The 57328-nt window shown below is 69.0% G+C and carries 44 protein-coding genes and 13 pseudogenes (1 of these 57 only partly in view); 27 read left to right on the top strand and 30 right to left on the bottom strand.

From position 1 onward, the window contains the following. The 3 genes and pseudogenes from ACZ4XJ_RS31265 to ACZ4XJ_RS31275 form a co-directional block, all read right to left on the bottom strand. Positions 1-104 (bottom strand): annotated as a pseudogene (locus tag ACZ4XJ_RS31265) (IS5/IS1182 family transposase); its annotated part reaches 101 nt to the left of the window's first position; the annotation flags it as partial. A 341-nt stretch (positions 105-445) separates the two neighbouring features. Beyond that, positions 446-1171, bottom strand: coding sequence for a DUF6461 domain-containing protein (locus ACZ4XJ_RS31270; protein WP_468498124.1), 726 nt, complete (start codon positions 1169-1171; stop codon positions 446-448). A gap of 208 nt (positions 1172-1379) precedes the next feature. After that, entirely contained in the window at positions 1380-1895 is a 516-nt protein-coding gene (locus ACZ4XJ_RS31275; RefSeq protein ID WP_468498125.1) for a hypothetical protein, read from the bottom strand. Between the two features lie 141 nt (positions 1896-2036). Here ACZ4XJ_RS31275 and ACZ4XJ_RS31280 point away from each other — a divergent pair. The 3 pseudogenes from ACZ4XJ_RS31280 to ACZ4XJ_RS31290 form a co-directional block, all read left to right on the top strand. After that, positions 2037-2608 (top strand): annotated as a pseudogene (locus ACZ4XJ_RS31280) (alpha/beta fold hydrolase); the annotation flags it as partial. Further along, positions 2605-3042: pseudogene (locus ACZ4XJ_RS31285) on the top strand (GNAT family N-acetyltransferase); the annotation flags it as partial. The pseudogenes ACZ4XJ_RS31280 and ACZ4XJ_RS31285, both read left to right, overlap by 4 nt. Positions 3043-3175: 133 nt before the next feature. Continuing rightward, a pseudogene (locus ACZ4XJ_RS31290) lies at positions 3176-3391 on the top strand (transposase); the annotation flags it as partial. Between the two features lie 51 nt (positions 3392-3442). Here ACZ4XJ_RS31290 and ACZ4XJ_RS31295 read toward each other — a convergent pair. Next, entirely contained in the window at positions 3443-3877 is a 435-nt protein-coding gene (locus ACZ4XJ_RS31295) for a hypothetical protein (protein WP_468498126.1), read from the bottom strand. A gap of 104 nt (positions 3878-3981) precedes the next feature. Between ACZ4XJ_RS31295 and ACZ4XJ_RS31300 the strand changes: the two are divergent. Together ACZ4XJ_RS31300 and ACZ4XJ_RS31305 are read left to right on the top strand one after the other, a co-directional pair. After that, a pseudogene (locus ACZ4XJ_RS31300) lies at positions 3982-4851 on the top strand (IS701 family transposase); the annotation flags it as partial. A 168-nt stretch (positions 4852-5019) separates the two neighbouring features. Next, positions 5020-5564 (top strand): annotated as a pseudogene (locus ACZ4XJ_RS31305) (IS5 family transposase); the annotation flags it as partial. A 142-nt stretch (positions 5565-5706) separates the two neighbouring features. Here ACZ4XJ_RS31305 and ACZ4XJ_RS31310 read toward each other — a convergent pair. The 4 genes from ACZ4XJ_RS31310 to ACZ4XJ_RS31325 form a co-directional block, all read right to left on the bottom strand. Next, complete coding sequence (locus ACZ4XJ_RS31310; protein ID WP_468498127.1) at positions 5707-7287, bottom strand: serine/threonine-protein kinase; 1581 nt, start codon at positions 7285-7287, stop codon at positions 5707-5709. After that, on the bottom strand, positions 7284-8987 hold the full coding sequence (locus ACZ4XJ_RS31315) for a serine/threonine-protein kinase (protein ID WP_468498128.1): 1704 nt from the start codon (positions 8985-8987) through the stop codon (positions 7284-7286). Before ACZ4XJ_RS31315 ends, ACZ4XJ_RS31310 begins: the two co-directional genes overlap by 4 nt. Positions 8988-9352: 365 nt before the next feature. Beyond that, the gene (locus tag ACZ4XJ_RS31320) at positions 9353-10240 is read right to left on the bottom strand and encodes a LysR family transcriptional regulator (RefSeq protein WP_362877895.1); all 888 of its coding nucleotides are present in this window, start codon (positions 10238-10240) and stop codon (positions 9353-9355) included. 309 nt (positions 10241-10549) lie between these two features. Further along, a complete protein-coding gene (locus tag ACZ4XJ_RS31325; protein ID WP_362877894.1) occupies positions 10550-11443 on the bottom strand; it encodes a LysR family transcriptional regulator in 894 nt (297 codons plus the stop codon). Between the two features lie 310 nt (positions 11444-11753). On the opposite strand from ACZ4XJ_RS31325, the gene ACZ4XJ_RS31330 reads away from it, so the two are divergent. The 6 genes from ACZ4XJ_RS31330 (at position 11754) to ACZ4XJ_RS31355 (ending at position 17443) form a co-directional block, all read left to right on the top strand. Beyond that, complete coding sequence (locus tag ACZ4XJ_RS31330) at positions 11754-12398, top strand: hemerythrin domain-containing protein (RefSeq protein WP_468498129.1); 645 nt, start codon at positions 11754-11756, stop codon at positions 12396-12398. 162 nt (positions 12399-12560) lie between these two features. Continuing rightward, complete coding sequence (locus ACZ4XJ_RS31335; protein WP_468498130.1) at positions 12561-13562, top strand: GNAT family N-acetyltransferase; 1002 nt, start codon at positions 12561-12563, stop codon at positions 13560-13562. Between the two features lie 116 nt (positions 13563-13678). Next, the gene (locus tag ACZ4XJ_RS31340; RefSeq protein WP_468498131.1) at positions 13679-14461 is read left to right on the top strand and encodes a VOC family protein; all 783 of its coding nucleotides are present in this window, start codon (positions 13679-13681) and stop codon (positions 14459-14461) included. Between the two features lie 116 nt (positions 14462-14577). Beyond that, positions 14578-15807 (top strand): glycosyltransferase, encoded by a 1230-nt coding sequence (locus ACZ4XJ_RS31345; RefSeq protein ID WP_468498132.1) that lies wholly within the window; start codon positions 14578-14580, stop codon positions 15805-15807. After that, entirely contained in the window at positions 15804-16556 is a 753-nt protein-coding gene (locus ACZ4XJ_RS31350; RefSeq protein ID WP_468498133.1) for an SAM-dependent methyltransferase, read from the top strand. The genes ACZ4XJ_RS31345 and ACZ4XJ_RS31350 overlap by 4 nt, the downstream gene beginning before the upstream one ends. Before the next feature lie 23 nt (positions 16557-16579). After that, the gene (locus tag ACZ4XJ_RS31355; RefSeq protein WP_468498176.1) at positions 16580-17443 is read left to right on the top strand and encodes an alpha/beta fold hydrolase; all 864 of its coding nucleotides are present in this window, start codon (positions 16580-16582) and stop codon (positions 17441-17443) included. Positions 17444-17979: 536 nt separating this feature from the next. Here ACZ4XJ_RS31355 and ACZ4XJ_RS31360 read toward each other — a convergent pair. Together ACZ4XJ_RS31360 and ACZ4XJ_RS31365 are read right to left on the bottom strand one after the other, a co-directional pair. Beyond that, entirely contained in the window at positions 17980-18798 is an 819-nt protein-coding gene (locus ACZ4XJ_RS31360) for a hypothetical protein (RefSeq protein WP_468498134.1), read from the bottom strand. 573 nt (positions 18799-19371) lie between these two features. Then, positions 19372-19416, bottom strand: a pseudogene (locus ACZ4XJ_RS31365) (DUF6233 domain-containing protein); the annotation flags it as partial. Positions 19417-19442: 26 nt separating this feature from the next. Between ACZ4XJ_RS31365 and ACZ4XJ_RS31370 the strand changes: the two are divergent. Beyond that, a pseudogene (locus ACZ4XJ_RS31370) lies at positions 19443-19691 on the top strand (IS110 family transposase); the annotation flags it as partial. A 21-nt stretch (positions 19692-19712) separates the two neighbouring features. Here the strand turns inward: ACZ4XJ_RS31370 and ACZ4XJ_RS31375 are convergent. Beyond that, positions 19713-20054: pseudogene (locus ACZ4XJ_RS31375) on the bottom strand (transposase); the annotation flags it as partial. A gap of 73 nt (positions 20055-20127) precedes the next feature. Continuing rightward, complete coding sequence (locus tag ACZ4XJ_RS31380; RefSeq protein WP_468498135.1) at positions 20128-20721, bottom strand: TetR/AcrR family transcriptional regulator; 594 nt, start codon at positions 20719-20721, stop codon at positions 20128-20130. Between the two features lie 125 nt (positions 20722-20846). Between ACZ4XJ_RS31380 and ACZ4XJ_RS31385 the strand changes: the two genes are divergently transcribed. Then, complete coding sequence (locus ACZ4XJ_RS31385) at positions 20847-21467, top strand: flavodoxin family protein (protein WP_468498136.1); 621 nt, start codon at positions 20847-20849, stop codon at positions 21465-21467. Then, the gene (locus ACZ4XJ_RS31390) at positions 21464-22543 is read left to right on the top strand and encodes an NAD(P)H-dependent flavin oxidoreductase (RefSeq protein ID WP_468498137.1); all 1080 of its coding nucleotides are present in this window, start codon (positions 21464-21466) and stop codon (positions 22541-22543) included. The genes ACZ4XJ_RS31385 and ACZ4XJ_RS31390 overlap by 4 nt, the downstream gene beginning before the upstream one ends. Before the next feature lie 77 nt (positions 22544-22620). Here ACZ4XJ_RS31390 and ACZ4XJ_RS31395 read toward each other — a convergent pair. Both ACZ4XJ_RS31395 and ACZ4XJ_RS31400 read right to left on the bottom strand, forming a co-directional pair. Further along, a pseudogene (locus ACZ4XJ_RS31395) lies at positions 22621-22935 on the bottom strand (IS5 family transposase); the annotation flags it as partial. Further along, positions 22851-23222 carry a transposase gene (locus ACZ4XJ_RS31400; protein WP_468498138.1) on the bottom strand — a complete coding sequence of 124 codons (372 nt, stop codon included), beginning with the start codon at positions 23220-23222 and terminating at the stop codon, positions 22851-22853. The pseudogene ACZ4XJ_RS31395 and the gene ACZ4XJ_RS31400, both read right to left, overlap by 85 nt. 44 nt (positions 23223-23266) lie before the next feature. Between ACZ4XJ_RS31400 and ACZ4XJ_RS31405 the strand changes: the two genes are divergently transcribed. The 5 genes and pseudogenes from ACZ4XJ_RS31405 to ACZ4XJ_RS31425 all read left to right on the top strand — a co-directional run. After that, positions 23267-24820, top strand: a complete 1554-nt coding sequence (locus tag ACZ4XJ_RS31405; protein ID WP_468498139.1) for a sigma-70 family RNA polymerase sigma factor — start codon at positions 23267-23269, stop codon at positions 24818-24820. Between the two features lie 575 nt (positions 24821-25395). Next, complete coding sequence (locus ACZ4XJ_RS31410; RefSeq protein ID WP_468498140.1) at positions 25396-27771, top strand: non-reducing end alpha-L-arabinofuranosidase family hydrolase; 2376 nt, start codon at positions 25396-25398, stop codon at positions 27769-27771. A gap of 42 nt (positions 27772-27813) precedes the next feature. Continuing rightward, complete coding sequence (locus ACZ4XJ_RS31415; protein ID WP_468498141.1) at positions 27814-30441, top strand: RICIN domain-containing protein; 2628 nt, start codon at positions 27814-27816, stop codon at positions 30439-30441. Positions 30442-30862: 421 nt separating this feature from the next. Further along, a complete protein-coding gene (locus ACZ4XJ_RS31420; RefSeq protein WP_468498142.1) occupies positions 30863-31558 on the top strand; it encodes a hypothetical protein in 696 nt (231 codons plus the stop codon). A gap of 107 nt (positions 31559-31665) precedes the next feature. Next, positions 31666-32289 (top strand): annotated as a pseudogene (locus tag ACZ4XJ_RS31425) (IS5 family transposase); the annotation flags it as partial. 99 nt (positions 32290-32388) lie between these two features. On the opposite strand, the gene catA reads toward ACZ4XJ_RS31425, so the two are convergent. After that, positions 32389-33060, bottom strand: coding sequence for a type A chloramphenicol O-acetyltransferase (gene catA, locus ACZ4XJ_RS31430; RefSeq protein ID WP_468498177.1), 672 nt, complete (start codon positions 33058-33060; stop codon positions 32389-32391). A gap of 840 nt (positions 33061-33900) precedes the next feature. Here catA and ACZ4XJ_RS31435 point away from each other — a divergent pair. Further along, entirely contained in the window at positions 33901-35337 is a 1437-nt protein-coding gene (locus ACZ4XJ_RS31435; protein WP_468498143.1) for a hypothetical protein, read from the top strand. A gap of 280 nt (positions 35338-35617) precedes the next feature. On the opposite strand, the gene ACZ4XJ_RS31440 is transcribed toward ACZ4XJ_RS31435, so the two are convergent. The 8 genes and pseudogenes from ACZ4XJ_RS31440 to ACZ4XJ_RS31475 form a co-directional block, all read right to left on the bottom strand. Continuing rightward, the gene (locus tag ACZ4XJ_RS31440; RefSeq protein ID WP_468498144.1) at positions 35618-36271 is read right to left on the bottom strand and encodes a hypothetical protein; all 654 of its coding nucleotides are present in this window, start codon (positions 36269-36271) and stop codon (positions 35618-35620) included. A gap of 308 nt (positions 36272-36579) precedes the next feature. Next, positions 36580-36747 (bottom strand): DUF4253 domain-containing protein, encoded by a 168-nt coding sequence (locus ACZ4XJ_RS31445; protein ID WP_468498145.1) that lies wholly within the window; start codon positions 36745-36747, stop codon positions 36580-36582. A gap of 203 nt (positions 36748-36950) precedes the next feature. Then, positions 36951-37139, bottom strand: a complete 189-nt coding sequence (locus tag ACZ4XJ_RS31450) for a hypothetical protein (RefSeq protein ID WP_468498146.1) — start codon at positions 37137-37139, stop codon at positions 36951-36953. A gap of 234 nt (positions 37140-37373) precedes the next feature. Beyond that, a pseudogene (locus ACZ4XJ_RS31455) lies at positions 37374-37750 on the bottom strand (VOC family protein). A gap of 258 nt (positions 37751-38008) precedes the next feature. Next, a complete protein-coding gene (locus ACZ4XJ_RS31460; protein ID WP_468498147.1) occupies positions 38009-39820 on the bottom strand; it encodes a S1 family peptidase in 1812 nt (603 codons plus the stop codon). A gap of 239 nt (positions 39821-40059) precedes the next feature. Continuing rightward, a complete protein-coding gene (locus tag ACZ4XJ_RS31465; RefSeq protein ID WP_468498148.1) occupies positions 40060-41694 on the bottom strand; it encodes a trypsin-like serine protease in 1635 nt (544 codons plus the stop codon). A gap of 114 nt (positions 41695-41808) precedes the next feature. After that, a complete protein-coding gene (locus ACZ4XJ_RS31470; protein WP_362877868.1) occupies positions 41809-42309 on the bottom strand; it encodes a hypothetical protein in 501 nt (166 codons plus the stop codon). Positions 42310-42470: 161 nt separating this feature from the next. After that, complete coding sequence (locus ACZ4XJ_RS31475) at positions 42471-45908, bottom strand: ALF repeat-containing protein (protein WP_468498149.1); 3438 nt, start codon at positions 45906-45908, stop codon at positions 42471-42473. A 912-nt stretch (positions 45909-46820) separates the two neighbouring features. Here ACZ4XJ_RS31475 and ACZ4XJ_RS31480 point away from each other — a divergent pair. After that, complete coding sequence (locus ACZ4XJ_RS31480; RefSeq protein WP_362877866.1) at positions 46821-47285, top strand: Ku family protein; 465 nt, start codon at positions 46821-46823, stop codon at positions 47283-47285. A 105-nt stretch (positions 47286-47390) separates the two neighbouring features. Here ACZ4XJ_RS31480 and ACZ4XJ_RS31485 read toward each other — a convergent pair whose 3' ends face one another. Together ACZ4XJ_RS31485 and ACZ4XJ_RS31490 are read right to left on the bottom strand one after the other, a co-directional pair. Then, positions 47391-47540, bottom strand: coding sequence for a hypothetical protein (locus ACZ4XJ_RS31485; protein ID WP_362877865.1), 150 nt, complete (start codon positions 47538-47540; stop codon positions 47391-47393). Between the two features lie 367 nt (positions 47541-47907). After that, positions 47908-48338 (bottom strand): annotated as a pseudogene (locus tag ACZ4XJ_RS31490) (transposase); the annotation flags it as partial. Positions 48339-48476: 138 nt separating this feature from the next. Between ACZ4XJ_RS31490 and ACZ4XJ_RS31495 the strand changes: the two are divergent. Further along, the gene (locus ACZ4XJ_RS31495) at positions 48477-49391 is read left to right on the top strand and encodes a transposase (RefSeq protein ID WP_468498178.1); all 915 of its coding nucleotides are present in this window, start codon (positions 48477-48479) and stop codon (positions 49389-49391) included. Positions 49392-49467: 76 nt separating this feature from the next. Here the strand turns inward: ACZ4XJ_RS31495 and ACZ4XJ_RS31500 are convergent, their stop codons facing one another. Then, the gene (locus tag ACZ4XJ_RS31500) at positions 49468-49854 is read right to left on the bottom strand and encodes a DUF6221 family protein (RefSeq protein ID WP_468498150.1); all 387 of its coding nucleotides are present in this window, start codon (positions 49852-49854) and stop codon (positions 49468-49470) included. Positions 49855-49949: 95 nt separating this feature from the next. Here ACZ4XJ_RS31500 and ACZ4XJ_RS31505 point away from each other — a divergent pair, with 95 nt between their 5' ends. Beyond that, on the top strand, positions 49950-50720 hold the full coding sequence (locus ACZ4XJ_RS31505; RefSeq protein WP_468498151.1) for a transposase: 771 nt from the start codon (positions 49950-49952) through the stop codon (positions 50718-50720). 9 nt (positions 50721-50729) lie between these two features. Here ACZ4XJ_RS31505 and ACZ4XJ_RS31510 read toward each other — a convergent pair whose 3' ends face one another. Further along, positions 50730-51020 carry a hypothetical protein gene (locus ACZ4XJ_RS31510; protein WP_468498152.1) on the bottom strand — a complete coding sequence of 97 codons (291 nt, stop codon included), beginning with the start codon at positions 51018-51020 and terminating at the stop codon, positions 50730-50732. Between the two features lie 246 nt (positions 51021-51266). On the opposite strand from ACZ4XJ_RS31510, the gene ACZ4XJ_RS31515 reads away from it, so the two are divergent. After that, positions 51267-51638: a hypothetical protein gene (locus ACZ4XJ_RS31515; RefSeq protein ID WP_468498153.1), complete on the top strand. Its 372-nt coding sequence runs from the start codon at positions 51267-51269 to the stop codon at positions 51636-51638. Between the two features lie 191 nt (positions 51639-51829). Here ACZ4XJ_RS31515 and ACZ4XJ_RS31520 read toward each other — a convergent pair whose 3' ends face one another. Next, positions 51830-52102, bottom strand: a complete 273-nt coding sequence (locus tag ACZ4XJ_RS31520; protein WP_468498179.1) for a DUF6233 domain-containing protein — start codon at positions 52100-52102, stop codon at positions 51830-51832. A gap of 352 nt (positions 52103-52454) precedes the next feature. Between ACZ4XJ_RS31520 and ACZ4XJ_RS31525 the strand changes: the two genes are divergently transcribed. Further along, positions 52455-52616 (top strand): hypothetical protein, encoded by a 162-nt coding sequence (locus ACZ4XJ_RS31525; RefSeq protein ID WP_468498154.1) that lies wholly within the window; start codon positions 52455-52457, stop codon positions 52614-52616. Positions 52617-52630: 14 nt separating this feature from the next. On the opposite strand, the gene ACZ4XJ_RS31530 is transcribed toward ACZ4XJ_RS31525, so the two are convergent. Then, on the bottom strand, positions 52631-52927 hold the full coding sequence (locus tag ACZ4XJ_RS31530) for a hypothetical protein (protein ID WP_468498155.1): 297 nt from the start codon (positions 52925-52927) through the stop codon (positions 52631-52633). A gap of 1933 nt (positions 52928-54860) precedes the next feature. Here ACZ4XJ_RS31530 and ACZ4XJ_RS31535 point away from each other — a divergent pair. Both ACZ4XJ_RS31535 and ACZ4XJ_RS31540 read left to right on the top strand, forming a co-directional pair. Further along, positions 54861-55277: a hypothetical protein gene (locus ACZ4XJ_RS31535; RefSeq protein WP_468498156.1), complete on the top strand. Its 417-nt coding sequence runs from the start codon at positions 54861-54863 to the stop codon at positions 55275-55277. Positions 55278-56063: 786 nt separating this feature from the next. After that, positions 56064-56537 carry a lamin tail domain-containing protein gene (locus tag ACZ4XJ_RS31540; RefSeq protein ID WP_468498157.1) on the top strand — a complete coding sequence of 158 codons (474 nt, stop codon included), beginning with the start codon at positions 56064-56066 and terminating at the stop codon, positions 56535-56537. Positions 56538-56777: 240 nt separating this feature from the next. Here ACZ4XJ_RS31540 and ACZ4XJ_RS31545 read toward each other — a convergent pair whose 3' ends face one another. Then, entirely contained in the window at positions 56778-57236 is a 459-nt protein-coding gene (locus tag ACZ4XJ_RS31545; protein WP_468498158.1) for a Rieske 2Fe-2S domain-containing protein, read from the bottom strand. Positions 57237-57328 lie beyond the last annotated feature (92 nt).

Raw genomic sequence — 57328 nt, forward strand, 5'->3', positions numbered from 1 at the left:
CTTTCTCCAGGCGCATTCCGCACCGCTCGGCGGCCTGGTCGGAGCAGGGCGATGCCGGCGGCGTTGTCGTGCTCCGAGGCGGCCATGGCGACGACGCCGATGATCGGAAGCGCACATAGTGCTTCCGTTCCCCATTCCGAACGACTTCACCGACGGCTTCCATATCGCGTACTGGCAGCGCCCGGAGCACTACCCGGATCCCGTCATTCGACAGGCCGGTTCCACATTCGCCCAGCTGCCCGCTTCCGTGGTCGAACCGGTGATCGAGCGACTGCGCGCAGACCTGGCTTCAGGAGCTTGGCTCCGCGGCCATGCCGACCTGCTGACCCAGGACTCCGTCGACTACGGCTACCGCCTGCTCATCGCGGGCCAGCGATTCCGGCACGGTGTGCCGCAGGCAAGTGCCATATCCCGAAAAGGTCAGTGGTTGGAGACACCTCGTATGTCAGAGCTGATCTCGTCGCAGTTGTGCATACGTCCGCTCGCCGTGCGCGTCCGTGATGTCGATGGTGATGCTCTCCCACTCCTCGACGGGTTCCTCCGGGACTACCCCCAGCTGGTACTCGGACTCCGTCAGGAGCTGCGCGGTCACCCGAACGCCGGTGAGGCGCTCCGCAAGCGCCATGACCGCCGCCTTCGTGTCGATGCTCGGATCCGTGTCCCCGGAGGAGTTGAGGCCGACCGCCCCCATCATGGCGTTCAGTTCATCGGGGGTGCTGCCAGACCGGTCCGCCGGCCATTCGAAGGTGGTCCGCAGCTCGCCGCCCTCATACCAATGGAAGAAGTCCATGGGCTTCCCCCCGTTGCTCGAATGCGAGACAGCACGCGTCCCGGCGGACAATGCCTCCATGAGGCGCGGGCGGGTGCCCAGATCGCCGCCGAACTCCAGGGCGAGCGTCCACTCACCGCCCTCGCCCGGCACAGTGAACGCTCCCGCGAGGAAGGCATCGGGCCACTCCTCGAACTCGTCGAGAAACTCCTGCTGTTCGAAGATGAGATCGCTGAGCCCCTCGCACTCCTCATCGCGCGGCTCGGCCCCCACGATCCGGAACAACTCCGAGGGTGAGATCCCGCGCACCAGCGTCAGGGTGTACCCGACCTCCAGCCCGTAGGCGAACGGCGAGGCCGGGGAACGTATCCAGTGGTAATCGGCTGCGGTGGCGGAAGTCATGCAGCGCATCCTGTCAGCGCCCTCTGACACCGGGTGTGTCGGCCGACAAGCGCCTCCTGGACGCCACCACCAGCTACTGACAAACCTCATGTCGTAACGACTAACGGCACCTGTCGAAACCCACTGTGTCAGGCGACCCGAGAACCAGTGGTGGGCGACATTGGAAATGCAATAGCTCGGAAAATGTGAGGACAGGGGCGCTGCCGACTCAGACGGATTCCGCCCGCATGTAAGAGAAGACCCTGCCCAGCACAGCGTCCTGATCCCGGGGCGCCCCGTCGGAGAATGCCGACCAGGCCCGGTCGAGGTCGTCGCGCCGGACGGGGCGGGGCACCTGGGGGCTCAACCTGATGACCATTGGAGGGACTCCCGCCTGCTCGTACGCGGCAAGCTTGTGGTGCCCGTCGAGGAGATAACCCACCCAGCTTTCGGCGGTGGGGAACAGCACGACCAGCGCCGGCAGGTCGCCCCCGGCGCGGATACGGTCGCGGTAGTGGCGCACCGTTCTGTGGTCGTGGGGCGGCCACGCGTCGGTGGTCACCAGCGCGAGTTCCTCGTCGGCGTACCAGCCGTGGACCTGGAGGGCGCGCGGGTGGACCACCCGCAGGTGGTGCGGAGCGACCGCGGCAGTCATTACGTACAGCCCGGAGGCGAGCAGCGACAGCAGCGGGCGCAGGCATTCCGGATCCGGTGGCTCGGCCCGGCCGGTGCGCGGATCGGGCACGAGGCCGGGGGCGCTGAGCCATTCGGTGAGGTACCTGGCTGAAGTGGCAGGAGCCGGGGTCGGGGTAGTCGCCCGCCCGGATGATCAGCCCTGCTTTGAAAATTTTTATGATACTGCCGTATCAGCAATGGGTCCGTTCGTATTACGAAGAATGGATCTTCCCGGAGGTGCCCCGCGCCCGAGAACACGACCCGAGTACGCCGGGGACATCAGCCACTACGTGAGCGACGAGCTGCGCGACCTCTACTTCGCCACCTGCGACGTCCTCTACGCGAAGGGAGCACCCGTACGCTTCGAGACGGACGTCGAGACGAAGTTCGACACCACCCACGTCTACCGGTACGGCCCCGCCGACCCGGCAGCCGAGTCACGCACGCCCGTGGTTCTGATACACGGTTCGGGAGGCTGCTCCGCCCAGTGGTACCCCAACACCCTCGCCCTCAGCGCCGAGCGCCCCGTCTATGCCCTCGACACTCCCGGCGACCCCGGCCGCAGCGTCCAGCGCGAATCGATGTGGCAGCCCGAGCGCGCGGCTCAGTGGATGGAGGAGGCCCTCGACGCGCTGGGCCTCGACAAGGTCCACCTGGTCGGCTCCTCGTACGGCGGCTGGCTGGTCATCAACCAGGCCCACCGCCGACCCGAGCGCCCTCGCATCGGTGACCACCCTCGACCCGGGCGGTCTGGAGAAGGTCGGCCTGCGCTTCTTCGTCTGGACATCTTTCTGGAGACCGATCGCTCGTACTGCGCGCGTTCAGTGAGGCCGACGTCGACCGCCTGATCGCGCTGGACAACGATCCGGAAGTCTTGCGCTTCATCAACGGCGGTCGGCCCACGACCCGCGAGGCGATCCGGGCACAGACCTTGCCCACGCTCCTCCATGAGTACCCGTGCTTCGCGACCCGCGGCACCTGGGCCGCGCAGGAGAAGGGCACCGACACCTTCCTGGGCTGGTTCGAATTTCGCCCCCTGGACGGCCGGAGCCCGGCCGTGGTGGAACTCGGCTACCGCCTGAACAGGGCCGCCTGGGGCCACCGGCTACGCAACCGAGGGATCACGCGCTCTGATCCGCAAGGGATGCACGAACCTCGGCGTGGAGCGGGTGACCGCGAACACCATGGCCGTCAACCTGGGGTCCCGACGTGTGATCTTTAACGTCCGACGTCGAACGGTACGTCGTACTTGATCAGTCGGTTCGGTAACCGCCGTACACGGAAGCGGCCTTCGTCTGGATCATGTGCTCCGACCAAGGAACACACATGTCCAGCACAAAGGCCGTGAGGATGAGTCTGCCGCATCGTGATGCCCGTCGGGAGTCGCTGGAGGAACTGTCGTGCTTCCGGGACGAGTTCTACTCCTGTCTCACCGCTCGTTCGGATGCGCTGTTCGAGCCAACCGACGCGGTTCTGTGCAGTGACGGGCCGGTGAGATCGATGGTTGAGCTGTCGCTGGTAGGTGAACACCGCCGTGGTCACGGAGGGCTCTACGCCGCTGTGGCCTCGGCACCGCCACCGCGGCGGCCGTCGCGATCTGGCTCCGAACATGAACTCCTACGCGACCCAGCAGTAAACGCTCTGGTTTTGACGCCGGGCGCTGCTGAGGAGAGCAGCCAGATCACCCACGATCGCGTGGGCGATCTCCGTGTCGATGACCTCACCGTCCTCCGCACGCAGTTGGGCCCACGAGGCAGCGACGTCACGCAGCCTGGAGTGCGTGGCGTCCGCGAGTGCAGTGGACAGGCGAGGCGAGATCGCGAAGACGACGCATCCGTCGTTGTCCTGGCCGGCGACGATGCGAGGTTCACCGGCTTCGACGAGTTCCTCGAAGGTGCTGCCGGCCAGAAGGCATTCCCACTCGATCACGGCCTCCTCGGGATCGAAGTTGCCTAGGGAGAGCGACTCGAATGCCCGTCCCGGCCCAGTCTGGAGGGCCAGATCCGCTGACGTGTCGTCCGGCGCCACGAAGAACTTCACGATGATGCTCACCCGAGCATCATGCCCGACAGCCCACGACGGTGATCGGCCGGACAAGTCCTAGTAGTGCTTCGTTACGTCGGGTGATCTCGCCTGATGGTGGGCATCTTCTGGTTATGAGGCTGGGGGAGGTGGAACGGCTCCGGGGTGAGTTGGCGGAGTTCGTTGCCGATGTGTTCGCTTCGTTTCCGCGGCGGGATCAGCGTCGGTGGGGCGGGTGTTATCTGCGGGGTTTGATGCTGGACGGGCGGCGTAAGTCGATCCAGCCGATGGCCGAGCGGTTGCCGGACGGGAACATGCAGCCCCTGCAGCAGTTCGTGAGTCAGTCGCCGTGGGATCCGCTGCCGGTGCGGCAGCGGATCGCCGAGCGGCTGTCCGAGGCGATCAGGCCTGAGGTGTGGGTGGTCGACGACGTGTCGTTCCCCAAGTGCGGGACGGCATCGGTAGGGGTGGCTCGGCAGTACTGCGGTGCGTTGGGCAAGACGGCCAACTGCCAGGTCGCGGTCAGCGTCCACGCGGCCACCGACCTCGCGTCCTGCCCGTTGGAGTGGGAGTTGTTCCTCCCCGAGGACTGGGCGGCGGACGAGGGCCGGCGGCGGCGGGCCGGGGTGCCCGAGGAGATCGGGCATGTCTCCAAGACCCGTTTGGCTCTGGGCCTGCTCGACCGCCTCGCCACCTGGTTGCCGTGGGTGCCGGTCATCGTGGCCGATGCCGGCTACGGCCGTAGTGTCTCCTTGTGGCTCGCGCTGGAGGAACGCGGCTGGTCCTACGTGATGGCGGTCGACCCCAAAGAGGTCGCACGGCCTGCCACCGCCGACCCGTTCCAGCCCGCTTACGGCGGGCTCGGGCCGCCCACGCTGCCCCGCTACCGCGAGGCAGTCCGACCCCTGACGAGTTTCATCGGTGCGGGCACCTGCTTCCAGGAAGTCACCTGGCGCCAGGGAAGCAAGGGCACCATGACCTCGCGTTTCGCTGTCCTGGAAGTCCTACGCTCTCGCCACCGCGGCCGATCCCGACCATAGGATCCGCAACGACTTCACTACCTGGTTCGCGAAGGAGCAGGACCCCGTGGTCCGGGCCGCCTTGGTTTTCGCCACCGCAGAGATCACGCGTGCCCACCCGGACCCGCTGGACACCGCGTGGATGCGCGAGCTGTGGCCGAGCTGCGGGCCGTAGGGCTGCTCGACATGGACGATGCGGCTATCGACGCCTCGCACGTCAGGGCCCTCAAAGGGGGGCTCACACCGGACCTTCGCCGGTCGACCGTGCTCGCCCCGGCAGCAAGCACCACCTCATCGTCGATCGTCACGGAATCCCACTCGTCGTCTCCCTGACCAGCGGAAACAGGCACGGCGTCACGCAGCTCATGCCTCTCCTGGACGCGATACCCCACATTCGCGGGGTTCGCGGACGGCCACGCCACCGGCCCCATCGACTCTTCGCCGACCGCGGCTACGACTTCGACAGGTACCGGCGCTTGATCCGGGCCCGTGGGATCACGCCCAAGATCGCCCGACGTGGCCCGGTCCACGGCTCCGGCCTGGGCAGGACTCGTTGGGTCGTCGAGCGAACCTTCGCCTGGCTCCACCAGTTCAAACGACTCCGGATCCGCTACGAGATACGAGCCGACCTCCACCTCGGCTTCCTCCGACTCGCCTGCAGCATCATCTGCTTACGCCGACTCCGAACCTCATTCTGAAACGATCAGTAAACCGGCGTGCGGCGGACCCAGTTCTGGCCGTTGCCGAAATTGTCGACTTCGAGAACCCTGACGGCCCGCGCTTCGCGGCCACCCCGGCCGCCATCCCGGCGTTGGGCCGCACCTGAGCCCGGCGCAGACCTTAGCGGGGCATGGCCGCGATGGCGGCGCGGGCGATCTCCTTGGCCTCCGACTTGCATGTCGACGCGGGGTGTTCCTCCCCGCCCAGAGCCACGCGGACCACGAGGTTGCCGTCGCGGACGTTCAGGCTGCAGTGTTCTCCGGGATGGGGATAAGTCACGTACGGGGCGCTCCAGTACGCCTCGTCGCCGAAGCCGAGATCTGTCGCCCGGGTTTCCTTGGCGGCTTTCTCTCGGAAATCCTTGCGCTGCTGCTCGGCTTCGTTGTCGCCGCGCTTCAGTTCCCAGCCGACGAAGGCGTGGATCTCGTCGACCAAGCTGGCGATCCTGACCTTCGTGGCGTCGCTGGATATCTCTCCCCAAGCGCAGCTGGTCGAGGCGCCGCTGCCCTCGCCGTAGTAGTCAAGTTCCTCCGAGCGGGCAGGCAGCGGTAGTTGCGCGGCGACCTCGGAGCAGATCGGCGCCTTCGCATAACGCAGCGCGACTGGTTCGCCGTCGCTCTTCAGCGCGTACACGCCGGTTCCGATGCCGACGACGGCGAGCACACCGCCCCCGACCAGAGCGATGATCTTTCCGGTGCGCCGACCGGGCGGGGGCAGGGGCGCCGTGGGGGCGGGCGTTCGTCTCGGCGCGGTCGTTCCCCCGTGGGCAGGAAGGGGCGAGGCGAGGGCCGGCACAAGCGTTCGATCTGTGTCGCCCAGCAGCCGGTCGATGTCGGCCCGCTGGGCGGCGATCGTCTGGTGCACGGCGAGAGGCCAAGATCGGTCGGCGGCCGCGACCGGTCCGAGAAGTGTGAGGAGCTGCTGCGGGGTGGGACGGGCCGCCGGGTCCTTGGCCAGGCACGGCCCGACGACCATGCGCAGCCCCGGCGTCAGGGCGGACAGGTCGGGCTCGAGGTGCACGACGTTGTAGAGGGTCCCCGCCATCGACGTACCCGTGAAGGGGCTGTCGCCCGTCGCGGCCATCGCCAGGACCGCGCCGAGCGAGAACACGTCGCTGGCCGGAGTCAGTTCGCGGCCTTCGGCCTGTTCCGGTGACATGAACGCGGGCGAGCCGATCACCCAGCCGGTCTGCGTCAGCTCGGTCGCCTCCATGCCCTCGGCGACGCGCGCGATGCCGAAGTCGATGACACGTACGCCGCCCTCGGCGAGCAGGACGTTCTCGGGCTTGAGGTCGCGGTGGATCAGTCCCGTCCGGTGGATCTCGGTCAATGCGGTGGCCAGTCCGGCGGCGAGGCGGCGTACGGACTCTGCGGGAAGCAGGCCCGCCTTCTCCACGGCCGCGCCCAGCGAGGGCCCGTTGATGAAGACCGAGGCGAGCCACGGTGTTGGGGCATCCGCGTCGGCATCCATCACGGCTGCCGTGTACGCGCCGGACACCCGGCGCGAGGCGGTGACCTCGCGCCGGAAGCGGGCCCTGAACCCGGCGTCCGCGGCGAACCGTGCGTGTACCTGCTTGACGGCGACGAGCCGTCCGTCCGGTGCGGAGCCGAGCAGCACCCGTCCCATCCCACCCCTGCCCAGCTCGGCGAGGAGACGGTAGGGCCCAGCGGTGGCCGGGCCGGCCGTCCCCAGCGGCCTCATCGTGCGGACTCCGCCAGCTTCAGGGCCGACTTCCCTGCGGCCTGGGCGATGTCCCTGGCCTCGTCACCGGAGTAGCGCGTGCTCTCCACGATGACGTTGAGCCTCATGTTGATGTCCCGGGCGTACAGATTAGCCATGCTCCGCTGCCAGTGCGCCTCCTCACCGACGCCGACGTCAACACGCTCGTACGACCCGTGGGCGGAGGCGTAGCCGCTCTCGTACTTTTCCTTCGCCAGCTCCGCTCCGGTCTTGCCGCCGTCCGAGAGGTGACGGTTCCAAGAGACGATGACCCTGTCTCCGTACCGATTGCTCCAGAAGCACTGGTTCGATTCCTGTGGCATTTCACCCACGGCCTCGAGGTTGCCGGTCGGATCTCCGTAGCCCGCCGGCACCTCGACCTTGCCCTTGGCCTCCTTGCACGACGGCACCCGCTGCGTGTACTTGTCGGGGGCCTTCGACAGAGGTGTCGTCCCGGGGGTCGGGACGGTTTCACTCCCGCTCGGCGCCTCGGCGTCGGACTTGCCCGGGGACGCGCTCGTCCGGCCGCCGTCCCTTCCTCCACCGTTGCCGTCCGGGGGCAGGAAGTTCAGGGCCGTCACCGTGGCCACCACCACTACCGCGGCCGCCCCGGCCAGCCACCAGGCGCGCTTCCCACGGGCTGCGGCGGCGGGCGGTGCGGGCGGGAATGGCAGCGGGGACACGACGGGCGGGGAAGGAAGTCTGGCGGACGCGGAGGCGGTGGAAACTGCGGAGACGGCGGGTCCGGCGGCCAGTTGGTCAACATCCGCGCGCTGTTCGGCCGCAAGCCGGTGTACCGCTTCGGGCCACGGCCGGGACGTCGACGTCACCGTGCCAATCGCTGTGAGGAGCTCCAGCGGCGACGGACGTTCCGCCGGTTCCTTGGCCAGACACGACTCGATGAACGATCGCAGCGCCTGCGGCACCGCGCTAAGGTCCGGTGCGCCGTGCGCGACGTTGTAAAGCACACCCGGCACCGACGTACCCGCGAACGGCGGCATGCCGGTGCACGCCATCACGAGGGTCGAACCAAGCGAGAACACGTCGGCGGCGCCGGTCAGCGGGAGACCCTGTACCTGTTCCGGCGCCATGAACGGCGGCGATCCCACCATGGCACCGGTGCGGGTGAGCTTCGTGTGCCCCTCGGCGGCCCGCGCGATGCCGAAGTCGATGACGCGTACCCCGTCCTCGGCGAGCAGCACGTTGGACGGCTTCAGGTCGCGGTGGACCAGGCCGGCCCGATGCACGTCGATCAGCGCCTGTGCGAGGCCCGCCGCCAGGAGCCTTACCGCTTCCTCAGGCAACGGGCCTGCGGCGTCGAGCGCCTGGCTCAGCGTGGGACCAGGTATGAAAACCGAGGCCAGCCAGGGTTCTTGGGCCTCCGTATCGGCGTCCATCACGGCGGCGGTGTAAGCACCGGAGACTGTGCGTGAGGCCGCCACCTCGCGCCGGAAACGGGCCCGGAACCCGGCGTCCTCGGCCAGTTCGGGATGCACCTGCTTAACGGCGACGAGACGGCCGTCGGGGGCCACTGCGAGCAAAACACGTCCCATGCCGCCCTGCCCAAGTTCTGTCACCACCCGGAACGGGCCTATGTACGACGGCCCGGACAGCCCTGTTGCACGCATGACGCCCTGCCCCTCCCCGTGGAGGACCTTCCGGTCCCGAAGCGGAAGGATCATACAGACAAAGGTCTCGCCATGCGATGGGAACAGCTCGAACCCCGCAGCGCGGAGTCAAAGGCGGTTGTCTTTCCGAGAGTAATGAAGGCGTTTCTGCTGGTCAGGCATGGGGTGGGGCTTCCGGTGGCAGGGACGAGATGTCGTGTCGTCCCTTCGGTGGAGGTGCCGGATGCCGTCGGTGATGGGATTGCTGGAGGAGCGTGAACGTGCCGCTCGGCAGCGGGTGGACGCCCTTCAGGCCGACTTGGGCTCAAGAGGGTTGCCCCTGACCGGATCCGCGGAGGAGGCGTGTTTCGACGAAGGACAGGTTGCGCGGCGGTCTGTGAAGGGCGCCTGTGAGGAGGCATTCCGCCTGCGGCGTGGTGTCAGAGGGGACAGACGCCGAGATCGCGCACGGTGTCGGCCAAGGCGCGGATGAGGTCGTTCTCCGTCTCGGTCCGCCAGACCAGGGCGAATTTGAGGCTTCCTATTTCGGGAACGGGTAGGAACCGGATATTAGACATGCCCCAGTACCTGGTGACATGTTCGGGGAAGGTGTTGATGATCTCGCCCATGCCGACCATGCTGATCAGTTCGTCGTTGTTGTCGGCGGGTTTGAGACGCTCGATCTGGCGGCCTCGGGGAGTGTGGAAGGGAAGATAGGCGTTTTCCCAGTATTCCGGCAGGTCGATGGCCGTGGAGTGCGGAAATTCGGAGAGCAGTTCCATCGGCACGGAGTCCCGTTCGATGAACGGATGGTCCGCTGCCACGGCCAGGACCCTGGAGTCGGTACACAGGGTCGGGCCTACGGTGAGGTCCGGCTCCTCCACCGGCAACCAGACGACAAGTACGTCCATCGAGCCGGAACGCAGCTGGCCGAACGGATCACTGAAGGTCGCCGTGCGTATCTGGAGCTCGCAGTGCGGAAGCCGCGCGCGGAACTCCTTCCAATAGGGGTGGAAATCAATGATGTTGAACGGCATCATGCTGATGCGGAGCTGGGCCGTGACGCCGCGGGCCGCCTGCCGGGCGCGCTCCAGCGATTCATACAGGCCCGTGTAGACGGGCTGCAGGTCGTCACGGAGCTGACGGCCGACCTCGGTCAGGTACACGGTGCGGCTGGTCCGGGTGAACAGCTCGGCGCCGATGCGCCGCTCCTGCTTCTTGATGGCCTGGCTGACACGCGCCTGCGAGACACCCAACCGCCCTGCGGTCCGTCCGAAGTGCAGTTCCTCCGTCAGCACCAGGAATATCTCGATGTCCCGCAGCTCCACCGGTCCCCAAACCCCTTTCGATAAACTTTGCGGCTATCAAACCGTGCGGAAGTGTACGACAACCCGCGTATGCGACCCGCGAGATCGGTAGGTCATCGGCGGCGGGCCGCGACCTTTCCACGGGCCACGCGCAGCGTGCCGGCCGGGAAAGGAATACGGTCGCAGATGGTCCGGCGCCGGATCCGATCCCGACGTCGCTGGTTCGAGGCGTCACTCGCTGTGGCGCAAGCGTGTCTCAGCCTGTAGAGCATCCGGGTCTGCCCTTATCCGGCTCGGTTCCGAACCTCGACTTCGCGCCGCGGGAGAATGTCAGAAGCGGAAGGCGCCCATATCTCGCACCGTGCCGGCCAGGGCGCGGATCAGGTCATTCTCGACTTCGGTCCGCCAGACCAGGGCGAAGTGAAGGGCAGGCATGTCCGGGAGGGGGAGCCAGCGGATGTTCGGCATGCCCCAGTGTCTGGTGACGTGGCCCGGGAAGGTGTGGACGATTTCGCCCATGCCGACGTGGCTGATCAGCTGATCGGCGTTGTCGGAGGCGGCGGATTCGACGCGCTCGATCGTGCGGCCTCGTGGGGTGTGGAAGGGCAGGTAACTGTCCTCCCAGTAGTCCGGTAGACCGTGGGCTGTGGCGTGGGGGAAGTCGGCGAGGAGTTCCAGGGGCACCGAGGCCCGTTGCGCGAGCCAGTGGTCGGAGGCGACGGCCAGGATCCTTGAGTCGGTGGCCAGGACGGGCCCGACGGTGAAGTCCGGCTCCTCCACGGGCAGCCAGGCGACGATGACATCCATGGCACCGCTGCGGAGCTGGCCGAACGGATCGGTGTAGGTGGCCTGGCGGATCTGGAGTGCCCAGTGCGGGTACCTCGCGCGGAACGTCTTCCAGTAGGGGTGCAGATCGACGACGTTGAAGGGCATCAGGCTGACGCGCAGCTGTGCCGAGATTCCGCGGGCCGCCATCTGGGCCCGCTCCAGGGAATGGTGCAGGCCCGCGTAGACGGGCTGCAGGTCGTCGCGGAACTGACGGCCGACCTCGGTCAGGTACACGGTGCGGCTGGTGCGGGTGAACAGCTCGGCGCCGATGCGCCGCTCCTGCTTCTTGATGGCCTGGCTGACGCGCGCCTGGGATACACGCAGCCGTTGTGCGGTCCGTCCGAAGTGCAGCTCCTCCGCCAAGACCAGGAATATCTCGATGTCCCGCAGCTCCATCGGCCCCCCAGCCTCCACCGATAACCCAGTGGTTATCGAACCGCGCGGAAGTTTACCTTGATCACGATTGCGGCCCGTACGAAGGTTTGGGCATGCAATCAGGCGTGAAGGAGGCGGTGCTCGCACGGTCGGACGCGGGTACGCGAACCGACAATTGCGGCATCTCCCGAAGTGTCCTCTGCGACAAGCAGCACGAGCTCAGGGAACAGCTGTGCACACTGGTTCGGTTGACCGCCGAGGTCAACTTGTCCAACTGTCGCGTCATCGGCGTCCGTGTACCGATCGATCCGTCATGGAGCCGATGCGGGCCATGAACGACCGTGTCATCGATCTCACCGTCGTGTACGCGACGCACGATGCCCTGCGTAGGGATCTGGCGCACCTGGACCGCGTCACCACCCGCGCGGACCGTGACCCTCGGCAGTTGCCGGCGACGGCGGGATGGACGTTGTTCAAAAAGGCCCTTCACGCACATCACATGGCCGAGGACGTCGCGCTGTGGCCGGTGTTGCGCCGCGGTCTGACCGGTCGCCCGAAGGATGTGGCCCTTTTGGAGGCGATGGAGGCCGAGCATGCCGCCATCGGCTCACTGGTCCAGGCCGTCGACGCGACGCTCGCCGACCTCGAGGTCGACCCGCTGCGGTTGGGCGTTCTGGCGGACGCACTTGTCGTCGGCCTGGCCGGGCACCTCAAGCACGAGGAGGACGCGGCCCTGCCGCTGGTCCCGCGAGCGTTAACTGCCGGGCAATGGGACCACTTCTGCCGGCTCCATGCCCAACTGATCGGCCTGGACGGACCGCTGTTGCTGCCCTGGCTGTTGGACGGCGCGGCCGAGGCCACCGTGGAGAGGATTCTCTCCTCCCTGCCCGCATCCGTCCGCATCTCCTACACCGCCCAGTGGGCTCCGGCTTACACCGCACTGGACCGATGGAGCCCTGCCACAAGGACGCTCTGACAGCTGCTGCCGCCTTACGCAACATCAATCGGTCGCCGTCTCGCGGCCCGCGCCGCCAACCGTGGGGTTGGTTCATCCGCGCCGCGGCGGGCGCACCACCTCGTGCACACCGTCTGGAACCCGCACCCACGTTCCCCTAACAAGATCCTTGGAGCCACTGCCTTGCCCGAGCACATCCACCTCACTGCGCTCCACGACGTCCTGCCCGCCGACGCCGCCGCCTGGCACCAAGTCGTCTCCGCCTCGATGCTCCACGACCTGCCGGACGTACCGCCTCCCGGCCCCGAGCAGATCCACACCCAGCTCACCCAGCCCACGCTGAACAGCCACCGGCTGACCTGGATGGCCACCGGGAGGGACGGTCGCCCGGTCGGAGTCGCGGGCCTGCGAATGTTCACCTCCCCGGGGCGGGATCACCTGGCCGAACTGGAACTCCACGTCGACCCCGCGCACCGGCGCCAAGGAACCGGATCTCTCCTGCTGTCGGCGGTCGTGGCGGCCTGCCGCGCCGAGAACCGGCGCAGTTTGATCGTCGAAGCGGCCGCGGACAGTCCCGGCGAAGCCTTCTGTGAGAAGGAGAACTTCCGCCAGGCCCTGGCCCTGGACCATCTGATCCTGCACCTGGACCGGTTGGACGCATCCGCCGTTCTCCAGGCCGCCGAGGCCGAGCACCCCGGCTACCGGCTGACGGGCTGGACCGGCACGGTGCCCGATACTCTCGCTGCCGCCTTCGCCACCGCCAAGAACGCGATGAACGACATGCCCGTCGGAGATCTGGACTACGGCACCGTGACCTGGGACGCGGACCGCGTACGGACGATGGCCCAGGTAGTCGCCGACCGCGGCGATACCCTGCTGACCCTCGCCGCCGTCCACGATGACGGCACCGTGGCCGGATACACCGAGATCCTGCTTCCGCAAGGCGCGTCGCCGCGGGCGCAGCAGTACGACACCGCTGTCGTGCCCGCCCACCGCGGCCATGGCCTCGGATTGTGGGTCAAGGCCGCCATGCTGCGCCGACTGCACACCGAGCACCCCGGTGTCATCGAGATCGAGACGGACTGCGCCGAGGACAACGTCCACATGCTCGCGGTCAACCATGCCCTGGGATTCCGCTCCTACCGGCGCACACGGGAGTTCCAGCTCGATGTGCCCGCGTCCTGACCCCGTACCCGTACCCGTACCCGTACCCGTACTCACCTCCGTACCGCAGAAGCAGACGGCCGTACGCGAGCCGGCCCGATCACTCACCCCCTTTACACAGTTCCGAAGGAGCTGCCGTGAAAGTTTCCACTTCCACCCTTTCCCTGACCGTCGCCGATGTCGATGCCTCCCGTGACTTCTTCCGTACCCACCTCGGTTACGAGGTGGCCATGGCCGACGACGGCTTTTGCTCGCTCACCCGCGAGGACGCCGCCGTCAACATCGTCCTGCTCCGCACGGGGACCGAGGTCCTGCCCTCCGAGCAGAGGAATCGGGAGGCGGGCGGGCTGATTGTCGCGCTCACGGTCAGCGACCTCGGCGCGCAAGAGACTCGGCTGCGTGCGGCGGGCGCGCCCATCACCATGCCCCTGCGCGAAGAACCGTGGGGCGAACGACTGTTCCAGCTGACCGATCCCAACGGGGTCGTCATCCAGCTCGTCGAATGGGTCGTCCCTGCACCGGGCATGGAGGGGAACGAGAGTGTCGCCCCGCGCGTGATCGCCCCCTCGGCCGACGACGTCACCGTCTCTCCGAATGCCACCATGACGGGCCTCGCCTCTCCCAGTCGCGGCAGCGCCGAACTGAGCACCTGGACCGTCACGATGAACGCCGGCGCGACCGGACCCGAGCATTCCATCAGCCGTGAACAGATCTGGACGGTCACCACCGGAGCGTTGGAGATGACCTGTGACGGCGGAACCGAGAAGGTCTCGGCCGGCCAGACCCTGATCCTGCCGCCGGACCTGGTTCGCCAAATCCACGCCCCGGAGCACACCGAGGCCCACGTGTCCATGCGTGCCGACGGTGTCGCCTCCGTTCCCGGCACGGAGGGCACCCGAGAACTGCCCTGGGCCCGATAGCGGCCACAGCCCACCCCCGGCCCCTCGGAGGGATTTGTGGCCACCGGGGCCCGCAGTGAAACCGCCGACCACGGCGGAACCCAAGAAACGAGAGATGCAAAATGCGTGTGTTGTTGATGACGTGCGGATCGCGCGGGGACGTCGAGCCGATGATCGCCCTGGCGGTGCAGTTGCGTGCCTTGGGCGCAGAGGTGCGGATGTGCGCCCCGCCCGACTTCACGGCACTGACGGACGAAGCCCGCATCCCGCTGACGCCCATCGGCCCGGCCCTGCGCCCGATGGTCAAGGGGGCGGTGACCGGTACCAAGCCACAGCCCCCTTCGAGCTTGCCCCAGCGCGCGGCCGAAATGGTCACCACGACCTACGACGCGCTCGCCCCGGTGGCCGAGGGCCATGACCTGATCGTGGCGACCGGCTTGATACCGGCCGCGGCAGCCGCGCGGACCGTGGCCGAGAAACTCGGCATTCCTTACGTTTTCGTGGCCTACTTCCCCACGTACCTGCCGTCGCCGCACCACCCTCCCCTCACGTGGCCGGGCCGCACGTTCCCGCCCGAGGTGACCGACAACCGGAAACTGTGGGACCTGAACACCGAGCACCTGAACGAACTCTTCGGCCCGGGAATCAACGCTCATCGGGCGTCGATCGGCCTGCCCCCGGTGGACAACGCCCGCGACTACGTCCTCACCGACAGGCCGTTGCTCGCTTCGGACCCGGTCCTGAGCCCGTGGCCGGAGCCGGCAAGCCTCGACGTGGTACAAACCGGTACCTGGTTCCGGCCGCTGGACGAGCGCCCGCTTCCAACCGATCTGGAAGCGTTCCTCCAGGCCGGCACACCACCGGTGTACGTGGGGTTCGGCAGCATTCCCCTGCGCGACCCGGAAGACGTCGCCAAGGTGGCCATCGAGGCGGTCCGCGCTCAGGGTCGCCGTGTACTCCTCGGGAGCGGCTGGGCCGACCTGGCCCTGACCGACGACCAGGACGACTGCTTCACCATCGGCGAGGCCAACCATCACGCACTCTTCCCCCGGCTGGCCGCGGTCGTGCACCACGGCGGCGCGGGCACCACCACGACAGCCGCCCGGGCGGGCACGCCCCAGGTGGTGGTACCCCAGTTCGCCGACCAGCCGTACTGGGCCGGCCGGGTCGCCGACCTGGGCATCGGCGCCGCCCACGACGGCCCGAACCCGACGTTCGAATCCCTGTCACCCGCCCTCAGGGTTGCCCTGGCCGCCGAGACCCGCGCACGGGCGGGCGCCGTGGGCGCCACGATCCGCACCGACGGGGCGGCGGTGGCCGCGAAGCTGCTCCTCGATTCAACGCAGGCCGTCCCGGTGGCCGTGTGAACCGCGAACGGATCTCCGGCATCGCGCACACCCAGCACCCGATCAAGGCCCCGCTCGACGACGACTCCGTCAACGCGCTGCTCGAACGCGCCCTGCCGCAGGCCGAAGGGCGGGTCCTCGACCTCGGATGCGGCACCGCGGAATGGCTGCTGCGTGCCCTGGCATCCCGGACCTCCCTGCACGCCGAGGGCGTCGACGTCTCCACTGAGGCCTTGGACCAGGCCCACCGGGCCGCGAGCGAACGAGGGGTCGACGAGCGCTTGGTCCTGCACCACCAGGAGGCCGCCGACTTCATTTCTCCGCGGCCGTACGACCTGGTAATCAGCGTCGGCGCCACACACGCCTTCGGCGGCCTCCGCCCCACCCTCGCGGCGGCCCGAGGGCATCTGGCCCCCGGCGGCCGCGTCCTGATCGGCGAGTCGTACTGGGACCGGGCCCCATCCCCGGCGGCCGCCGACATGTTCGGCCACCTCGACGACCTGGCCACCACGGTGGACCGCGTCGTCGCCGAGGGATGGACCCCCATCCAGGGCCACGTCAGCTCCCGCGGTGAACTGGACGCCTACGAGTGGGCCTGCTGGGGCTCACTGGCCTCATGGGCCCTGGACCACCCGACCGACCCGGCCGCCGAGCGGGCGTTGGAGACCGCCAACGCCCGACGCTCGGACTGGCTGCACGGGTACCGAAACAGCTTCGGCTTCCTGTGCCTGGTCCTGCGCCCAACCCCTGTCCTGACCGACAAGAAGTGAACACCCGAAAAGTGAGTACACAGATGCACCCCACGTTCGTACTGGTCCATGGAGCCTTCGCGAACTCCTTCTCCTTCGCCCCGCTCCAGGCCGAACTCGGCCTCCTCGGACACCGCTCGGTCGCCGTCGACCTCCCCGGCCACGGCTTCCAGGCCACCTTCACCCCCGCCTACCAGTCACCCCAGGACCCCGCCGCGCTGGCCACCACGCCCGGCTCGATCAAGGGCGTCACCCTCGCCGACAACACCGCACACCTGATAGGCATCTTGGAGCGGGCCAAGCGAAACGGCCCCGTGATCCTCGTCGCCCACAGCCGCGGCGGCATCACCGTCACGGCGGCGGCCAATGCCCGCCCGGACCTCATCGACCGCCTCGTCTACGTCTCGGCCTGGGCCCCGACCAACCTCGAAGTGGGCGCCTACTACGCCGAGCCGGAGATGGCCACGGTCGACCCCGCCGCCTTCGCCTCGGCACTGGCAGCGCACCCCGCCGAACTCGGCCTGCTCCGCGTCAACTTCCGCACCGCGAACCCGGACTCCCTCGCGGCGCTCAAGGCCGCGTTCCTCGCCGACGGCACCGACGAGCAGTTCCTCACCTTCCTGAACACCTTCCAACCCGACGAGAACCTCGACGCCGGCGGCCACGCCGACCGCGCGCAGGCCGAGACCTGGGGTCGCATCCCCAAGACCTACATACGTCTGGCCGACGACACCAGCCTGCCCCTCGCTCTCCAGGACCGACTGATCCGCGAGGGCGACGAACTGACCCCGGACAACCCGTACGACGTCCACACCCTTCCCGGCAGCCACCGGAAGTGGCTGGTCGACCCCGCACCGGCGGCCCGTCTCCTCGGCACACTGGTCACCGGGTCGATGCCGTCCGCCTGACCCTCCTGTGCGAGAGGGGCGAGTGCCTCGGCGGGGACGGACGTCCCTGCCGAGGCCGTCGCGCACCACGAAGCTGTTTGTTCATCCACTGCGAGGCCGCTGTCCCCTGCCCCAACCAGACGTGTGCACAATTGCTCGCTCGGCCGAATCCCGGCGACGCGATCCACCCCTCCCGGGCGCGGGCAGGTCGGCGCCCACTTCGCACTGGAGGAGGTTTCCCCGGCGAACCAGCAGATGCTGGGAAGGGTTCATCCGACGAGAGTGTCCTTGGAGCGGACAACACAGAATTCATTTCCCTCCGGATCGGCAAGCACGGTCCACGACTCGCCCCGCTCCGCCAGGCATAGTCCGCACCGCCTGGACCGCGGATCGGAGCGTCGTGGCCACCCGGGGCCGCTTGACTCGCGGCGCGGCAGCGGGACGTGATCCGCAGGGCCAAGCAAAGGAAGCCCGGCTCGGGTCCCGGGGCGGGGTCACGAGCAAGGTTCACCTTGCCGCGGACGCAGATGCGCTACCTGGCGCGGCTCCGGGCGCAGTCACTTGACGCGCACGGTGTGCGTGCTGTTGTTGTCTCCAGGATTGGTGTCGCCGGGTGCGCGGATCGTGGCGTGGATGGCACCCTGCCCAGCTGTCCCCACCTTTACCAGCACCGGAATCTGGTTCTTCTCACCGGCCTTGAGCGTGCCACCGGTGCAGCGGAAGCCGCCGCTTGTACTGCCGGCTACCGCTCCCGACTGCACGCACTGGAAGCCGCTGAAGGTGCCGTTCTCCGGGGGTCTCCTTATCGACAGGGCTCCGGAAGTGGACACCTCGATCACCGCGCCCTTGACCTCGGCGCCGACATTCCCGTACGGCAGCCAGAAGTTGCGATTGGTGCCGGCCGCCGGTTCCGCCTCGCCTGTGATCGTGCCCAGTGAGGCGTTACTGGGCGAGCCGGCCGGGTTGGCCGCGTCGGTGGGGTTCGCGCAGACCTTGTTGGACGGGTCCGTGACGGCGTCCTCCAGGTCGTACAGGAGGGGGTCCTCCGAGTGCACCAAGGCTTTGACCGTGGCGCAGTAGGCGATGCCGGGTTTGATGCCGGCGTTGACGGACCGGGTGACGGTCCTGCCCACACCTGGCGCGTTGGTGCCGGGCAGGGTTTTGTTGATCCTCGCGTAGGTCGGGTTGTCCCGTTCTGTCAGCTCGATGAAGAAGGCGGTGTCCGGCTCGGAGTTGTCCCGGAATATGACAGTGACGTTGGGTGCTTGGAGCTGGAGGCTCACCAGGCGTGGAGGATTGTAGATCGGGTCCTGTGCGCTGGCGGAGGTTGCCAGGCCGACCACCAACGCACCTGCGGCGGCCAGGACGAGGGGCATCCGAGTGGGTCGGCCGGAGCGGTGGTGTGGGGCGGATGTTGTTCTCGGGGACATGCTCGTCTCCCTCGCGTTCCGTCCGTGCGGTCTCCGTCAGCGGACGGGCGGTCCACGGCCGTCCTTCCGTCCGCGGATGACGAAGGAGGGCGCGGTGGCATACGTCAATTGTTTCCATCGTCCCGCTCCCGGGAGGCGGTGTCGACTGGGCGGGGCGGCTGGAGCCGGTACGCCTGACCTGCTCGCATCCGCGAACCCACCTGCTACAGCGGGCGTCGATCATGCTCCTGGCCGGAAGCGGGATCACCTCGCGCCGCCTCTGGGCCCGGTCGAATAGTTCGTGGCGAGGCCTATTGCGGTTCCCAGGATTCGGGTCCGCCGTCGCGTCCACTTGGCCAGCGGGGAGGCGCCGGTCTGGTCCTGTTCCCAGCCCAGGCCCGCCTGCCGCAGAAATTCTTGAAGGTCCCGCATCGAGTGGGCGAGGCCGAGGATGGCCGAGCCGGCGTGCACGCGCCGCCCGCCAGTGGCGTCGGGCGGGTGGATCACGATCACGGGGGACATGCGGTCTCGATTCATCGGTTACTCCAGCAGCCCGAGCGCGGTGTCCGGACGGCAGTGCGGGCAGGCCTGGACGCCCTCGGGCGTGAGGCCGCTTCGTCAAGAACAACCGGCTCATGAACGCCGGGTTCCTCTGGGCATTCGCCGCCCTCCAGGCCCCACCGGGAGCCGACGCCCACTATCGGCGCCGCCGCGACCACGGAGACTGGCACAACGCCGCCCAACGCAACCTGCTCAATCGCTTTCTCGGCCAGCTCCACCACTGCCTCCAGAGCGGCAAGCACTACGACGAACAACACTTCAGCCCACTACTCGCGCCCTCCGACGGGCAGCCGGCTTGACTTCTTCGCTCCCTGAGATGTCTTTGAGGGCCGGACATGCGAGCCGTCCACGGCGCAGTCGTCCGGATCCAACGAGCCCGCCCGGCGTAGTTCGGTCAGCAGGGCGACGTACAGACGTGGCCAGACGCCCGCCTCCGTCCAGTCCCGCAGCCGGCGCCAGGCCGTGACACCGGAGCAGCCCACTGTCTCGACGGGAACATCGCGCCAGGCGACGCCGGTCCGCAGGACGTACATGATGCCAGCGAGAGCCGCCCGGTCCGGAACGCGAAGTCGCCCGGGATGCCGACGGCGTCGTTCGGGAGCGGGCGGCAGCAGCGGGGCCACTTGCCCCCACAGGTCGTCCGGAACAAGATCAGCACGCATCCTGCCACCCTGCCGAACCAAGATCGCAGAGTGCGAGACCCGCAGCTCAACTCATACTGAAACGATCAGTAAGTCAGGCACCGAGCAGCATCAGCGTGTGCGGCCAGAGGTCGTCGAGCACTGCCGGATCGTTCTTGAGCTTGGCGAAGAGAACCATGCCCTCCAGCTGGGCGACGATGGCTCGGGCGGTTCCCGCCGAAGCCCGGTCCGCCGGGATAGCACCCTCGGCTGCCGCGTCCCTGAGAACGGTGGTGACCAGTTGGATCTGTTCGTCGAAGATCTCCGTCAGGCGGGCCTGGATGTCCGGCTCCCGGGTGCTCAGCTCTAGGGCCAGGTTGCCCAGGAGGCAGCCGTCGATCGTGCCGGAGTCCTCTTTCATCCGTCGCTGGACAGCCGCTATGGCGTCGAGCAGCCGCCGCAGCCGGTCGAGGGCGGGAGTGGGAGCGGACAGCTCCCCAGCCCAGCAGCTTCGCTCGCCTTGCCAGTAGGCGTCGACGACCTCGACGGTGAGGGCTTGCTTGGACTCGAAGAAGTGGTAGAAGCTGCCCTTCTTCACCTCGGCACGGGTGCAGATCTCGGCGACGCCGAGACTGTTGTAGCCGTGGCTGCGCATGAGTTCGCCGGTGGCTGCAAGGAGCCGTTCGCGTGCCGTGCTGTTGCGTCCCATGACGGTCACTATACGGGCGGTCAACTATCCCGAGAGTTCCTGGAGTGGATTTTTAGTTGACCGGTCGTCTAGTGTTCTAGAGGTCGGCAGGCAATCGGCTCGCCGCGCTCCAGGAGGCTGCCCCCATGGCTGTACCCCCGACCACCGTCGTCATCGCCTATCACAGCGGGTACGGGCACACCGCCCGTCAGGCCGCCGCTGTCGCCGAGGGTGTGGACTCCGTGCCCGGAGTCCGCCCCGATCTGCGAGATGTGTCGGTCCTCGACGAGAGCCTGTGGACCGCCCTCGGCGCGGCCGAGGCGATCGTCTTCGGCTCCCCCACCTATATGGGCTCGACCTCTGCGGTCTTCCAGCACTTCGCCGAGGCGAGCGCGCCGGTCTGGGCCGAGCGGGGCTGGCAGGACAAGCTTGCGGCCGGCTTCACCAACTCCGCCGGGGTCAACGGCAACAAGGACAATGCCCTGCTGTCGATGACCGTCTTCGCCGCCCAGCACGGAATGACCTGGGTGCCGCTGGGCCTGGTGCCCGGATGGATCTACTCCTCCGAGGGAACCCCTGAGGACCTCAACCGGCTCGGCGGCTTCGTCGGCGCGATGGCGCAGTCACCCTCCGACCTCGGTCCGGAGCAGGCGCCCGGCACGGCCGACCTGCGCACGGCCCGGCACCTGGGAGAGCGCGTTGCACGGGCCGCGCGTCGTCAGGCCCTGGGTCGCGAGGCCGAACTCGCCTCGGCGGTGACCGGATGAGGCCGGGACGTCTCGGCGAGCTCCTCGGCATCGAACTGCCCCTCATCCAAGGGCCGTTCGGCGGCGGACTCTCCTCCGTCGAGCTGGCCGCGGCGGTGTCGGAGGGCGGCGGGCTCGGCTCGTACGGGGCCCACATCCTCCTCCCGGAGGAGATCGGGGATCTGGTAGCACGGCTGAAAACGGGCACGGACCGGCCGTTCGCGGTGAACCTGTGGGTTCCGCTCGATGGTGAATCCGAACTCCAGCCGTCCGACAGGGACCTGGCCTCTCATGTGGCGCGGCTGCGGCCGTACTACGAGGAGCTCGGCGTCCCCGCCCCCACCGCCGCCGACGTGGCCGCGTGGCCGGACTTCGACGCACAAGTAGATGCCCTGCTCGCCGCCGCCCCGCCGGTCATCAGCCTCGTGATGGGGCTGCCGCCCCGACGTCTGGTCGAGGAAGCCAGGCGGCTCGGCATCGCGCTGATCGGCACAGCGACGACCGTCGACGAGGCCATCGCGCTGGAGATCTCGGGCGTGGACGCGATCGTCGCCTCCGGCAGCGACGCGGGCGGCCACCGGGGAGCCTTCCTGCGCCCCGTGCGGGAGTCCCTGGTGGGCACGTTCTCGCTGGTCCCGCAGGTGGTGGACGCGGTCGCGGTGCCTGTGGTCGCCGCGGGCGGGATCGCCGACGGCCGCGGCGTCAGCGCAGCCCTCGCTCTCGGCGCGGACGCGGTCCAGATCGGCACCGGCTTCCTCGCCTGCCAGGAGTCGGGAGCGGGCGTGGTCCACAAGGAGACGCTCGGCACCCCCGGGGCCCGTACGACGGTCCTCACCCGCCTGTTCTCGGGCCGCACAGCCCGGGGCATCCCGAACCGCTTCGTCCGCGACATGGCACCCCACGAGGACCACGTACCGCCGTATCCCGTACAGAACGCCCTGATGCAGCCGATCCGCCGGGCTGCGGCGGCACAGGGCCGGTCCGAGTACGTGAGCCTATGGGCCGGCCAGGCGGCAGCCCTGGCCCAGGAGTCACCGACGGCGGGCTCGTACCTCGCCGACCTCGTCAACGAGGCGGACAGGCTACTGAAGAGCTGACGGCCTCGCCGTTGCCGGTCGGGCGGTGTGGGGCGGGCAACTCGAACCTTCTCCAGGACGGGCTGGAAGTACGGGCTGTCGTGCCGGTGCCCGGCTGTGATCAGCAGGGACATGGGTTTTTGTCCCTGCTCGGTGGCGAGGTGAATCTTTGTGGTCAGGCCGCCGCGGGAGCGTCCGAGTCCGTGGTCGTCGGGCTCGATGGACAAGCCGCCGGGAGGCTCTTTTCTGGAGGGCCCCTTTTTGCGCGCCCCGGCGGCATGCTGATGGGCGCGGCAGGCAGTGGAGTCGACACTGAGGTCCCAGGTGATCAGGCCGTTCGCATCGGGATCGGCCTGGAGCTGCTCGAAGATCCGCTGCCACGTGCCGTCACGCTGCCACCGGCGGAACAGGTCGTAGACCCGGTCCCACGGTCCGTACCGCTCCGGCACGTCCCGACACGTGTCCCGGCCCGGGTCCGCCACCGTATGCCGTCAATCAGCTGCCGCCGAGTCCACAGCCGTGGCCGGCCCGGCTTGCCACCCACCGGCAGCAACGGCTCCAGCCTTGCCCACTGTGCATCCGAGGGACGGCGCGGCGAGGATCGGACGGCCCCCGCCCGCGCGCCAACAGGCACGGGGACGGAGCCTGCCACCGGCAGGGGTCCGATCCTTGGCCTGAGGCACGGGCTTTGGTCGTACACCTTTGCGGACGTTAGGGTCTGACGCCTTGATGAGGAGGGTGGGAATGGGGCTCATGGACGCGGATCATGCCGGGCTGGTCGTCGCGGCGCAGGCCGGGGATGCCCGGGCACGCGAAGAACTGATCGCCGGCTACCTGCCGTTGGTCTACAACATCGTCCGACGGGCGCTGAGCGGACATGCCGACGTCGACGACGTCGTCCAGGAGACGTTGTTGCGCGTGGTGCGCGATCTGCCTGCGTTGCGCGCCCCCGACAGCTTCCGCTCCTGGCTGGTGTCGATCACACTCCGCCAGATACACACCCATGGGCAGCGGCAGCGCGTCTTTGCCGGCCGGACCGCGGTCATCGACGAAGCACTCCACATACCGGACGCCGGCCCCGAACCCGAGGACGCGACGATCTTGCGTCTCCATGTGTCGGACGAGCGCCGTCAGATCGCCGAAGCCGGTCGGTGGCTCGACCCGGACCACCGGGTGCTGCTCTCGCTGTGGTGGCAGGAGCGCGCCGGACTGCTGAGCCGTGAGGACATCGCCGTCGCGACGGGCCTGACTGTCGCCCACGCCGGGGTGCGCCTGCAACGCATGCGCGAGCAGCTGGAGCTGAGCCGGACGATCGTCGCCGCGCTGGCGGCCCACCCGCGATGCCCGCAGCTGGCGGAGACCGTCGCCGGTTGGGACGGTCTGCGTACATCGGTGTGGCGGAAGCGGATCGCGCGGCACACCCGCGACTGTCCGGTCTGCACGGCGACGACGACGAACCGGGTCCCTGTAGAGCTGCTGCTCCTCAGCTTCGCGCCCCTGGCCGTCCCTGCCGGACTCATCGCCACGCTGACCGCCAAGGGCCTGCTGTCGGGTTCGGCTGCGATCGCCGCCGGGCCGGCCATGGTCCCCGTTGCCGCCGGCACGGCGACGATGGGTGGCAGCCCGCACGGCGCGGTGGCCGGCAAACTCCACGCGGCGACCGCTCATCCCTTGGCGAGCCTCGCCGCCGGCGCGGTGCTCATCACCGGGGCCGCCACCTACGCGACCTGGCCGGAACCGGAGCCCCGGGCGCCCGGCGTCAGTGCCGCTCCCACGGTCGGCCATCCCGGGCCGGTCCCGTCGGGCACCCCCACGTCGGCCGGACCGCCGTCGGCGAGTCCGTCCGCCGTCGCAGGAGGCACTGTTCCGCTGGGCGCACACTCACTGGAGCCCGTGGACCGACCCGACTTCTACCTGACGTATGCCGGCGATTTCGCAGCGCTGGGTCCGGTCTCCGCGTCCAGCAGCACGCAGGCACGGCAGCGCGTCACGTTCACGGTGGTCCGGGGACTGGCCGACACAGGGTGCGTCACCTTCCGCGCGTCCGACGGCCGTTACCTGCGGCACCACTACCTGCGGCTGCGGCTGAGCACCGACGACGGCAGCGACCTGTTCCGGAAGGACGCCACCTTCTGTCCGCGTCCCGGGGTGGTCGCAGGGTCGGTGACAATGCACTCGCACAACTACCCCGGGTCGGTCATCCGCCACCGCGACGGCGGCATCTGGCTCGACGGTTCCGACGGCAGCCGGGCCTTCGCCGGCCAGGCCTCCTTCATCGTCCGTAAGGCCTGGTCCTGAAAACCGGTCGCTGAGCATCGCGCACGGAGCCGCGAGCCGCGCAGTGACAGCCGGCGAACCCGCAGCCGGCTCCAGCACTGCGCAGTGCACACCGCTACAGCGGGCCACCCGTCGACGGGCGCCTCGCCGAACCGACCGACCTGAAGGCTCGGGCACGGCGACTGCTGGCCGGTGCCCTGACGAACAGCACAGCGGAGCAGCGCGGCCTCCCCTTCCCCAGGGACGACCAGACCGAGGGGCCGGGCGTAACACTTTCTGCCTGCGAGATGCATCACGGGGTGATCTTCGGGGTGGCGCGGCTTTTCTGTTACGCGGCCTCGCGTTCGGAAGCCTCCACTTCGTGGGGTTCTTTCCGCCGCTCACCTTGCGAGCCGGTGTGAGAGGCCCCCCAGCCATTGGCACATCCCCGGAAGGAAGCGCCCCATGACGCGACATACCCGTGAACGCCGCGCGCCCCGTACGCAGGAGCGGCACCTCGTCCTGCACCGCACGCACCCCTCGGCGGATCGGGCCGCATCGGACGATTCACCCACGATCACACCCTCCGAGGCGACCCGAGACCACCGAGGAGCAGCATGAAGGGCCTACACCGGCACGGTCGGCGCCTGCGGACACTGACGATCGGACTGGCGGCCGCGGCATTGGTGGGGGGTGTCGTGACGCTCCTCCCCAGCTCTGCCGGAGCCGCAACACCCCTGGGCACGCAGGCGGCGCCCTCGGGCAGGTACTTCGGCACCGCTGTGGCCGCCGGCAGGCTCGGCGACGCGGGGTACGCCGCCATCCTGGACCGGGAGTTCAACATGATCACCCCGGAGAACGAGATGAAGTGGGACGCCGTCGAACCGTCCCGCGGCACGTTCACCTTCGGCCCGGCCGATCAGATCGTCAACCATGCCGCGGCGCACGGCCAGCGCCTGCGCGGCCACACCGCGGTCTGGCACGCGCAGCTCCCCTCCTGGGTCAACTCCATCAGCGACGCCCACACGCTGCGCGGCGTGATGAACAACCACATCACCACCCTGATGACCCGCTACAAGGGCAAGATCCACTCCTGGGACGTGGTCAACGAGGCGTTCGCCGACGGGTCGACCCAGCACCGCAGCTCGGTGTTCCAGAACGTGCTGGGCAACGGCTTCATCGAGGAAGCGTTCCGCACCGCCCGGGCGGCGGACTCCTCCGCGAAGCTCTGCTACAACGACTACAACATCGAGAACTGGTCGGACGCCAAGACCCAGGGCGTCTACAGCATGGTCAAGGACTTCACGTCCCGCGGCGTGCCGATCGACTGCGTCGGGTTCCAGAGCCACTTCGGCGCCGGCGGCCCCCCGGCGAGCTTCCAGACCACCCTGGCCAACTTCGCCGCCCTGGGCGTCGACGTCCAGATCACCGAGCTGGACATCGCCCAGGCGTCGCCGACCCACTACACCAACACGGTGAAGGCCTGTCTGTCCGTGGCCCGGTGTACCGGCATCACGGTCTGGGGCATCCGGGACAGCGACTCCTGGCGCAAGGGGGAGAACCCCCTGCTGTTCGACAGCAACGGCAACCCCAAGACCGCCTACACCGCCGTCGTGAACGCCTTCAACGCAGCCCCCGGCACCACCCCCGGGACCGGCACCGGCACCATCAAGGGCGTCGCCTCCGGTCGCTGCATCGACATCGAGGGCTCCACCACCGCCAACGGAACCCAGGCGCAGCTGTGGGACTGCCACGGACGGAGCAACCAGCGCTGGACCCGCACCTCCGGCAAGCAGCTGACGGTCTACGGCAAGAAGTGCCTGGCCGCCAAGGACAAGGGCACTGGCAACGGCACCGCGGTGGTCATCGAGGACTGCAACGGCGGCGCCGGCCAGCAGTGGAACGTCAACACCGACGGCACAATCTCCGGCGTCCAGTCCGGGCTGTGCCTCGACGCCGTCGGCGCGGCCACCGCCAACCGCACCAGGATCCAGCTGCACTCCTGCTGGTCCGGCGGCAACCAGAAGTGGACCGGCCCATCCGGGACGCCGACCCCGACAACTCCCACGCCGACGGGCACGTGTGCTCTTCCGTCGACCTACCGGTGGACGTCGACGGGTGCGCTGGCGCAGCCGGCGAACGGGTGGGCGTCGCTGAAGGACTTCACCCACGTGACGTACAACGGCAAGCACATGGTCTACGGGTCGTACTTTTCGGGATCCTCGTACGGCTCCATGATGGCGGGGCCCTTCACGAACTGGTCGGACATGGCGTCGGCCCGCCAGACTGGGATGAGCCAGGCCGCGGTGGCTCCCACGCTGTTCTACTTCGCGCCCAAGAAGATCTGGGTGCTGGCCTCCCAGTGGGGGGCGTGGCCCTTCATCTACCGCACGTCGAGCGACCCAGCCAACCCCGAGGGCTGGTCCGCGCCGCAGCCGCTGTTCAGCGGGAGCATCCCCCGCACCGATTCCCCCACCGGCCCGATCGACCAGACACTGATCGCCGACGGCGAGAACATGTACCTGTTCTTCGCCGGTGACAACGGCAAGATCTACCGGGCGAGCATGCCGATCGGAAAGTTCCCGGGCAACTTCGGCTCCTCGTACACGACGGTCATGAGCGACTCGCCCGACAACCTGTTCGAGGCGCCGCAGGTCTACAAGGTCCAGGGCCAGAACCAGTACCTCATGATCGTCGAAGCGAGGGGTGCGAACCAGGCCCGCTACTTCCGCTCGTTCACGGCCTCCACCCTGAACGGCCCCTGGACCCCCCAGGCCGCCACAGAGAGCAACCCCTTCGCCGGCAAGGCGAACAGCGGAGCCACCTGGACCAACGACATCAGCCACGGCGACCTGGTGCGCGACAACCCCGACCAGACCATGACCGTCGACCCCTGCAACCTGCGGTTCCTCTACCAGGGCAAGGCGCCCGCGGCAGGCGGCCCCTACGACCGACTGCCCTACCGGCCGGGTCTCCTCACCCTGCAGCGCTGACCTGCCCCGATCCACAGAACCAAGCAAGGAGCACAACCCCCCATGAAGAACCCCACGAACGGCGTGCGCCGCGGACGCCACCGCCGCCGCTGGACCGGGACCGGACTGCTGCTCGGTGTGCCCGCCGTCCTCGTGCCGTACCTCCTGTACGTGCAGGACGACTCGCAGGCCGCGACGGTCGACGCCGGCGCCTACTACCGGCTGGTCTCCGTACGCAGCGGCAAGGCACTGGACGTCAACGCCTTCTCCACCGCCGACGGCACCCGCATCCAGCAGTGGACCGACCAGAACACCGCCAACCAGCAGTGGCAGCTGCGACCCACCGGGGACGGCTACCACGAGTTGGTGAACCGCAACAGCGGCAAGGTGCTGGGCATAACCGGCGACTCGACCGCCCAGGCGGCCGCCGCCGAGCAGCAGACCGACGGCTCCGCCACCTCGCAGGAATGGCGGATCGACGACGTGAGCGGCTCCGACGCCGTCGTCCTCACCTCCCGCAGGAGCGGCCAGGTCCTGGACGTCTCCGGCAGCTCCACGGCCGACGGCGCGGAAGTCATCCAGTACCGCGGCCACGGCGGCACCAACCAGCAGTGGAAACTGGTCAGGACGACCGGGACCAAGACGCCCGGATCCGGACCGTACACATGGCGCAACGCCCAGGTGGTGGGTGGCGGCTACGTCACCGGACTCGTGTTCAACCCCAGGGAGAAGGGTCTGCTGTACGCGCGCACCGACATGGGCGGCGCCTACCGCTGGGACACCGGGGCCGAGCAGTGGATCCCGCTGACCGACTGGATCGGCGAGAAGGACTGGAACCTGCTGGGCATCGACGCGCTGGCCACCGATCCGGTCGACCCCGGCCGGCTCTACCTCGCCACCGGCACCTACACCAACAACTGGGCGGGCAACGGCGCGATCCTCCGCTCCACGGACCGCGGCCGCACCTTCCAGCGCACCGACCTGCCCTTCAAGCTGGGCGGCAACGAGGACGGCCGCGGGGCGGGCGAACGGCTGGCGGTCAACCCCGCGGACAACGGCACCCTGCTGCTGGGCACGCGCAAGAACGGCCTGTGGCGCAGCACCGACCACGGCGCGACCTGGAGCCAGGTCCCCTCGTTCCCCGTCAAGGACGGGGCGGGCAGCGGCGCGGGCATCTCCTTCGTGACGTACGGCCCGGCCGGCAGCAAGACCGTCTACGTCGGCGTCGCCGACAGGACCACCTCCCTCTACCGCTCCACCGACGGCGGCAGCACGTGGCAGGCCGTCCCCGGGCAGCCCACCGGACAGATGCCGCAGCACGGAGTGCTCTCCGGCGACGGCTCGCTGTACCTGACGTACACCAACGCCCTCGGCCCGAATGGCGTGACGGGGGGCTCGGTCTGGAAGCACACGCCGGCCGGCGGAACGTGGAAGAACGTTTCCCCCTCCCAGGGCACCTACGGGTTCTCCGGTCTGGCCGTCGACCCGCGCAAGCCCTCCACGGTGATGGTCACCACCCTCGACCGCTGGTGGCCGGAGGACGAGATCTACCGGACCACCGACGGCGGCACGACGTGGAAGGCCCTGGCCGACAAGTCGGTGCGGGACGCCTCCGCCGCGCCGTACGTGGGCACCGGCACCGGGCACTGGATGACCGCCCTGGCCATCGACCCCTTCGACTCCGGCCACGTGCTGTACGGCACCGGCAGCGGCATCCTGCGCAGCAAGGACACCAACGCCTCCGACAGCGGCGCCACCAGCCACTGGACCGTGGGCGCCCGCGGGCTGGAGGAAACCGCCGTGCTGGACGCGATCGCCCCGCCCGGCGGAGCCCACGTCGTCACGGCCCTGGGCGACCTGGGCGGATTCCGCCACGACTCCCTGACCGAGGTGCCCTCCGGGCGGCTGACGAACCCGATGATGGCCAACAGCACATCCATCGACTTCGCACAGTCCACCCCCTCGATGATGGTCCGCGTCGGACGGGGCGGCGCGCAGGACGGTGCCTACTCCGCCGACGGCGGCCGCAGTTGGAGGGGCTTCGCGTCCGAACCGGTGGCCGGCGCCGACAGCGGCCGGGTGGCGCTCTCCGCCGACGGCTCGGCCATCGTCTGGACGCAGACCGGCCAGGCCCCGTACCGCTCGACCGACAAGGGAGCGAGCTGGTCGAAGGTCAACGGCCTGGGCACCAACGCCGTCGTCATCGCCGACCGCTCCTCGGCCGGGACGTTCTACTCCCTGGCCGGCGGCACCCTGTACGCCAGCACCGACGGCGGGGCGACCTTCAGCGCCCGGGCCGCCAACCTGCCCGCCGACGGCCGGCTCGAGGCGGTCCCCGGAGCCGCGGGGGACCTGTGGATCGCCGGCGGCGGCCAGGGACTGCTGCACTCGACCGACGGCGGCCGCACCTTCACCCGGCTCGCCCCGGTGAAGTCGGCCTCCGCCATCGGCTTCGGCAAGGCCGCACCGGGCGCTTCCTACCAAGCCCTGTACCTGATCGGCACCGTCAAGGACGTCACCGGCGTCTTCCGCTCCACCGACAAGGGCGCCACCTGGCTCCGCGTCAACGACGACGCCCACCAGTGGGGCGGCATCGGCGGCACCGGCGTCATCACCGGCGACCCCGACGCATTCGGCCGCGTGTACGTCGGAACCAACGGACGCGGCCTCCAGTACGGCGACCCCTCCTGACCCGACAACCGGGCGGGGCCGCAGGCGCAACGGCCTGCGGCCCCGTCACCGCCGGGCCGAAGGACCTGGGGAGCACCCGGAGGTGACGGGCTGACGATTGCCGTACTCGCGGGGCTCAGCTTGACGTTTAACGTCCGGCCTGAACTTGCTCAGTACAGGCCGTCGAGTTGATCCACAAGGGACCGCAGCTCGCGAGCTCGGGGTCGGGACATGCCGAGTATCACGGCTTCTAGCAACTTCCGGGCCTCGAAGGGGCTGCCACAGCATTGCCACACGCCGCAGCCGCCGTCCTCGTATTCGATCCAGAGTCTGCGGTACGGATCGTGTACGAGGTCGCGCCACATCCTGACGGCGTCGGCCGTAACGCCGACGTTCAGGTAGTTCCGGATGGGGTCGCAAGATCAACCTGGCCAAGGATGACTTGGGCGCTGTTGCGGTGTGTTCCGAGTACCCGGACAAGTCGGTGAAGTGTTTCGACTCCGAGAAGGAGTCGGCCGCTGACCTTGCGGCGTACAACGGGCGGCACAAGGCTGGCACCAAGGACGCTCTGCCAACCGCTCCGAAGGGCCGCGGTGCGCTCGCCCCGCGCGCTGGCGGTGCGGTTTCCCGCAGCGCCAACGGTGCGCTGTCCCCCAGCGCCGGCGAGGCCTCGATTCTTGTCGACGGCAACGGTACGCCCACGTGCAACAACGACGAGATGGGCGGGATGACCCTGTACGACTGGCGCACGGGGATGCCCGATCCGCAGATCATCACCGCCCTCCCCGCAAGCCTGCCTGCTCCCGCCCCACACGGCCCCTATGCGCCCGAGGACGCCGTGCGCGCCGAACAGCTGAAGCAATGGGCAAGTTCCAACGCTGACAGCGGGCAGCAGGCGGCCTCCGCCCGGGTCAAGGCGGTACAGGTCGTGGAGTCGGGCGACACGCAGCACGTCTACTTGCACACCGATCTGCCCCATTCTGATGGCAAGCCGCCGGAGCAGACCGCCAACCTCTTCGCTGTTTACGAGGCTTGGCCCAACCGTCCGGCCACGGCGGTGCGGATCGGTGTGTTCGATGGCGATGGCCACCGGGTCGGCACCGCAGGAGTTCCGCTTCCCACGCCCTCGGCCGGTTGACCTATTTGCCTGCGGCGTTGACTTGACGCTTTGGGGCAGTGCACCGGGCTGCCTCAGCTCTTCTCTGTCCGACCCTGCCGGAGGCCCTTGGAGGGGCTGTCGACCGTGTGGGTCAGGTCAACGGAGTCAAGTGGCGAGCCCTGCCGTCCGACTATCCGCCGTGGCAGACCGTCTACTACCACTTCGCCCGCTGGCACCGTGCCGGGGCCGTAGCCTTCATCCGCGACCAGCTCCGCCGCCAGATACGCACTGGCCAGGGACGATGCCCCAGGCCAGTCACACTGATCGTGGACTCGCAGTCGGTAAAGGGCGCCGACACCGTCTCCAAAGCCAGCCGCGGCTACGACGCCGCGAAAAAGATCAACGGACGCAAGAGACACATTGCCGTCGACACCCTCGGCCCGCCCGTGATGATCACGATGACACCCGCCGACATGACCGACCGCGACGCCGCCCGCGAACTCCTCTGGCGCCTGCGCCTCATGCAACCCCAGATCACCCAGGTCTGGGCCGACTCCGCCTATACCGGCCAGCTCATCACCTGGGCCGACGACTTCCTCAAGATGACCCTGAAGACCGTCTCACTGCCTCGCGGGGCGAAGGGCTTCGTCGTCTTGCCCCGTCGCTGGAAAGTCGAGCGGACGCTTGGCTGGATCATGAAATCCCGCCGCAACGTCAGAGACTACGAACGCCTGCCCCAACATTCCGAAACCCACCTGACCCGGGCACTCATCACACTCATGACCCGCAGGCTCACCCGCAGGACCTCCAGGCGCAGTGGTCCAAGAAAGGCTGACGAACCAAACGCGGGCTCGAATACGATCAGACACTCAGGTCCTTGGAGTCTCCTCCAGCCACGTCAGGTCCGTCATGAGAGCTTGCAACTCGTTGACGAGCCGCGTGGAGTGAAATCCGTCTGCGGCAGCGTGGTGCACCTGTACTGCCAGGGGGAGCAGGACCCGACCGTCCCGCTCAACGTAGCGGCCGAGGGTGAAGATGGGCGCGAGGTGGTTCCAGCCATTGCCGCCGATGTTGAGGTTGAACCCGGTGAAGGACGCCCAGGGCAGGCTCGACACGTCGAACGCGTTGGCTGGCAGCTCTCCCTGCGGGAAGAAGTCGCTGGCGCGACTATGCTCCGCGAGCAGAGGGGCGGCGACATCGTGGAACGCGCCGAAGTCAGAGTCGTAGGGCGCCCACACGCACGCGAACGTCTCGCGTTCCGGGTTGAACACCGTGAAGGCCGGGTGCACGACAGGCCAGACGGCCGGCTCCGCCGCGGCAGTGAGGCACATCCTGAACTCATCGTGCCGGTTAACGACCGTTGAGAGTGCCCAGACCTGCGCGATATAGGACTTGCGCTGCGATCGCCGCAGTGCCGCAGCGAAAGCGGTGACATCCAGCTCGACCGTCATCGAATACGTACACGGAACGAGCCGACGGTAGTGCTCGAAGTGCTGCCGACGCGGCCACGTGTCGAGGTCGATCGAGATAGGGACATCCACCCAATCATGATGCCATCTGCTGGCATTTGACCGAGAACCGCATGCGAAGACCGCCGGGTTCGGCCAGGAACAGTCCGAGAAGGGCTGACGGACCTACAAGGTCGTCGCACCCCCGGGGCAGCTCCGCCGTCTCCACACTGGGGTCCAGGCGCGGTGCTCACGAGGGATCCGGTTCTCAATCAGGCACTCAATGATGCCTTTTCGCATCCAAAGGGTAGTGGCCGTTGCCCCTGCATGTGACCGGGGCAACGGCCACTACCCATTCCTTGCTCGCAGCGGTAGGCCGCTCTCCCTGTCCGGTGCCGCGCGCGGTGTCGGGGCGTCAGCTGCTGGCCGCGTCGTGGGGTGGGCAGCTGATCATGGCGGCGTCGTGTCGTCCCGGCAGCTGCTACTCACGGGCTGGGCGGCCGCAGAAGCCGCCGTGCGGCAGACCCGCGTGCGGAGCTCAGCACCCGGGCCTTCCGCAACCCGGAGGAGCTCGCTGCCGAAACGCCGGCTCTGATCGAAACCGCCGGCCTACGGGCCGACCCGAGTTCGCCGCCCCGAAAGCGGCCTTCGTGCACGGGCCCGGACAGAGCGCGTCGGCAATGCGCCAGGGTTCGGGCGTGCGGGTTTTGTCCATCGGCGGTAGCCGGTTCCCCTGTCTTGATCACCGAATCAGCCGGTAAAGACGGGACAGGCCGATCCTTCCCCGCAACATCGGCCGGTCTCCTTCGGAGCGAAGAGCCCGAGGATCCGGCACGCGTCGAACAAGTCTCGAAAAACACTGTTGCCACCACAGACCGTCGCCAGTGAAGATCAGCTCATGAACGAACGAAAGGACCACCGGGTGTCCGCCCGGTGAACAACCTCAGCGTCTTCCCCGCCCCCGACCGAACCTCGGCCCCCAGCCGCCGTGAAAGCGGCCGCCCGACGGCCCGGCCGCGGATCGTCGCCCTGGTCCGCAAGGCCCTGTCACACCCCGAAGCCGCACCGGATGTGTTTGCCGCACTGGACCGGCGCGTGCGCCGGCTCGTCTGGTACGACCACGCTCCCCACTTCCCCGCCCTCCTGCGCGCGAGCGTCCCGCCGAGCGAGCGGGTGCACGCCCTCGGCCTTCGCTGCGTCACAGAAGCCGCCCACGGCAATCTCGTCCGGCTTGGCCTCGTCCTGCTGACCATCGCCGGCACCCGTCTCACGGCCGGGGACCGCGCGCTGCTGCGGGAGGTCGGCGCGCACCCCAACTTCAGCGACGAGGCCTGCACCGCCCTCGCCGCGTCCCGGCCGAGCGACCCGCAGCTCGCCGTGTTCCCGCTGGCCCGCGCGACCAAGGGCTGGGCGCGCGTGTCCGCCGTCGAGCACCTTGACGGCGCACGGCACCCACACATCAGGGAGTGGCTGATCCGGGACGCCTGCACCGGTGACGTCCTGGACAGCTACTTCTGCCTCGTCGCCGCCCGCACCGGGGACCTCGCCGGAGTACTCGCCCGCGAGCGACTCGACGAACCGACCCTCAAGGGCGCCACCCGACTGATCCACGCACTCACCGACACGGACGGCCCCGGAGCCTCCCTCGACGCGTACGAGGACGCCGCACCCGCCCTGCGGCACTACCTGCGCCACCTGACGGCCACCCCCGTGACTCCGCAGGACCTCCTCGCCCTCACAGGCATCCGGGACTGGTTCGCCCTCGGCAAGCCACCCGAGGGCGAACTGGCGCGAGCCGGAGCGGAGATCACCGCCATCATCGACCGTCCGGAGTCCCGCCGAACGGTGATCGAGGCCTTGGCCGATGACGACGATCCGCACGCTCACCAAGCGCCCTGGGCCGCCCGCGCCCTCGGCCTGCCCTACCGGGATACCGTGCTGCGCCGCATCGGGGCGGCGCCCCTGGACTCGACCGCTTGGTACTTGCTGACGGAGGACTGCCCGACCGACGAGATCGCCGGCGTGGTCGCGGCCGCCGAACGCCTCCTTCCACTCGACGAGCTCCTCGCGAACCCCGAACCGGACATCTTCTTCGGGTCGGAGTACGCCGCCGACCGGATCCTGGACCTGATCGTCAGCCGGCTGGGCGCCCATCCCGGCCACGGCGTAAGGTTGTTGCGGACGGCACTCGCCACCCGCTGCGAACGCAACCGCCGGATGGCGGCGTACGCCGTGGCCGACTGGCCGCGCGCTGCGGTCCCGGTGGAGTTGCAGGAGGCCCTCGTACGCGCCGCCGCCCGCGAACCCGTCGATGACATCCGTGAGGCGATGCGCGACGTCCTCAGCGGCACCGGTGCGGGGGCGGACTGACAGCCGGTGTGGTGGGGGAGTGGCTGGACATCTCGGCGAGGTAGGAGGGGCCCGGCCGTCGCGACGCCTGCGGGAGCGGCCGATCGAGCGGGGCGAATCGGTGCGTCAGCGCGTGGGTTCACGACGCCCGTCCCCAGGGCTGACAGCCGCAGCCTTTCCCGCACTGGTAATTGCAGCCGGGAGGCTGTTCGCTTTCGATGACGCCGCCCGTATCGAGGGCTGCGGCTGCTGGGCTTCTGCCCGGTCAGGGGCGTTCTGAATGTGGCGTTGGGCCTGGGTTTCATTCGTCCCACTGGTCGCAGTACTCGATGTGGATCTCGCGCGCGTTGCCGAGAATGCCGTCGTTGGAGTGGAGCTCGGTGCAGAAGTGCGGGTAGCTCGGATGGACGGGGACGTATCCGGGGCCGTTTCGGGCGACGTCGAAGAAGTGCCGGGCGGTGTCCCCGAATACCTTCGCGCTGCCGGTCATGAAAAGGGTCTCGGCGTGGAGATGCTGGTGGAACAGATCCCGGTTCTCCTGGTAATGCCGTGCCTCGTGATCAATCACGACTTCGTCGGTGTGTCCTGCACCAGGCATCGTCACGGTCTGCGGACGCCCTGGGCCGAGCCGTCCTCGTATTTCCTTCCAGCGTGAGGGGGCGAACTGGAGCGAGTGGTGCAGCAGCACGAGATCAAGCTGCCGTGTGCCGTCTTCTGGCAACTCGCGGGAGGGGCCACGGTTCCCCCGCATCGGCAGGTGGACCAGCGAGCGCGGCGAAGAGGCGGCGAGCTTCCATAGCCCACCGATTCGCTGGGCGGCGTCCTGATCGAGGTAGGTGTCCAGGTGCCGATCATGGTCGATGAGCACGGCGTGGACCAGGGGCCGGGCTGGTCGGATGACCTTGAACTCCGTCGATCCGAGCCGTGCTTGGTGGATGGCGATGGGTAGCTTCATTGGTTCTCCGGGACACGGCGGCTGACATCGGCGGCGAAAGGGGCCCAGTTGCCGGCTGATGTCTTCTGCCATTGGACGGCGACTTGGATGTGGACGCCCAGTACCCGGGCGAGGGAGTCGCCGGGCAGGTCGGCGGCGAGGGTATCGCAGCAACCCCTCAAACCAGTCCGCAGGGGGCATCGCGGACGGATCGACTCGAGTGGTGGAACTCAAGTCAGTGTGCTCGGCAAAGACGTGGCGGACCAAGTCCACGGCGAGGCGTAAGCGCCCGAGCGCCGACAAGCTCATCCAGCCTCGACGGGCCGGGATCAGTCCCACCAGCATTCCCGGCAGTGCGTGTCGATGAGGTGGTCGGCGTATGCGTCCAGGGTCTGGGGGCGGGGTCGCTGCCAGATGTTGTCGGGACAGAAGGCGAAGTGTTCGGCCGCGACGAGCAGGGCGTCTTCCCTGCTCGTCGGGGGTGTGGCGACGCTCACGTGGGGGGTGTCGGATCCAAGGGCGACGACGCATGCACCGAAGCGTTGTTCCCAGTTGCTCCACGGCGGAGAACGTGGCGGTGTCGTTGTCCCAGTTGGCGGGTCCGTCCCAGCCGACGAGGGCGAGGGCGTCGGCGCCGGAAGGCGCGGCGACCAGGCCCGGACATGACCGCGGCCGACTCAGAACGAAAAGTTCTGCGTGCTCAGCGGCCAGGGCTGGAGTCCGCCGCGTCTTCACGGCGGGGTGCGAGGCCCGGCCAGGTCTGTCCGAAGGGGGCCATGACGGCCGGCCGTTTGTCGGGCGACATGCCGTCGTCGTCATCGATCGCGGTGTACGTCGCCCACCACCTTGTGAACAGCTCGCTCGGGTCGTGGTCGTCGGGTGATGACATCTGCTTGGGGAAGAGCTCGCCGGTGCCCCAGGGACGGAAGTCGCTGTCTTCGGGGTTTCTCGAGTCGAGAAGCAGGGGCCAGACGCCTGAGCGGGGATGCTCGTCGTGAATCCGCGTCCACAAACCCTGCGGATACGGCGCCGTGCTTCAGCTTGAGGGCCTGCGCGCCTCGTCACCTTCATCGGACGTGATCAACCGTCCGGGCGGGACGGGGACAGCCGTGGTCGACAGCAGCTACGCGCAGTCGCGGACGCTGTACGGCTGCTCGGTCGGCTCCTGGACGACCTCGGTGTCGCCGGCCTGCGCCTTCTCGAACGTGGCGCTTGAGGTCCGGGGTGGCCAGCAGGATCCAGCCATGGGTGCCCTAGGCCATCACCTCGGTGATCGTCCGGCGCTCGGCCTTCGGTGATGCCGGGATCGGCGACGGGGGGCGTCAGAAGGATCGACGTGCCCGGCTGACCGGCCGGGCCGACCGTGATCCAGCGCATCCTGCTCTGCTCGACATCGCTGCGGACCTCGAAACCGAGGATGTCGCGGTAGAAGGCGAGCGACGCGTCCGGGTCGTCGTGCGGCAGGGAGGTCGTGTGAATGGTGATGTCCCTGGTGAGCAGGCTAGAGCTGGCTCCGTGCCCCGCACTTCTCGATTCCTGATCGATCCGTACGCGGCCGGACGTACACGGGGACGGCGCGCGGAGCGCGCTCGCTTCCCGTGAGGGCAAAACCGATGCTCCGTCAGCCACCCGTCAGGGAACTGTCGGCAGCCCCCTCATCGTGAGCACGACCCGTCCCGCCCCGGCTGCCGAGGGGGCGCCGAGGCGGGAGACGGTAGGCGGGGGATGGGGGTGGTTGCACCGCGTCCGGCAAGAGGGTCAGTGGAGCCGGATGGCGTTCCAGTCCCAGTTCGCGTTGGCGGGGGTGGCGTAGCTGCTGGTGAAGGGCTGGATGAGACCGGCGTTGTCGGCGAGGCCGGTGTACATCTTCATGGTGCCGTCGGCCTGGCGGTACAACATGCCCATGTCGGTACGGCGGTCGCCGTTGAAGTCACCCGTGATCAGCTTCATCGCGTTGCGGTCCCAACCGCCACTGGCGGCGACGGTGTAGCCGACGTTGTACTCACCGAAACCACCGTCGGTCTTGGCCAGGGAGCTGTAGAAACCGACGGAGCCGTTGGCGTGGTGGTAGACCATGACCGCGTCGGAGCGGCCGTCACCGTTCACGTCGCCGGAGTGGAGCTGGATGGCGTTCCAGTCCCAGTTCGCGTTGGCGGGGGTGGCGTAGCTGCTGGTGAAGGGCTGGATGAGACCGGCGTTGTCGGCGAGGCCGGTGTACATCTTCACGGTGCCGTCGGCCTGGCGGTACATCATGCCCATGTCGGTACGGCGGTCGCCGTTGAAGTCACCCGTGATCAGCTTCATCGCGTTGCGGTCCCAGCCGCCACTGGCGGGAACGGTGTAACCGGCGTTGTACTCACCGAAACCACCGTCGGTCTTGGCCAGGGAGCTGTAGAAACCGACGGAGCCGTTGGCGTGGTGGTAGACCATGACCGCGTCGGAGCGGCCGTCACCGTTCACGTCGCCGGAGTGGAGCTGGATGGCGTTCCAGTCCCAGTTCGCGTTGGCGGGGGTGGCGTAGCTGCTGGTGAAGGGCTGGATGAGACCGGCGTTGTCGGCGAGGCCGGTGTACATCTTCATGGTGCCGTCGGCCTGGCGGTACATCATGCCCATGTCGGTACGGCGGTCGCCGTTGAAGTCACCCGTGATCAGCTTCATCGCGTTGCGGTCCCAGCCGCCACTGGCGGGGGCGGTGTAGCCGGCGTTGTACTCACCGAAACCGCCGTCGGTCTTGGCCAGGGAGCTGTGGAAACCGACGGAGCCGTTGGCGTGGTGGTAGACCATGACCGCGTCGGAGCGGCCGTCACCGTTCACGTCACGCGGTGCGATGGAACGTCGTACCGTCTCCTCGATCCAGCCGCCGAGGTCGTCGGCGCGTACCGAAACGGCGCCGGTGCGGGACTCCGTGGGGGCGGTGCCGAGGCAGCCACCCTGCCAGGAACGGCTGTTGACTGCGACCAGCTCGCCGGCGGCGTTCAGCAGCGGACCGCCGGTGTCGCCCTTGCAGATGGCGTCGGTGCCCTTGCCCGTGATGGTCAGGGTGGTGGCGTTGGAGGTATTGAGGGTGAACGCGCCGGTGTGGGCCTTGTCGGGTGCCCACTCGGTCTTGGTCCGCCCGAAGCCCACGGCGGTCAGGTCGGCGCCGGCCGCCGGGGCGGTGCCCGCCTGCTTGATGCGCGCGGTCCCGCCGGAAGGAGTGGCGAGGCGGGCCAGGACGACGTCCCGGTCCGTGCGGGGGACGAGCTCGGAAACGTCGACGCGTCGGCCGTCGCCCAGGGTCACGGTGGTCTTGAGCGCCGGCGCACCGGCCGGCACCGCGGTACCGGACGTCGCGGCGAAGCAGCTGGCTGCGGTCAGGACCCAGGAGACGTCGACGATGGAGCCGGTACATCCGCGGCCGTTCGCCTCGTCGCCGATGTTCAGCCTGACGACGGAGGCGTGCTGGCCGGCCGTCACCTCCGGGCCGGAGACGGCTTGGGCGGAACCGGCGGGAACGATGCCCGCGGCGACCGCGGTGGCGATGACGAGCAGGCCCGATATCCGCGCGGTGCGCGGACGGAATGCAGACATGAGCGGGTTCCTTCAAGAACGGGATGGGGTGAGGTGTGCGTCGAAGTTCGGGTGTGCCGTGTGCCGTGTGCCGTGTGCCGGACCGGTGGCCGGCGCCTGCGCCGATGCCGGTGCCGGGTGTGTGCCGGGTGGCTGTGGCGGCGCCGGTCACCTGGATCCGAGTCCTGGTGACCGGCGCCGTCCGGCTCATCGTCGGGCCGGTGTCACTGGTGTGATCGGCGCCGGGTCGCGAGGGTGGGTCAGCCGTTCCAGGTACCGGTGAGGGCGAGGTGACCGGGGGCGCCCGGCAGGCCCGGGGTGGGGACGGTCGTGGTGGGGGCCCAGGTGCGGTCGGTGTGGCGCGTGGTGTGCAGGAGCTTCCCGTCGGTGGTCGTAACGGCCACTTGGACCTCGCCGGCGATGTTGGCGGTGGCCACGGACTTGGCGGTGACCGTGCCGAGGATGGACTTGATCTCGGTCAGCGGGGTCCAGGTGCCGTTGAAGTTGCGTACGGCGTGGTATTGGCGGCTGCCGTTGTCGGTGGCGATGACGATGTGGGTCTCGTCTCCGGCGCCGATCGTGCTGAGGGAGGTGATGGGTCCGGTGGCGCCGGCGGCGCCGGCCACGTCGCCCCAGTTGAGCCAGTTGCCGTTGGTCTGGCGGATGGTGTGGTAGGCCTTGCCGCCGCTGAGGGTGGTGACCTGGAGTTCACCGCGGACGACGGCGGTGGCGGCGCCGGTCACGTTGGCGACCTTGCCGGTGGTGATGTCCTTGAAGGGCGTCCAGTGGCCGGTGGCGTTGCGAACGGTGTGCAGGGCCTTGCCGTCGGCGACGGCGACGACGTGGAGGTCCCAGCCGATGTTCGTCGCGGTGACGCTGGTGAGGTTGCCCAGGGTGCCGGCGACCTCGAAAACGTTGCCGAAGGTGCCCCAGGTGCCGTCCTGCTTGCGGATGGTGTGGAACAACTTGCTGTCGTTGCTCACGGCCAGGACGTGGGTGTCGCCGTTCATACCGACGGCCGCCGAGTTGCGAAGCCCGCCGGGGACCGCGCCGGTCCGGCTCTGGACGTCGTTAAAAGCGGTCCAGGAGCCGTCGTTGCCGCGGGTGGCCTGGTAAAGGCCGCTGCCGGATTGCACCAGGGCCTGGGTCTTCCAACCGGGGGTCTGCGGCAGAATTTCCTGCTGCATCCAGCCGCGGAGGTCATCCGCCCGTGCGGCGATCGCGTTGGTGCGGGTTTCGGTGGCGGGGGTTCCCAGACATCCTCCCCGCCAGGAACGGCTGTTGATGCCGGCCAGTTCGCCCTTGCCGTTGACGAGCGGCCCCCCGGCATCGCCCTGGCAGATCGCGTCGGCGCCCTTGGCCGTGAGGGCCAGCGTCGTCGCATCGGCGGAAGAGACACCGAACGCGGCGGTGTGGACCTTGTCCTGCACCCACTCCGTCTTGGTCCGGCCGAAGCCTGCCGCCGACACGGCGGCGTTCACGGCGGGCTGCGCGGCGGCGAGCTTGATGGGGGTGATCCCGGTGACGGGGGCGGACAGCCTCGCGAGCACCACGTCCCGGTCACTGCGAGGAACGATGCTCACCACGTCGAGCGTGGTCGTGCCGATCCTCGCGGTGGCCTTCAGCTCCGGCTTGCCCGCGGCAACCGACGCCCCAGGCGTCTTCGCGAAGCAGCTGACCGCGCTCAGGACCCAGCTCTCGTCGACGAGGACCGCCGAGCAGGCTCGGCCGTTGGACTCGTCCCCGATGGTCAGCCGGGCGGTGTGGGTGTAGGTGCCGGCGGCGGCGGGAGTGCCGGCAGCGGCCAGAGCCGTACCTGCGGGAATGAGCGCGGTGGCGCTTGCGATGGTCATGGCCGTGGCCGACCACATCGTGCGCGGACGTATGCGGGACATGGTTTTCCTTCGATCTTTCCGAGAACTGTGGCAGATGGCTGGGGCGCCGGTCGGGCGACCCAGGGCGGGCACGAGTGGCGCCCGGATCGCAATCTCTCCGTAGGGCGGCGCGGACTACTTGGTGACGCGGATCTCGACCAGGACGTGGTCCCGACCGTCCACGGACTCGCCGACGCCCTCCCAGGTCTTCGCGGGGATGTTGTACTCGACGCGGTCGTTCTCGGCGGTCATCGCGAGGTGGGTGTTGCCGGAATCGTCGGTCCGCACCCCGTGCACCGACTTGAGTTCCAAGGTCAGGAAGCCCTCATCGCCGATGACCTTGAAACACACGTCCGCCCGATCACGGGCCAGGAACTTGAGGAGGTTCTCCTCGCTGCGGCAGTCGGCGAGCACGATGTGGCCATCACCCCGCTTGAGGACGATGCCCTGCTCGGCCAGGACCTTGTCGGCGTTCGGGTAGTTGTAATCCTCGATGGCGTATCCCGGCCCCGTTTCGGCGACAGGTCCGGCGGTGACGTCGGACGGCTGACCGCCCCCGGCCGTCACGGCCCAGGCCAGAACACCGGCCGTGGCAGCGGTTCCAAGAATGCGCTTCCATGCGTTGCGTGACTTCATGACAGTCCTAGCTGTAGGCATTGATCAGGGGGTGATGCCGGAGGGGCGGCGGCGCGCAGTGTGGGCGGCGCCGCCACTTCGGCGAGGTTCGGAGAAGGCGGCCCGTCAGGATTGGGACGCCGTGGGAGCATTGAGCCCGCTCCCGCTCGTCGTGCCGTCCGTCACGGCTTCAGCGTGACGTCGAACTCGATGACCTGGGTCTTGGGCGACATCGGACCGGAATCACCGACGATCTTGTTGATGAGCGCGCCCACGCTGTTGCTCCACCAGTCCGTGTATCCGATGACCGGGGGGTGGGTCGCGGACTCGATGTCCGACTCGTTGTACGCGGTGTACCGCCACACGACGGAGCCGTCCGCGTTCTTGCGGGTGGGGGTCATCCGGACCAAGTGCGAGCCCAGGAACGTGTACGCGAGGTTCCCCGTGAGGCCGGCTGTGGAGAGCGTCCCGTAGTCCTTCAGGTACTTCCCCGCACCGTCGAAGCCGCTGAGCGAGTAGTCGTACAGATAGGGGTGGCCCAGTTCGAAGTTCCCGTTCCGCGTACGGTCGGCGAAGAAGGCCAGGGCCTTCTGCGTGTGCTCGTGCTCACGGTAGACGCGGGTGAGTTCGTCATTCGGACCGAAGCACTGCGACCGGGGTCCCTTTCCGGTGAGCCAATCCACTCCCAGTTCCCACGGATTGGTGTTGTTGCTGGACTCGATGGGCGTGCCGAACGGCGTCAGGCAGCTCTCGGCGCCTTCGGGGAGGCCGTTCTTGCCGGGGACGATGGGGACCTTCGAGTTGTCCAGGGCCTTCTGGATCGCCTCGCGCATCGCGGCCTCGATGACGAGGTGCTTGGCCTCCGCCGCGGCCTGGGAGGCCGCGCCGGCGCTCGCCCCGGCCGCGAGCGAAGCCTTGCGGGCCGCGGCGGCCGAGGCCGCGGCGTCAGCGGCGTAGGAAGCGGCCTCGGTGGCGGACCGTACGGCGCGGGTCGCCGCGCTCCGCGCCACGCTGCTCGCCCTGCGCGCCGCCACGGCCGCCTGACGCGCGGTCTCGGCGGAGCGTGCCGCGGAGGCAGCGGACGCCTCGGCGGACGCCGCGTTCTTGCGCGCCTCCTCGGCGGACAGCTTGGCGGCCGCGGCGTAACCCTTGGCACGGTCGGCCCACTCGACCGCCTTGGCGGCCGCGTCACGTGCGAGGGCTGCCGCCTCGGAAGCCCGTGCCGCGTTCTCCTGCGCCTCCTGGGCCACCTTGGCAGCGCCCGCGATCATCGCCCGGATCGCGCTGATGTGCGTGGCGTGGTCATGGTCGATCCGCGCGAACTCGTGCTGCGTGGTGCCGATGAAGCGGCGCAGCATGTGGGTGTCGCCCTCAAGCGCGATCTTGGCGGCGGCCTTGACGTAGGGACCTCCGTTCGCCAGGAGGGTGGTCGCCTTCACGCGGTCGTCCTCGCGGACGGCCGCGGCACGCTCGACGTGCAGGAAGACGTGCAGGGCCTGGGCGGTGCCCTTCTCCAGCGCGGCCACGGCCGCACGGCGCTCGGCCGGGCCGGTGTTGTCGTCGGCCAGGATCGTCGTGGCCTCGACCCGGTTGTCCTCCTTGGCCGCCTCAAGTGCTCCGCTTTCGAGGAACGTCCGCACTTTCGTGGGGTCCTCGGTCCTGAGCACGGCCACGGCCGCCAGGGCCACGTTCTTGGTCGAGATCGCGGCCATGGCCGCGACGTTCTCGACGTTGTCCTGCCGCAGGGCGATCAGCCGGTCGGCGTCGATCCAGTGGACGACGTCCTCGTCCGAGCCGGCCAACGCGAACTCCGCGGCCCGATGGGTCCACGTTCCCGCCCGCCCAATGAGCTGGATCGCCGCCTTGCGTCCGGCCACCACGGCGTCCGCGGTCCTGCCGGCCTTCAGCGCCGACTCCGCGGAACCGATGAGCCCGAGCAGCTCCTGCGACAGGCGCGCTTCCTGGGTCCGCTCCCGGTTGTACCGTTCGAGCTGATTCGTTTCCGCGCTCGCCTCCAGCCGCGCCCGCTCGATCGCCTCGGAGGTCTCCTCGGCCAGTCGGGCGGTTTCGGCCTCACGGGCCGTCTGTTCGACCGCACGTGCCTTGTCGACGGCGTCGGCGGCCTTGTTCGCCGCCTCGACGGCCGCGTTGGCGGCTGCCGTCGACCGGTTGGCGTAGTCGACCGCCTGGCCCGCGTGGTTCGCCGCCTCCAGGGCGGCCGCTGCCGCCTTCTCGGCATGATCGGCGGCACTGTTGGCCGCGTCGCGCGCCGCACGGGCGGCCGTCGCCGCCTGCCCGGCCAAGGTCCGCGACTTGCTCGCGGCCCGCGTCGCCCTGCCCGCGGCGGCCTCGGCCACGGCGGCCTCCCGCTGCGCCACGGCGGCCTCGGACTGCGCGGCGCCGGAGGCCACGGCCGCGTCGGCCGACGCCCGAGCCGCGGCGGCGGCGTTGAGGGCCGAGCCGGCGGCTGCCGCACCCGCGGCGTCCGCCGCTTCGGCGGACTTGGCCGCGAGATCGGCCTTCTCCGCCACGGCGCGGACGAACCTGACCATGGCCGTGGCGGCCTGCGCCGCCGCTCGGGCCGCGTCTGCCATCCCCGCGTCCTTGGAAGCCCCGATCGCGGCCTGGTACGCCCGGGTCGCCGCCCGTCCCGCCGACGCGGCCGCTGCCGCGGCGGCGTGCGCGGCCGCCACCGAACGCTGCGCGGCGGCCTGCGCCGTCCGTGAAGCCGACACCGCGGTCGACGCGGCGGCCGCCGCACCCCGGGCTGCCTGCGCCGCCTTGTTCGCGGCCCTCGCGGAACGCTGGACGTCCTGATTGGCGGCCTCGGCCTCGGCCTTGGCCTCCAGCGCCGCCTCCTTCGCCTTCTCGGCGGCCTTCACGGCCTGCTGGGACAGCTCGACGGCCTCGTCGGTCTTCCGGCCGGCGCGCTGCCCCTCCGCCTCCACGACCTTGACCAGCTGCTGGATCGTCGCGGTCTCCTCGTCACGGGCACGGGCGATGTACTGGCCCGTTTCGAGGAACCACCGGATCGCCCTCGGCGTCCCGTCGTCCAGTGCCCGCTGCGCGTACACCCTCACCTGCGGTGACGCCGTCACGAGGATCGACGTCACCTGCACCCGGTCGTCCTCCTCGTGAGCGGTGAACTGTCCGCCGCTGAGGAAGGCGCGCAACGCGAAGTCCGAATCGGCCTCCAGCGCGGCGGACGCGTCACGCTTGACGGCACGGCCACCGCGGGCCATGACCGTGGTCACGGCCACCTTCAGGTCCTCGCGCACCGCGGTCTGGAACCCGCCCTTGAGGAAGGCCTCGACCGCCGCCGTGCCCCCCGACAGCGCCATGCCGATGCCTTCGCGAGTCGCCTTACCCGCCATGACCAGCGACTGCGTGAGGGTGAACCTGTTGTCCTCGGCCCGGGCCGAGGCCAGCTTCTCGTCGAGGAACGCCTTCACGTCCGCCGCGTTCCCCACCAGGGCCGCGGCGGCAGCGACGCGAACGGCTCGGCCGCCCGTCCGGTACGCCCAGACGACCCTGCCGCGTTCGGTGTCCGGCAGGCCGGCCCCCTCGGGCACCGCGGCGGACCCGACCGGACCCGCCGCGTACGCGGACCGACTGAGCACCGTGCAATTGGACAACGCACAACCGGCCGCCACCCCGGCGAAGGCGGTGATTATCTGACGTCTGCTGAGCTGTCGTGAACGTGATGCCATCACGACTCCCTTCTCTTGCGCTGATCCCGACCAGGACGTGCTCCCGGCCTGACGGGCTGTCATGGTCGGTGGTCCGCACCGGGTGTGCCGTTTCGGACTCGGGAACCACGACTGCGATGTCGTGTTCTCCGGTGGCGCCGACCGGGTTCGCGTTTCGCTCCCGGCGGCGATCACTACTCTCGGCGCACCGCGGGGGTGGGGGAAGGGAAACCAGCCGGCCGAAAGGGGCCCTGACCTGTTCCGGCCTGCGCGGGCTTCCTGCGGCGCTCCGCCCTCTCTCTCCGCGGCGGATCCGGGACCGGGCGAGATCCCCCTCCCTCGGAGGGGTGCAGTGTGGTGTGATCCGCAGGACGCTCCACGTCGCGAAGTACCTGTCAGATCGCAGCCGGCGAAGGTGTATTGCGGGGCAGCTGCACGGGGGCGAGCCCCTGGAAACCGCCCTGCGTCGCCGGCTCCGGCTGATGGGCGGTTCGGGCGGGCGGGTGGGCGGTTCGGGCGGGTGGCCCGCCGTCTCAGCGACCTGCGCTTCGCCTTGGACGTCGCGACCGGGCGCACCGCCCGGTACAAGGCCCCGCCGCAGCCTGGGCGAGGGGCCTGGCGCCTCCGTCGAGCACCCGCCCGACGGCGGCCCGCAGTCGCGTTCGAACCACGGCGGAGCGGAGGGGCCCACGCTCCCGGCTCGACGTGGAGCAGGGGGGATCTCGATGGCATGGATCGGTGCGGGGATCCCCCGTGGAGCGTCGTCATGGAGGCTGTCTCGGTACGGGACTCGGACGACCACACCGAGCAGGTTGGCGGCGACCACCGTCCCCGACCGGCGACGTGATCGCCCTGCACCAGATGCGGTGGCCGGACGAGGTGCGCCCGCCCGGCGCGGTCCCGGCGCCGGCCGCCGTGGACGTCACCGATACGGAGATTCAGGCCGCAGTGGACCTGGCGGCCGCGTTGGCCACCGGCGGGTTCGAGCTGTCGGAGCAGCGCGACGCCTACCGTGCCGCCGTCGAGGAGGTGATCGCCTCGAAGGAGTCCGGCCGCCCGGTGGCGGCCGCGGGCGAGCCGGCACTGTCGGGGGAGGTCGTCGACCTGATGGCCGCGCTCCAGAAGTCAGTCGAGGACGCACGTGCCGCGCGGCAGGAGAGTCGACGCCTCCGTCCACGACCTCCCCACGGGCAAGAAGGCCGCGACGAAGGTTGTGAGGCCTGCGGCTGGCTCCGCGAGGAAGATGGCTGTGCGGCGGAAGCCGCAGCGCAGCGCGTGATCGGTGATTCGGTCAGTCGTAGGACATGACGGCGATCCACCGGCCGTGCCCGTCCTCCTCGTCGGTGAGGAGGCGTAGTTGCCGGGGTCCCGGTGACTACGTCGCCGGTGTCGGCGGGGTGGCCGGTGACGGCGTCACAGCGCGCGGGCCTCTTCGGTGCCGTTTGTCGTGGTGAACAGAGCGCGGGCCTCGGTGATGTCCAACAGTCGGACCAGCCGCTCTGGTACCGGGCCCGCCAGGACCAGACGGCCGGTACGCAGCAGGAGCAGCATCAGGTTGAGCATGGAGGAGTCCGCGAAGGTACATCCGGATCGTTCGCAGCCGCCGTGCCAGCCTCCTTCAGGGGGCCGAGGCTGTCCTGGTCGAACTCGCCCCCGCACACGATCACGCGGACACCGTCCTCGTCGGGCAGGACCTGTACCAGCTGTTCCACCGCAACTCCCAGCCTCGCCGACCGACGCGGCACCGCGTCCGTCTCCCGCGGCCAAGGTACCCACGCCCCCCGCCTCACCAGACGTGAACCGTTCATGATCCACAGCACAGAATTGATCGGCGGCTCCAGTCGGCGCATCCGCGATCATGCAGATCGGAGTACGGGTACGGGTACGTACCCGTACCCGTACCCTGAGGGCATGGAAAGGAGCACCACACGAGTGGGGTTCCGTGTCGGTCGACGATGAGGTGGTGCTTGCTCCCCGGACGGGCGCGGTCGACTGGCGAAGGTCCGGTGTGAGCCCCCCTTTGAGAGCTCTGACGTGCGAGGCGTCGATCGCGGCGTCATCCATGTCCAACAGCCCGGAGGTCCGCAGCTCGGTCAGCAGGACTTCGTGGAGGCGGGGCCACACGCCGGCCTCGGTCCAGTCCCGAAGCCGCCGCCAGGCCGTCACACCGCTGCAGCCGATCCGCTCGGCGGGAACGTCCCGCCGGCTCACGCCCTTGCACAGCACGTAAACGATGGCCCTCAAGGCGGCACGGTCATCCACCGGCAGCCGCCCGGGATACCGAAACCGCCTGGGCGGCCGCCCCGGCAACAACGGGGCCACACGTTCCCACAGGCCATCAGGCACGAGACCAGCAGACACACCCCAGATCCTGCCGACAGCACACCCAACTGCCAAGCCCCTCAACGAATCTCATTCTGAAACGATCAGTAACGAGCTGGTGCGTGATTGCGGGTGACGTGTCTTGCTGATGGGTGTCATGATCCGGATGTGGCGATCATGGTCAGTCGGACGGTTCTCGCGCATCAGGTGTTCACGGGAGTCTCGCGGGGGCATCTCGCGGCCCTGGTCGAAGAGTTGGCCGGTCCGTGGCAGGCCGTGGTGGAGGGGCGTCGTCACGAAGCTCGCGGCGGGGCCAGGAAGCGTGGGGCAGGAGCCGGTGTCCAGCATCGGCTGGTATTCGTCGACCGGCTCGTGGCCACGTTGATTCACTTGCGGCACGATCTGCCGCATGCGGCGTTGGGGCTGCTGTTCGGCGTCGACCGCTCCACCATCACCCGTGCGATCGGCGAGATACGAGGGCTGCTGGCAGAGCGGGGATGCGCGGTCCCAGAACGGCCCGGCCTGCGGCTGCGGACCCTGGCGGATGTGTTCGCATACGCCCAGGCCGAAGGCATCGAGCTGCGGCTGGACGCCACCGAGGTCCAGGTCCGCCGGCCCCCGGCTGGCCGCGGCGGACGCCGTGCTTTTGTCTCGGGGAAGAATAAGCAGAACACGATGAAGGCCACTGTCGTCGCCGACCATGAGGGCCGCACGCTTTGGACAGATGCCCTGCGAACAGGCCGGATGCATGAGGCGACCGCCGCACGCAACGAAGGCATCGGTACCTGTTTCCAGCACTTCTCCGACGTGGAAGTGCTTCTGGACGACGGCTACCTCGGACTCCGTCGCGATCATCCCGGCCAAGCGGTGACCCCGCCCAGGAAGGGAAACAAGATCAGCCCGCCCGAGGTCATCGAAGCCCGCCTACGAGCCCGGCACCGCCACTCCTCGATGCGCATCACCGTCGAACACGCCCTCGCCGACCACAAACGCTGGAAGCAATTGGTCCGCTGGACCCACCGCCGAGAGAACCTGCCCGCCACCTACCGGGCCATCGCAGGCCTCGTCTCCGACCGCAACACCAGCGGCTGACAAAGCCCCCAGGTCAGGCACCCATGTCTCCAACGCAATCACGCACCAGCTCGTAAGGGTTGTCCCGTAAAACGATCTACGTCTCAGGGGTGACGGGGTAGTCAGGGTGATCGCCGTAAGGTGACGCGAGGTCGAGCAGGTCGTCGCATGGCCAGGTCTCGCCGTCGTACTGGCAGTCATCGCGGTTGTCCCACGGTAGTTCGGGGTCGCCCGTGGCAGGACTGAGTGCATGGCGGGCGAGCACGCGCCGCTTGGCTTCGACCTCCCGCAGGATGCGAGCCGGGTCGTGCAGCGCGACGTGCAGGGCGATCGTGGGATGGAAGCCGGAGAGTTCTATTTGGCAGAAGTCGACGGTGCGCCCGTGAGCGGTCCACTTCCCGCAGTCGTCACCGTCGCAGCGTCGGGCCAGGGCTGCCTCCTCGTCCAGTCGTGCGTGGAGGAACGTCACAAGGTCTTGGCTCATGGGGTCATCCTGGATGATGCGCCAGGCCCGGTCGCTTGTTTTCCGTGCTGAGGGCAGGACCCGGCCGGCAGGCGGGCAACTGGGATGATCTTGCTGTGGCTGGTGTGATCACGGCGTCGGAGCCGTCTTGGATATCCCCGTTCACCGGGCTGAGCCCGCGGCAGTTCGGGAAGCTGGTGACGGTGCTGCGGCGCGAGGGGGCGGACTCGGTCCGCAGGGGCCGGCAGTGGAGTCTTCCGCTGGAGGACCGGGCCCTGTTGGTCGCGGCCTACTGGCGCACGAACCTGACCATGCGGCAGCTCGCTCCATTGTTCGGGGTGTCCAAGTCGGCGGCGGACCGCATCATCGACCACCTCGGGCCGATGCTCGCGCTCCAGCCCCGCAAGCGGTTCGCGAAGGACACCGTGCTCATCGTGGACGGCACCCTGGTCCCCACCCGGGACCACACCATTGCCGCGCAGTCCAAGAACTACTGGTACTCCACCAACCACCAAGTCGTCATCGACGCGGACACCCGCCGGGTCGTGATTGTCGGCCGGCCGCTGCCCGGGAACCGCAACGACTGCAAGGCCTGGGAGGAGTCGGGCGCCAAGGCCGCCGTCGGTCGCGCACTCACGATTGCCGATGGCGGCTATCCAGGGACCGGCCTCGTGATCCCCCACCGCCGCGAGCCCGGGCAGTCCGAACTCACGCCCTGGAAGGAAGAGCACAACAGATCTCATAAGCAGGTCCGCGCCCGCGTCGAGCACGTCTTCGCCCTTATGAAGACGTGGAAGATCCTCCGTGACTGCCGTCTCAGAGGTGACGGCGTCCACCACGCCATGCTGGGCATCGCCCAGCTGCAGAATCTCGCCCTGACCCAGTGACCGCGAGGGTCAACCCAGCTCAGCCACGTCAGAGCCAGCAGGCTTCGGAGGCCTCTGGTGACCGCATGCCAGCCGGGTTCCGTTGGCGTCCGTCACTGTGTACTCCAGGACAATCTTGGTCGGGTCGCCGTCCTCATAAGGCCACACCGTGATGCCTCCCTCCCAGATGAGGGTGGAGAACCAGACATCGATCCCCTCGGCTTCAGGTACGACCGTGAAGACCTCCCCGGGCTTCAGATAGAAGTCTTCACCGTACGGCTCGATGAAGAGACAGAGATCGCCATTGCCTGCGTTCTCCACAGGCAGCCTGCTGCGTCCCACTCGTCCCCCCCAAAGACCGCCACTCCGATGATCCATTCCACAGTATCCGCCCGCACCAGCCCCGCCGAACTCAAGCCGCCTGTCCCTCCAAGTCCGTTGCGGGACAGCCTTTAGGCGCCCGCCCGGTCCCGGCAGATGATCTCCACGCCGGGGTGGCGGACCAGCCACGCGGCCAGTGGCCCGGCTTTACGGGTCGGGAGCACCGCGTTCCGTGGGGTGGACGATGTGACGATTTTCGACGGGGCCAAGCTGCGGTTGCAGATCAAGCAGTCCCGCGACGGCACCGACCCCGTGGTGATCGAAAGGGACTTCACCGCGATCGAGGATCGGCTGGAGGACAGCACGTCGAACGCCAACTACGACGGTCGCTACCGCACACCGATGATCAGCCACCGGGCCGGCCCCGAGCCCTGGCCGACTCGATCCTGTTCCTGGACTGGCACGGCGACGGGCGCCACGAATACACCGCCTCGCCCACCGTCTGACTCGACGCAACAATGCGGGCCGCCACCCTGGCCCGGTGGCGGCCCGCACCGCGTTCAGCTTCGCCAGTGTCCGAACTCCATACGGCCGGGCCGCCGCCGCGCCACTCGATGAGGCGTCGCCGTACGGGGCGACCTCGTCGGGGTCGAAGCCGACCCGGCGGAGAAATCCCAGGATGTCGGACGGGCCGAAGGCTCGGCCGAGGATCTCGCCGTCGCAGCGGACCCGCCGCCCGCCCTGCTCGTCGGGCGGGTGGACGATCACGCGCAGCTCGGGGGCCATGTTTCCACCCTGGGCGCGGACGGTCACTCCAGCACCCCGAGGGCAGTGTCCGGGCGACAGTGCGGGCACGCGGGGATCCCCTCGGCGAAAGCCTGCCGGGCCGCGTCGCGGGTGGCGGGCTTGCAGCGGGTACGGGTGTCCCAGCACTGCCCGGTGTGCACGCGGGCGGCCGGCCGGTAGGTGCCGATCCCGTGCTCTATCAGCCACTCAGGAGGTGGCGGCGCAGGCCTCCCGAAGCTCGTCCGAGCCTTTCGAGAACCGATCGAACGCCCATTGCATTCCCGCCCCCGGGTCATCGACTTGCCTGCCGCCAGTCTCACCTGACGGTATGACAGCTATATGACCGCCGTAAGTCTTGACGGGCGAGGTCTGGCGTCGTGCCATGAGAGGACATACCGCGACGGGGGATGACGCGATGGTGGCAGAGGGACACGACGAACCCGGTGGCGAGTCGGACAGCCGCAATGCGGTCCCGCAGAACAGCGCTCGGAAATGCCCGCCTGACAAGGACCATTCGTTCGCCCATGTGGCTTGGATCGTCCTGGCTCTCTTCATCTTTGGGATGATCTTGAGTGCGGCAGCCGGCGACTGCACTGCGCAATGCATCAGCGACCCCTGAAACCCGTGGCCTGCAGCCGTTGATGGACCTTGCACGGACCCACCGAGGTCGGGCCCGCCGCCGAGATCCTGCCGACGCTGGAGGACGCCGGGGACCGGGCGCTCCTCGGCTTCTTCCGGGCAGACCTGCGGGAGCAGGGCCAAGCGATCAGTGGTGGCGAGCCCCATGTGCTGCGCGTCTCCGTCACCTGAGGCAGGGAGCTGGTTCAGGTGCGGTGGAGGAGTGATACCGGCCGACCGCGTTCGTTCGCGAACCACTGGGCGATGTCGTCGAAGGGCTCGTCGACGGGCCGGTCGGCGAAGGTTTGGTTGTACGCCGCACGGCCTTTGGGGTCGGCGTGCTTCGGTGGCTCGGAGGGCAGCTGATCGCCATGGAGCCATAGCACGGCACTGGGCTCGATGGTGAGCGGCATGCGTAGCGGAAGGCTGAGGCCCCCCGTCTTGCGGACCGTCAGGGGCAGACCGTGTGCGGCGCGGTTGCGTACCCACTTCAGGCCGCGCATCACATCCCCCTCCGGGCAGCCTCGCGTCGTCACGTAGGCATCAGCTGTTCGTCGACGGCGCGCGCCCAGTAGGCCGCTTCCGTCGCGGGGATCGCTGCCGCCCGTGGATTGGTGCCCGTGCTGAGGGACTCGGTCAGGCGTGCGCGGGCCTGGTAAAAACCGTCCATTGCCAGGCGCAACAGGTCTGAGGCCGCTGATGTCGTCGTCGCGTCCCGGTAGCGAGAATCCCACTATGAGGTCGCCCTTTTCGGATCGCTCCTCCATGGTCCTGCCGACCAACACCGGGCCCCGGCCGCAGAAGGCAGCTGGCTCGCCGCGGAGCACTGCGTTCGGGTGTCGGCCCGGAGGGTGCTCCCTGCCCCGCTGTGCCGTCGGCCGTGGACAGGGTCGGCAGCCGTCACCCGGCGCCGGCCACCGCCCGGGGGCAGCGTTTGCGTCGCCGCCCGACTCGGCGCGCACCGAGCACCGGAACCGCGAGGCATCCGACGTGGGGACAGGCTTCTGGAGCGGCCTGCGCGTTACCAGGCTGCCTGGGTCCTTGGGCTGCTGAGTGTGTTGTCGGGCGTGCGAGCGGGCCCGCATTCGACGATCTCTCGTGCCGCCCGCGGTCCGTCAGGGTGGTCGCCGAGGAGGCGGGTGGTGATCAAGATGGTGCGGATGACGGAGACGCCTTGATCTGCCAGGTGTTGCTGGACGGTGTCCATGTCGGTGCCGGCGGGGTCATGGAGCCCGCCGGCCCGGTACGGCCCGACCCGGAGCGCCCGACGTGGCTCTCCCCGTGGCCCACCACCGTGGTACCCGGGGCCCACTGGCCCTGGCTCGCCGCCCAGGTCGCGCCATACCTCCAAGCGGCAGGCCCGGGTGCGGCGGCCCGGACTGCGGACGGAGAGCCGTACCGGCGGGTGCTGACCGGCTTCGAAGTCGAAGTGGCGGCGGGCACAACGCGGCACGCGGTGGTCATGCTTGAACGCATCGCGGTCGTAGCCGGCCCGGGACTCGTCCGCGATCCGCAGCGCGGAGACCGCGACTCCGATCGGCAGGACCTCCGGCACGACGGCCGCGGCCTGGGCGGTGGTGGGCGGGGGGCCGCCCCGACGGAAGCCGCGTTCCCCGCTCACCGGCGGCAGGCCGCACTGGCCAAGGGCGCGGGGCGTGCTCGGCAGCCCCGGCGCCGCCGGCCCGGCCGGGCCCTAGCGTTCGGCCCGGTCCGGGCTTATAGCAGGCGATCGGAGAAGCCGCCCATAAGGGGCGGGCGGGCCGCCCTGCTGCTTACTGCGCTGCCTGATGCGCGGACGGGTACCGCGCGGGGCGCGGGCGCTCCGGCCCGGCGTCGCCGCGGTGGTGCCGGTTTGGTGTCCGCCCTGCGGTGCGTGCGCCCGGGGCGGTCGGCCGCAGCGACCTCGCCGGCCGTGCCCCGCACGGGCGGCGGCCGGGCTCCGTGAGCCGACTTGCCGAGTACCTGGTGTGTGGGCGGGGTGGGGAACGGCGTCATGGCTGGCCCCGTTGGGGTCGGCAGCGCAGAGTTCCTGCTGCTGGTTCACTGCGGGCGCCGGGCCGCCCTGCACCATGGGGAAGGGCCATGCCCTTGATGTCGCCCAGCGCGAGGTCCTTGTTGGCCGGGCTTCACTCGTTCGGCGGAGCACGGTGTCGGCGTGCGCGACGTCGCCGGGCCGTTCGGCGATCGCCCGTGTCGGCTTCCGGCTGCCCGACAGCCGCCCTCGCAGATACGAGCCGTTCGCGCGCTGGTCCTGCCCTGCCGGCGACGTGCCAAGCCGGTCAGATCCTGCACGGCAAGGGCGTGGCAGCCGCGGATTGCGGGGTCCGGTGGACTGTGTCAGCGTGGTGAGCCGGAAGCTCGGGGATGTCAGGGGCGGAGACGACCCGAGGAATCCCGAACGAGGGGAAACCCATGAGGCACGTTCCGAGTACTGCCGTGAGCGCGGCCGCAGCGCTGCTCCTGTCCGTCGGCGCAGCTGCTCCCGCCTTCGCAGCCGATCCGAGTCCCAACCCCAGTGCGGCGGCTGCACAGTTGTGCACCGACCTGAACAAGCTCCGTTCTGACACGACGGCGCTGTCCGGACTGAATCCGGCCTCGGCGACGAAGGACCAGGTCAAGGACGCATACAACGATGTCAGGGACGGCTGGGACACGGTCGGGAAGTCCATGGCGACGTGGAATGCGGCCCAGAAGGAAGCCGTCAAGTCCGCGGCGGACGGGCTGAAGAAGACCTGGGACGACCTGCCGGACGACACCACCGGCGCTGCGGCCGCCACCAAGCTGAAGCCGCAGGCCCAGATGCTGGACAGCGCGGTGAAGTCCGCCCGGACCGGCCTGAAGTGCCCGGGCTGACGACCACACTCGGAAGTAGCACGGTGCTCCTTGCGGCGCGCGACTCACGCTGCGGGCTCGTCCGGAAGCGGCATGCGGCCCGATGGTAGGCCTGCCGACTGAGGGCCGCCTCCCCAAGCCGGGGAGGCGGCCCTCAGAGCTGAATGCCGGACCAGGTGCACAGGGCTGCTGGACAGGACATCGTCACCAGCAGCGTCGCCGCAGCGGACACCCTCGCCCTGATCCTTGGACTGATCACCGCCTGGGCCGCCGCTCACCCGCCCTGAGATCCCTGGCTCCCCAAGACCCCTGGTCACCCGAGCCAATAGTGGCTCACCGCGCCGCGATGACAGCCGGGCCTTGACCCCGGATTTGAACACGTCCATGCGGCTTGGGTCAGGGTAGTTGCTGTTGGTTGGAAGTCGTTCTCGTAGGCGATCGGGGACGCTGTCCGAGTGACGTGCCGGTCCGCGAAGGTGCGGCTGTTACGGGGCCTTGCACCCGTTCGGCGCAGGGGCCGCTGATGGCAGCGAGGCCGATGGTCGGTGGGCTGAGGTACTGCGGTCCATGAGCCTCCTGGGCGTGTATCGGAGCTGTAGCGGTCGGGGGTCAACGTGGTCTTGACGCATGCCGTATGCCGGCGAGAGTTACAGAAATGTCTGCATTGGGTAACGTCGGATGTTTTCATGGGTTTCGGGTGTGGTACGGGTCCAGTGTGTGGCTCCTCGGCAGGACGCCGGGACCTGTTCGAAGTCCGCCCGGCTTGCATGAGTCCGGGCCGGACTGTCTGTTGAAGGAGCCTTCCATATGTCTGCTTCTCTCGTCACCCGCCGCACCCTCGCCGGACTCCTGGCCGCCGGAGCGCTGATCGGTGCCGCGGCGGTGCCGGCCGCCGCCGACGACCACCGGCGCGACCAGCGCGGCCCGCATTCCTCCATCGTCATCGGTGACGTCGAGAACGCCGCCCGCGGGCGCGACAACCGCGCCCTGAACAGCGAGTGGGTCGAGGTGAAGAACACCGGCCGCCACAGCGTGGAGCTGCGCGGCTTCACCCTCACCGACAAGCAGGGCAACCACTACCGCTTCAACAACCTCCGCCTGCAGGGCCGCTCCAGCGTCAAGGTCCACACCGGCCAGGGCCGCGACACCCACCGCGACGTCTACCAGGACCGCCGACACCAGATCTGGGACGAGCGCGACACCGCCACCCTCCGAGACAACCGCGGCAACGTCATCGACACCGAGTCCTGGGGCCGCCGCGGCCACCACCACGGCCACTGACACCCACCAGGCAGCCACACCCGCAAAGCGTGTGACCTGCCGGCTACCGCACGGACCGGCGTGTCACGGCAAACCAGCCGCGGCACGCCACGGCTCGTCGAGCGCCGTCGGCCCCCGAAGCGTCGACTCAAGCACCCGCGGGAATCACTCCGGCGCTGGTGGGGAATCCAGGAGCTCCAGCAGCCGCGTGCGTCCTGCGGCGAGGGTCAGGCACCACCAACGACCGCGCCGTGGGGGAGGTCAGAAGCCGTCGGGTGTCCGCCTTTCGAACGGCTCCAGGGCCGGCCCCTGGAGGACGACGCCGTCGATGCCGAAGCGGGAGCCGTGGCAGGGGCACTCCCCGCTCCGCTCGGCGTTGTTGAACGCGACGAGGCAGCCCATGTGGGTGCAGACCGCGGATACCACGTGCAGTTCACCTTCGTCGTGGCGGTGGACGGCGCAGGGCTTGCCGCCCGCGCGGACGACGGTGCCCTCGCCGGGCTGGAGTTCGCTGACGGGCCCCTTGGAGCCGTCGCCCAGGCTGTCGAGGCGGTCCTTGACGAAGTGCTTGCCCGGATGCCCGGTTCGCCTGCCTCGCCTGCGCCAACCCTGTCGATGTGCGGGAGCTCGTCCTCGCCCCGGGCCAGGAGTGGGCTGTCTCTGCTGAGGGGCTGCTGGGGTACACGGTCTGGGAGCCGGAGCCGGGAGTGTGCTGCCCACGGTGCGGTTCAGACGCTGGTTTCATGCTTGATCCAGGACCATAACTGTCCTATTTGAGTTCTAGTGTCATCACATCCGAAGAACCACAGGAG

Source organism: Streptomyces sp. NPDC029836 (genome assembly GCF_055574495.1).

Excerpts from the sequence above, each read along its gene's own strand:
- ACZ4XJ_RS31270 (WP_468498124.1), bottom strand. The coding sequence starts at position 1,171 with ATGACTTCCGCCACCGCAGCCGATTACCACTGGATACGTTCCCCGGCC.
- ACZ4XJ_RS31310 (WP_468498127.1), bottom strand. The coding sequence starts at position 7,287 with ATGAGGCCGCTGGGGACGGCCGGCCCGGCCACCGCTGGGCCCTACCGT.
- ACZ4XJ_RS31315 (WP_468498128.1), bottom strand. The coding sequence starts at position 8,987 with ATGATCCTTCCGCTTCGGGACCGGAAGGTCCTCCACGGGGAGGGGCAG.
- ACZ4XJ_RS31325 (WP_362877894.1), bottom strand. The coding sequence starts at position 11,443 with ATGGAGCTGCGGGACATCGAGATATTCCTGGTCTTGGCGGAGGAGCTG.
- ACZ4XJ_RS31330 (WP_468498129.1), top strand. The coding sequence starts at position 11,754 with ATGAACGACCGTGTCATCGATCTCACCGTCGTGTACGCGACGCACGAT.
- ACZ4XJ_RS31345 (WP_468498132.1), top strand. The coding sequence starts at position 14,578 with ATGACGTGCGGATCGCGCGGGGACGTCGAGCCGATGATCGCCCTGGCG.
- ACZ4XJ_RS31355 (WP_468498176.1), top strand. The coding sequence starts at position 16,580 with ATGCACCCCACGTTCGTACTGGTCCATGGAGCCTTCGCGAACTCCTTC.
- ACZ4XJ_RS31360 (WP_468498134.1), bottom strand. The coding sequence starts at position 18,798 with ATGCCCCTCGTCCTGGCCGCCGCAGGTGCGTTGGTGGTCGGCCTGGCA.
- ACZ4XJ_RS31380 (WP_468498135.1), bottom strand. The coding sequence starts at position 20,721 with ATGGGACGCAACAGCACGGCACGCGAACGGCTCCTTGCAGCCACCGGC.
- ACZ4XJ_RS31385 (WP_468498136.1), top strand. The coding sequence starts at position 20,847 with ATGGCTGTACCCCCGACCACCGTCGTCATCGCCTATCACAGCGGGTAC.
- ACZ4XJ_RS31390 (WP_468498137.1), top strand. The coding sequence starts at position 21,464 with ATGAGGCCGGGACGTCTCGGCGAGCTCCTCGGCATCGAACTGCCCCTC.
- ACZ4XJ_RS31405 (WP_468498139.1), top strand. The coding sequence starts at position 23,267 with ATGGGGCTCATGGACGCGGATCATGCCGGGCTGGTCGTCGCGGCGCAG.
- ACZ4XJ_RS31410 (WP_468498140.1), top strand. The coding sequence starts at position 25,396 with ATGAAGGGCCTACACCGGCACGGTCGGCGCCTGCGGACACTGACGATC.
- ACZ4XJ_RS31415 (WP_468498141.1), top strand. The coding sequence starts at position 27,814 with ATGAAGAACCCCACGAACGGCGTGCGCCGCGGACGCCACCGCCGCCGC.
- ACZ4XJ_RS31440 (WP_468498144.1), bottom strand. The coding sequence starts at position 36,271 with ATGAAGCTACCCATCGCCATCCACCAAGCACGGCTCGGATCGACGGAG.
- ACZ4XJ_RS31450 (WP_468498146.1), bottom strand. The coding sequence starts at position 37,139 with ATGTCATCACCCGACGACCACGACCCGAGCGAGCTGTTCACAAGGTGG.
- ACZ4XJ_RS31460 (WP_468498147.1), bottom strand. The coding sequence starts at position 39,820 with ATGTCTGCATTCCGTCCGCGCACCGCGCGGATATCGGGCCTGCTCGTC.
- ACZ4XJ_RS31465 (WP_468498148.1), bottom strand. The coding sequence starts at position 41,694 with ATGTCCCGCATACGTCCGCGCACGATGTGGTCGGCCACGGCCATGACC.
- ACZ4XJ_RS31470 (WP_362877868.1), bottom strand. The coding sequence starts at position 42,309 with ATGAAGTCACGCAACGCATGGAAGCGCATTCTTGGAACCGCTGCCACG.
- ACZ4XJ_RS31485 (WP_362877865.1), bottom strand. The coding sequence starts at position 47,540 with ATGCTCAACCTGATGCTGCTCCTGCTGCGTACCGGCCGTCTGGTCCTG.
- ACZ4XJ_RS31495 (WP_468498178.1), top strand. The coding sequence starts at position 48,477 with ATGGTCAGTCGGACGGTTCTCGCGCATCAGGTGTTCACGGGAGTCTCG.
- ACZ4XJ_RS31500 (WP_468498150.1), bottom strand. The coding sequence starts at position 49,854 with ATGAGCCAAGACCTTGTGACGTTCCTCCACGCACGACTGGACGAGGAG.
- ACZ4XJ_RS31520 (WP_468498179.1), bottom strand. The coding sequence starts at position 52,102 with ATGACCCGGGGGCGGGAATGCAATGGGCGTTCGATCGGTTCTCGAAAG.
- ACZ4XJ_RS31530 (WP_468498155.1), bottom strand. The coding sequence starts at position 52,927 with ATGCGCGGCCTGAAGTGGGTACGCAACCGCGCCGCACACGGTCTGCCC.
- ACZ4XJ_RS31540 (WP_468498157.1), top strand. The coding sequence starts at position 56,064 with ATGTCTGCTTCTCTCGTCACCCGCCGCACCCTCGCCGGACTCCTGGCC.